Source organism: Psychrobacter sp. AOP7-B1-25, assembly GCF_052376195.1.
Classification (GTDB): Bacteria; Pseudomonadota; Gammaproteobacteria; order Pseudomonadales; family Moraxellaceae; genus Psychrobacter.
On record NZ_JBQSVK010000002.1, the window covers coordinates 230,686 to 288,356 of the forward strand.

48 protein-coding genes (2 of these 48 only partly in view) are annotated in these 57,671 nt (G+C 42.3%); 33 read left to right on the forward strand and 15 right to left on the reverse strand.

The features are described 5' to 3' along the window. Positions 1-208 carry the 3' portion of a DUF2939 domain-containing protein gene (locus tag ACT3QR_RS03630; protein WP_444520026.1) on the forward strand. It extends 611 nt beyond the left edge of the window, so the window shows 208 of its 819 coding nt (coding positions 612-819); the start codon falls outside the window, past its left edge; the stop codon is at positions 206-208. Positions 209-366: 158 nt separating this feature from the next. Here ACT3QR_RS03630 and ACT3QR_RS03635 read toward each other — a convergent pair whose 3' ends face one another. Both ACT3QR_RS03635 and ACT3QR_RS03640 read right to left on the reverse strand, forming a co-directional pair. Beyond that, a complete protein-coding gene (locus ACT3QR_RS03635; protein ID WP_444520027.1) occupies positions 367-1,431 on the reverse strand; it encodes a disulfide isomerase DsbC N-terminal domain-containing protein in 1,065 nt (354 codons plus the stop codon). A 393-nt stretch (positions 1,432-1,824) separates the two neighbouring features. After that, complete coding sequence (locus tag ACT3QR_RS03640) at positions 1,825-2,529, reverse strand: pseudouridine synthase (RefSeq protein WP_444520028.1); 705 nt, start codon at positions 2,527-2,529, stop codon at positions 1,825-1,827. Between the two features lie 197 nt (positions 2,530-2,726). On the opposite strand from ACT3QR_RS03640, the gene ACT3QR_RS03645 reads away from it, so the two are divergent. The 5 genes from ACT3QR_RS03645 (at position 2,727) to ACT3QR_RS03665 (ending at position 7,262) form a co-directional block, all read left to right on the forward strand. Beyond that, positions 2,727-3,329: a YigZ family protein gene (locus ACT3QR_RS03645; RefSeq protein ID WP_444520029.1), complete on the forward strand. Its 603-nt coding sequence runs from the start codon at positions 2,727-2,729 to the stop codon at positions 3,327-3,329. Between the two features lie 229 nt (positions 3,330-3,558). Beyond that, complete coding sequence (locus ACT3QR_RS03650) at positions 3,559-4,662, forward strand: YheT family hydrolase (protein ID WP_444520030.1); 1,104 nt, start codon at positions 3,559-3,561, stop codon at positions 4,660-4,662. 59 nt (positions 4,663-4,721) lie between these two features. Beyond that, a complete protein-coding gene (locus ACT3QR_RS03655) occupies positions 4,722-5,264 on the forward strand; it encodes an acyl-CoA thioesterase (protein WP_444520031.1) in 543 nt (180 codons plus the stop codon). Positions 5,265-5,444: 180 nt separating this feature from the next. Further along, positions 5,445-5,822, forward strand: coding sequence for a DsrE family protein (locus ACT3QR_RS03660; RefSeq protein WP_444520032.1), 378 nt, complete (start codon positions 5,445-5,447; stop codon positions 5,820-5,822). A gap of 396 nt (positions 5,823-6,218) precedes the next feature. Continuing rightward, positions 6,219-7,262 (forward strand): NAD(P)H-dependent flavin oxidoreductase, encoded by a 1,044-nt coding sequence (locus tag ACT3QR_RS03665; RefSeq protein ID WP_444520033.1) that lies wholly within the window; start codon positions 6,219-6,221, stop codon positions 7,260-7,262. A 24-nt stretch (positions 7,263-7,286) separates the two neighbouring features. Here ACT3QR_RS03665 and ACT3QR_RS03670 read toward each other — a convergent pair whose 3' ends face one another. Further along, a complete protein-coding gene (locus ACT3QR_RS03670; RefSeq protein WP_444520034.1) occupies positions 7,287-8,006 on the reverse strand; it encodes an aspartate/glutamate racemase family protein in 720 nt (239 codons plus the stop codon). 299 nt (positions 8,007-8,305) lie between these two features. Between ACT3QR_RS03670 and ACT3QR_RS03675 the strand changes: the two genes are divergently transcribed. The 4 genes from ACT3QR_RS03675 to ACT3QR_RS03690 all read left to right on the forward strand — a co-directional run bounded on the left by ACT3QR_RS03675 (position 8,306) and on the right by ACT3QR_RS03690 (position 12,056). After that, positions 8,306-8,560, forward strand: coding sequence for a DUF2798 domain-containing protein (locus ACT3QR_RS03675; protein ID WP_444520035.1), 255 nt, complete (start codon positions 8,306-8,308; stop codon positions 8,558-8,560). A gap of 271 nt (positions 8,561-8,831) precedes the next feature. After that, positions 8,832-9,809 (forward strand): zinc-binding dehydrogenase, encoded by a 978-nt coding sequence (locus tag ACT3QR_RS03680; protein ID WP_444520036.1) that lies wholly within the window; start codon positions 8,832-8,834, stop codon positions 9,807-9,809. 194 nt (positions 9,810-10,003) lie between these two features. Next, complete coding sequence (locus ACT3QR_RS03685; RefSeq protein ID WP_444520037.1) at positions 10,004-11,008, forward strand: oxidoreductase; 1,005 nt, start codon at positions 10,004-10,006, stop codon at positions 11,006-11,008. 199 nt (positions 11,009-11,207) lie between these two features. After that, entirely contained in the window at positions 11,208-12,056 is an 849-nt protein-coding gene (locus tag ACT3QR_RS03690; protein ID WP_444520038.1) for an HNH endonuclease, read from the forward strand. Positions 12,057-12,132: 76 nt separating this feature from the next. Here ACT3QR_RS03690 and ACT3QR_RS03695 read toward each other — a convergent pair whose 3' ends face one another. Next, a complete protein-coding gene (locus ACT3QR_RS03695; RefSeq protein ID WP_444520039.1) occupies positions 12,133-12,654 on the reverse strand; it encodes an NADPH-dependent FMN reductase in 522 nt (173 codons plus the stop codon). A 184-nt stretch (positions 12,655-12,838) separates the two neighbouring features. Here ACT3QR_RS03695 and soxR point away from each other — a divergent pair, with 184 nt between their 5' ends. Next, positions 12,839-13,288: a redox-sensitive transcriptional activator SoxR gene (gene soxR / locus ACT3QR_RS03700; protein WP_444520040.1), complete on the forward strand. Its 450-nt coding sequence runs from the start codon at positions 12,839-12,841 to the stop codon at positions 13,286-13,288. 109 nt (positions 13,289-13,397) lie between these two features. On the opposite strand, the gene guaA is transcribed toward soxR, so the two are convergent. Beyond that, on the reverse strand, positions 13,398-15,008 hold the full coding sequence (gene guaA, locus ACT3QR_RS03705) for a glutamine-hydrolyzing GMP synthase (protein ID WP_444520041.1): 1,611 nt from the start codon (positions 15,006-15,008) through the stop codon (positions 13,398-13,400). A 458-nt stretch (positions 15,009-15,466) separates the two neighbouring features. Between guaA and ACT3QR_RS03710 the strand changes: the two genes are divergently transcribed. Further along, on the forward strand, positions 15,467-17,326 hold the full coding sequence (locus ACT3QR_RS03710; protein WP_444520042.1) for a BCCT family transporter: 1,860 nt from the start codon (positions 15,467-15,469) through the stop codon (positions 17,324-17,326). A 106-nt stretch (positions 17,327-17,432) separates the two neighbouring features. Here ACT3QR_RS03710 and ACT3QR_RS03715 read toward each other — a convergent pair whose 3' ends face one another. Next, complete coding sequence (locus tag ACT3QR_RS03715; RefSeq protein ID WP_444520043.1) at positions 17,433-18,614, reverse strand: MalY/PatB family protein; 1,182 nt, start codon at positions 18,612-18,614, stop codon at positions 17,433-17,435. Positions 18,615-19,049: 435 nt separating this feature from the next. On the opposite strand from ACT3QR_RS03715, the gene ACT3QR_RS03720 reads away from it, so the two are divergent. Next, positions 19,050-19,901: a hypothetical protein gene (locus ACT3QR_RS03720; RefSeq protein WP_444520044.1), complete on the forward strand. Its 852-nt coding sequence runs from the start codon at positions 19,050-19,052 to the stop codon at positions 19,899-19,901. A 193-nt stretch (positions 19,902-20,094) separates the two neighbouring features. Here the strand turns inward: ACT3QR_RS03720 and ACT3QR_RS03725 are convergent, their stop codons facing one another. Next, on the reverse strand, positions 20,095-20,895 hold the full coding sequence (locus ACT3QR_RS03725) for a crotonase/enoyl-CoA hydratase family protein (RefSeq protein WP_444520045.1): 801 nt from the start codon (positions 20,893-20,895) through the stop codon (positions 20,095-20,097). Positions 20,896-21,124: 229 nt separating this feature from the next. Here ACT3QR_RS03725 and ACT3QR_RS03730 point away from each other — a divergent pair, with 229 nt between their 5' ends. Together ACT3QR_RS03730 and rlmF are read left to right on the forward strand one after the other, a co-directional pair. Next, positions 21,125-21,898 carry a LysE family translocator gene (locus tag ACT3QR_RS03730; protein WP_444520046.1) on the forward strand — a complete coding sequence of 258 codons (774 nt, stop codon included), beginning with the start codon at positions 21,125-21,127 and terminating at the stop codon, positions 21,896-21,898. 29 nt (positions 21,899-21,927) lie between these two features. Further along, positions 21,928-22,986 (forward strand): 23S rRNA (adenine(1618)-N(6))-methyltransferase RlmF, encoded by a 1,059-nt coding sequence (gene rlmF / locus ACT3QR_RS03735; protein WP_444520047.1) that lies wholly within the window; start codon positions 21,928-21,930, stop codon positions 22,984-22,986. 238 nt (positions 22,987-23,224) lie between these two features. Here the strand turns inward: rlmF and ACT3QR_RS03740 are convergent, their stop codons facing one another. The 5 genes from ACT3QR_RS03740 to dnaA form a co-directional block, all read right to left on the reverse strand. Further along, on the reverse strand, positions 23,225-23,860 hold the full coding sequence (locus ACT3QR_RS03740) for a manganese efflux pump MntP (protein WP_444520048.1): 636 nt from the start codon (positions 23,858-23,860) through the stop codon (positions 23,225-23,227). 132 nt (positions 23,861-23,992) lie between these two features. Then, a complete protein-coding gene (gyrB, locus tag ACT3QR_RS03745; RefSeq protein ID WP_444520049.1) occupies positions 23,993-26,605 on the reverse strand; it encodes a DNA topoisomerase (ATP-hydrolyzing) subunit B in 2,613 nt (870 codons plus the stop codon). A gap of 451 nt (positions 26,606-27,056) precedes the next feature. Next, positions 27,057-28,262, reverse strand: a complete 1,206-nt coding sequence (recF, locus tag ACT3QR_RS03750; protein WP_444520050.1) for a DNA replication/repair protein RecF — start codon at positions 28,260-28,262, stop codon at positions 27,057-27,059. A 138-nt stretch (positions 28,263-28,400) separates the two neighbouring features. Beyond that, complete coding sequence (dnaN, locus tag ACT3QR_RS03755; RefSeq protein ID WP_444520051.1) at positions 28,401-29,576, reverse strand: DNA polymerase III subunit beta; 1,176 nt, start codon at positions 29,574-29,576, stop codon at positions 28,401-28,403. Between the two features lie 160 nt (positions 29,577-29,736). Continuing rightward, entirely contained in the window at positions 29,737-31,176 is a 1,440-nt protein-coding gene (gene dnaA / locus ACT3QR_RS03760) for a chromosomal replication initiator protein DnaA (protein ID WP_444520052.1), read from the reverse strand. 591 nt (positions 31,177-31,767) lie between these two features. On the opposite strand from dnaA, the gene rpmH reads away from it, so the two are divergent. The 8 genes from rpmH (at position 31,768) to ACT3QR_RS03800 (ending at position 39,181) form a co-directional block, all read left to right on the forward strand. After that, complete coding sequence (gene rpmH, locus ACT3QR_RS03765; protein WP_007394757.1) at positions 31,768-31,902, forward strand: 50S ribosomal protein L34; 135 nt, start codon at positions 31,768-31,770, stop codon at positions 31,900-31,902. A 179-nt stretch (positions 31,903-32,081) separates the two neighbouring features. Continuing rightward, positions 32,082-32,453 (forward strand): ribonuclease P protein component, encoded by a 372-nt coding sequence (gene rnpA / locus ACT3QR_RS03770; RefSeq protein WP_444520053.1) that lies wholly within the window; start codon positions 32,082-32,084, stop codon positions 32,451-32,453. A gap of 1 nt (position 32,454) precedes the next feature. After that, positions 32,455-32,829 carry a membrane protein insertion efficiency factor YidD gene (gene yidD / locus ACT3QR_RS03775; RefSeq protein ID WP_444520054.1) on the forward strand — a complete coding sequence of 125 codons (375 nt, stop codon included), beginning with the start codon at positions 32,455-32,457 and terminating at the stop codon, positions 32,827-32,829. Positions 32,830-33,044: 215 nt separating this feature from the next. Next, complete coding sequence (gene yidC / locus ACT3QR_RS03780; RefSeq protein ID WP_444520055.1) at positions 33,045-34,727, forward strand: membrane protein insertase YidC; 1,683 nt, start codon at positions 33,045-33,047, stop codon at positions 34,725-34,727. 214 nt (positions 34,728-34,941) lie between these two features. Beyond that, positions 34,942-36,378, forward strand: a complete 1,437-nt coding sequence (mnmE, locus tag ACT3QR_RS03785) for a tRNA uridine-5-carboxymethylaminomethyl(34) synthesis GTPase MnmE (protein ID WP_444520106.1) — start codon at positions 34,942-34,944, stop codon at positions 36,376-36,378. A gap of 86 nt (positions 36,379-36,464) precedes the next feature. Continuing rightward, positions 36,465-36,923, forward strand: coding sequence for a transcriptional regulator NrdR (gene nrdR / locus ACT3QR_RS03790; protein ID WP_057762240.1), 459 nt, complete (start codon positions 36,465-36,467; stop codon positions 36,921-36,923). A 95-nt stretch (positions 36,924-37,018) separates the two neighbouring features. After that, positions 37,019-38,074, forward strand: a complete 1,056-nt coding sequence (gene ribD, locus ACT3QR_RS03795) for a bifunctional diaminohydroxyphosphoribosylaminopyrimidine deaminase/5-amino-6-(5-phosphoribosylamino)uracil reductase RibD (RefSeq protein ID WP_444520056.1) — start codon at positions 37,019-37,021, stop codon at positions 38,072-38,074. Between the two features lie 432 nt (positions 38,075-38,506). Continuing rightward, positions 38,507-39,181: a riboflavin synthase gene (locus tag ACT3QR_RS03800; protein ID WP_444520057.1), complete on the forward strand. Its 675-nt coding sequence runs from the start codon at positions 38,507-38,509 to the stop codon at positions 39,179-39,181. A 104-nt stretch (positions 39,182-39,285) separates the two neighbouring features. Here ACT3QR_RS03800 and ACT3QR_RS03805 read toward each other — a convergent pair whose 3' ends face one another. Next, positions 39,286-42,054, reverse strand: coding sequence for a response regulator (locus ACT3QR_RS03805; protein WP_444520058.1), 2,769 nt, complete (start codon positions 42,052-42,054; stop codon positions 39,286-39,288). A gap of 327 nt (positions 42,055-42,381) precedes the next feature. Here ACT3QR_RS03805 and fmt point away from each other — a divergent pair, with 327 nt between their 5' ends. The 8 genes from fmt to ACT3QR_RS03845 all read left to right on the forward strand — a co-directional run bounded on the left by fmt (position 42,382) and on the right by ACT3QR_RS03845 (position 52,605). After that, on the forward strand, positions 42,382-43,446 hold the full coding sequence (gene fmt, locus ACT3QR_RS03810; protein ID WP_444520059.1) for a methionyl-tRNA formyltransferase: 1,065 nt from the start codon (positions 42,382-42,384) through the stop codon (positions 43,444-43,446). Between the two features lie 66 nt (positions 43,447-43,512). After that, a complete protein-coding gene (locus ACT3QR_RS03815) occupies positions 43,513-45,132 on the forward strand; it encodes a transcription antitermination factor NusB (RefSeq protein ID WP_444520060.1) in 1,620 nt (539 codons plus the stop codon). A 46-nt stretch (positions 45,133-45,178) separates the two neighbouring features. Then, a complete protein-coding gene (thrC, locus tag ACT3QR_RS03820) occupies positions 45,179-46,600 on the forward strand; it encodes a threonine synthase (RefSeq protein WP_444520061.1) in 1,422 nt (473 codons plus the stop codon). Between the two features lie 324 nt (positions 46,601-46,924). Next, positions 46,925-48,022: a LysM peptidoglycan-binding domain-containing protein gene (locus tag ACT3QR_RS03825; protein ID WP_444520062.1), complete on the forward strand. Its 1,098-nt coding sequence runs from the start codon at positions 46,925-46,927 to the stop codon at positions 48,020-48,022. 75 nt (positions 48,023-48,097) lie between these two features. Next, a complete protein-coding gene (gene dprA, locus ACT3QR_RS03830) occupies positions 48,098-49,351 on the forward strand; it encodes a DNA-processing protein DprA (protein WP_444520107.1) in 1,254 nt (417 codons plus the stop codon). Between the two features lie 116 nt (positions 49,352-49,467). After that, positions 49,468-50,097, forward strand: coding sequence for an L-threonylcarbamoyladenylate synthase (locus tag ACT3QR_RS03835; RefSeq protein ID WP_444520063.1), 630 nt, complete (start codon positions 49,468-49,470; stop codon positions 50,095-50,097). Positions 50,098-50,374: 277 nt separating this feature from the next. After that, the gene (locus tag ACT3QR_RS03840; RefSeq protein WP_444520064.1) at positions 50,375-51,385 is read left to right on the forward strand and encodes a TIGR01777 family oxidoreductase; all 1,011 of its coding nucleotides are present in this window, start codon (positions 50,375-50,377) and stop codon (positions 51,383-51,385) included. An 86-nt stretch (positions 51,386-51,471) separates the two neighbouring features. After that, positions 51,472-52,605: a metallophosphoesterase gene (locus ACT3QR_RS03845; RefSeq protein WP_444520065.1), complete on the forward strand. Its 1,134-nt coding sequence runs from the start codon at positions 51,472-51,474 to the stop codon at positions 52,603-52,605. 35 nt (positions 52,606-52,640) lie between these two features. On the opposite strand, the gene ACT3QR_RS03850 is transcribed toward ACT3QR_RS03845, so the two are convergent. Beyond that, entirely contained in the window at positions 52,641-54,035 is a 1,395-nt protein-coding gene (locus ACT3QR_RS03850) for an alpha/beta hydrolase (RefSeq protein WP_444520066.1), read from the reverse strand. A 434-nt stretch (positions 54,036-54,469) separates the two neighbouring features. On the opposite strand from ACT3QR_RS03850, the gene grpE reads away from it, so the two are divergent. Together grpE and dnaK are read left to right on the forward strand one after the other, a co-directional pair. Then, positions 54,470-55,069 (forward strand): nucleotide exchange factor GrpE, encoded by a 600-nt coding sequence (gene grpE / locus ACT3QR_RS03855; protein ID WP_444520067.1) that lies wholly within the window; start codon positions 54,470-54,472, stop codon positions 55,067-55,069. Positions 55,070-55,252: 183 nt separating this feature from the next. Then, positions 55,253-57,196 carry a molecular chaperone DnaK gene (gene dnaK, locus ACT3QR_RS03860; RefSeq protein WP_444520068.1) on the forward strand — a complete coding sequence of 648 codons (1,944 nt, stop codon included), beginning with the start codon at positions 55,253-55,255 and terminating at the stop codon, positions 57,194-57,196. Between the two features lie 79 nt (positions 57,197-57,275). Here dnaK and ACT3QR_RS03865 read toward each other — a convergent pair whose 3' ends face one another. After that, a protein-coding gene (locus ACT3QR_RS03865) for a methyltransferase domain-containing protein (protein WP_444520069.1) crosses the window boundary here: on the reverse strand, positions 57,276-57,671 show its final stretch. Its footprint extends 414 nt past the window's final position; 396 of the gene's 810 nt are visible here — the last part of the coding sequence; the start codon falls outside the window, past its right edge; its stop codon occupies positions 57,276-57,278.

Sequence of the window (57,671 nt, forward strand, 5' to 3'; positions counted from 1 at the left end):
AAGCCAAATGCAGCAAGTCATGAAAAAACAAGCTGCAGAACTTGAGCAGCAAGTAGCCCAAGGTAATGACAGTGAAAAACCAACGCTCAGCTACTGTGGTATCAATTGCTTTAGTATTAGCGGTCAAGTGAAAGGCTATCCTCTCACTATCGAGATGCAGCGTGAAGGGCTTATCAACTGGAAAATCGTTGATATCGTCTTGCCATAAGATATTTAAGATAGCTTTTGAGATGCGGAAATTTTTGAATAGAACTATAAAAAAAACCGCCTTATGAAGCAGTTCATAAGGCGGTTTTTTATAGTTCTACCTAACAGACTAATACCTTAAAGCTTTGAACTGTTAAAGCACTTGATCACACCAACCGATTACTCAACGCCTAAAAACTCTAAAAACTCTGGACTCTCAAAACTTGCCTGGTATAGCACACCATCTTCACGATAGATTGCAGGTGTTGCCATCACAGCCAATCCAGCAGCTTTTTCACGATTGGGCGTCACATGATCTGTATTACAGCTGGCTGGTGCAGGTGTCATTTCACCCTGTAGCATCGCTTTGTCAAATGCCTGACGGCGACTGTCTTCGTTGGCCTGACACCAGATACCACGCATCTGCTTCGGTGACGCCTCATATATCGGATAACCGATGACATTAACCGTTACGCCTTTTGCATTCAGCGATGGCACTTGCTGATGCAGTCGGCGGCAGTAAGGACAATTCACATCATCAGCCACATAGATAACGGCTCTCTCAGTGCTGGTCGCTGGATAAGTAATTAGCTGGCTTTTATCCAATGTCTCAAACACAGACTGGTTTTTCAGCGCTTCGAACTCTTCATCAAGTCCAACAAACTGACCATTTTCGATGACTGATATCTCGCCATCGGTAATGTACTGACCATCATCTGATAATAAGAAAGGCACACCTTCTAACGTCGCACCCCAAATGACGCCCGGTACTGCGGTATAAAAGAATGGCGTTTTGGCACTCATGTTTTTGAGCGCAGACATATTGGCCAATATGTCTGATTTCGTGCTGGCGCTAACCGGCTTGCCCAGTTGCGCACTCGTACTGCGAGCAGGCGTTTCGATCACGACACGTTCGCTTGGGTTCTTTTGTAGCTCGCCTTGGATGACGTAACGACCATCTTCGGTGATATGTAGTGGCAATTGCCCAGCCAAACTTACTTGATACATATTAGGCAGTTTAGATGGCACAATAGAAGTGATCTGTGTTTTGATGCCTGCTTGGGTCAATATTTGGCGCAATCGCTTATCGACAGTTGTGCTCACTGCTTGGGTTGCTTGCGAATTTGTGGCGTTTTTCGTTACGTTGTTGCTATTAGCATCTGCTGAACTGGGCTGAGCGCAAGCAGTGGTTGCTAGTAGTATGACGCTGATTAGACTGGCAGACTTTAATACAGGTAATGTCACAGAAGGGTTCCTATCTGGTTTTTGATAATGACGGTTTTCGATATTAACCCCAATTCCAAAGCCACCATTAACTCAAAGGTAGCAATCCATTTTCTTACTAGTTGAATTTTTGAAAATAGTTTAAGGGTTGTCTGTTATAAAAATATAGATAAAAAGACTGTAGCATATAGGATAGTTTTGCAAAGCGCTAAATGGTTAATGTCGCAAAATTGCTACTTAGCTTTAAGAGATAGGCAACACAGGTAGACAATAGACATAAATACAAGATAGCAGACCGCAAAAAGCAGCCACTATATAATGGCTGCTAATGGGCTTGAAACGATAATTTCAATACAAGTATCAATGCAAAGACTTAGCTGATTCAGTGCCTATCTATACTATCTCTACTACCTCTTAGAATTTGGCGACTTCTTCTGACGTCAAGAAACGGCTATCGCCTTTTTCTAGGCCTTCTAGATTGATATGACCGATACTGGCTCGGTGCAGTTCCGTGACTCGATTGCCAAAGTAACCCATCATACGTTTGACCTGATGGTATTTGCCCTGCTCTAATGTCAGGCGTGCATGTTTTTCATCAATGAATTCAAGAGTCGCCGGTTTGGTTGGCTCGTAATCCCCCTCAAGCAAGATACCTTCAGCCACTTTTTTGATGGCTTTTTCTTGTGCGTCACTATCCATAGCATCTGCTAAAGTGAGCTCATATACCTTTGCATGTTCGTGTTTAGGACTGGTGACGCGATGTAGCCAACCGCCGTCATCACTCATCAGCAACGCACCAGTGGTATCAACATCGAGACGTCCAGCGATACGAAGGCTACCTAATTCTGGCACAGCGATCAGTTCGGTAACGATTGGATACTCTTTAACTTTGAGCGTACATTCAAAGCCTTCAGGCTTATACAATAAGATATAGCGATTACCAGCAGCGACCGACAATGGCTCGCCTGCCCACATCACATCATCATTGACGACATCGACATGTAGACCAGGATCTTTGACCACTTGATCGTTTACGGTAACCTCACCTGCGTGCATGATCTTTTTTGATTCTTTGCGCGACAGCTCGGTGGCTTTACTAATGAATTTATCTAAACGCATACTATTTACTACCATCGGTTTTATTATACCAGCCCTAAATCAGAAACTAACGACACCAGCACTCAGCCGTGAGCGACGCGTTATCTTCGATGGTTAGAAATGGTACTATAATGAAAAATTAAATGAACACTGCGCCCAATACAGAAGCCAGTGAAAGTCAGACCAGTTTAACATATCCAACCTAAGCCTGATGAAATATGAGCTATCAAACGCTAAAACGTGCTGTTACTACGCGCCTAGAAATCAAAAAATCTGAGTTTATCGCTTACGCCTATCCAGTAACCTCTCGTGAGCAAGCAATGTTTCACGTGGAACAACTACGCGAGCAATATCCTGATGCGCGTCATTTCTGCTGGGCATATATTATCGGTGATCCTGATAACACCACTAGTGCAGGTTTCGATGATGATGGCGAGCCAAGCGGTACGGCGGGTCGTCCAATATTGAATGTGCTGCAGCATAAGTCTATCGGCAATGTGATTGTCATCGTCGTACGTTACTTCGGTGGTATCAAATTGGGTGCTGGTGGTCTCACCCGTGCTTATGCAGGCTCTGCTCAAGCGGCAGTCGATGAGATGGTACTAAATCCCTATGTACCGATGACACAGGTTCAAATACTGGCAGAGTTTGCAACTGAAGCGCAATGCCGCTATATGATAGAGAGTCTTGGCGGTCATATCGATGATGTTGCATACAGTAAGCAAGTGACCTTAACTGCCACACTCGCTGAAGTAGATGTCGACGACTTAAAAGAGCGCTTAGCAATGGATGGTCGAGTATTGGATAAGCCAGAAAATTAAAATGAATTTAACTGGATACTACCATCAGCTGTTTCAGTCATTAGCCGCTTGAGACAGTTCTTTTTTCAATGTGCTTACTCGTTGGCTTTTTTAAATAGCTGTTTCTCGGTAAACGATTTTTAGTAGCTGCTTTCAGTAATCATGCGTTCACTGAAAATCATTGGTTTTGAGTATTAGCCTCGGTATGATAAGGCATTGCTTTTTGACAATAATTAAATAAGAGCCATTTATGTCAGCTTCCAACTCGATCAAACCTTTCTCTCCAGCACCTTTTAAACCGCCATTTTGGCTGACCAATCCACATCTACAAAGCATCTTACCTAAATTCTTTGCACCCAAAGCTCCAACCTATCGCCGCGTGGTCGAAAAAGACTCATTGGACGAGAGCGATATTGCCTATGACTTTTATGATGCGCACCCTATAGCAGAATCAACAGACGCTGAGCTTGAGCAAGCACCGTTAATCGTACTATTTCATGGTATGGAAGGTAGTAGTGACAGTCATTATGCTCGTGCGCTAGCGCACCAAATCCATGCGCAAGGCTGGCACTTTGTCGTCACCCACTTTCGCAGTTGTGGCGGTATTCCTGCCAGTGGCAAGGTGTTTTATAACGCGGGAGATACGGATGAAGTACATCATGCGCTACAGAACTTACACGAGCAGTATGCCAATATCTATGCGGTCGGTGTCTCATTAGGTGGTAATGCACTGGCCAAGTACATGGGCGAATACGAGGATAAGGTCCTATGTAAAGGCGCAGTGGTTATTTCCGCACCAGTCGACATGTCCTCAGCGGCTATTACTATGCACAGTTTTTTGAGTCATCGTATCTATACGCCGTATTTGCTTAACCCCATTATCAAGAAAGCATTGGCAAACGATCTCACGCAAGATGAAATCAACGCTATCAAATCATCCAATCGTATCAGTGATTTTGATGATATCTTTACCGCGCCGCGCCACGGATATCGCTCTAAAAATGACTATTACCACACCGCATCCGCCATGCCCTATTTGCGCAACGTCACTCACCCTCTGCTGCTCATCAGTGCAAAAGATGATCCGTTTATCGGCTTCACAGCGACACCAAATGATGTCTCTGAGAGTGTCACTATCTTAGATACTGACCACGGTGGACATATTGGTTATTTGCGTTATCGCTCAGACAACGGGCAGGCCAAAAGCAAATCTTCTGTCACTAGTGATAAAGAGTCCAAAACTTCAAAGTTCGATATCAATTGGATACCCGAAACCGTCAGCGCTTATTTTAATTGGATTGGTGTGGCTTCTACTGGCGAACCCTCTCAGGCTATGGTCTCTAACGACAAATAACCATTGTCATCAATGAAATAGTAATAACGCCAACGTTTATAAACTTTTGAGAGTGTTTTATGTACCCATTTATCCGTTATGCTAGCACTATCGCTCATGCTGCCCTAAAAGCAAAAAAAGGTGACACACTAACCTTCAAAGACACTAGCGAGATTCAATTTCGCTGCCGCTTATCTGATATCGATAATTTTTTGGAGATGAATAACGGTCGCGTATTCACACTTTATGATTTGGGACGTATGGACTTTGCAGTACGGACTGGACTTGGCAAGCAGTTGTTAAAACAACGTTGGGGGTTGGTGATCGCTGGCAGCACTATTCAATACCGTAAGCGTATTCGCGCCTTTCAAAAAGTCACGCTCAAGACTAAAATCGTCGGTATCGATGCGCGCTGGCTCTACATCGAGCAATCAATGTGGGTCAAAGGTAAGCCTTGCTCATCTGGCCTACTACGTACAGGTGTAACAAAGGGTGGTAGAGTAATCGACACGGCACAAGTATTGGCCGCATTGGGACAGTCTGATTGGGATCTACCGCCAACCGGTTATGTGGCTGAATGGATCGAGAGTGATGCCGACCGCCCATGGCCGCCGACGGAGTAATATCAAGCTAGCTTAGCTAAAAACGGCTCTACTGAATATTACTCAAGAGCACGTCACAAGTAAGTAACTTTATGACTACTATTGCATAACAATACATTATATAAATACGTATAATAAATGCTAGGATAGTAGTGAGTACATACTCAGACAAAATAAATATAGTCTTATAAGGAGAACAACATGGCTAACACAACAGATTATGTCGGCACATTATTTGATAATAGTGAATCAAATCCAAGCAAAATTACCTTAGCGTTTACCATGGCAGGTGTGGCACTGAAGAAAGGCCATTCTGCCACTGTCATACTCATGGTAGATGCGGTGCATCTGGCAAAACCAAATGCGCTAGACAACGTAGATATCGGCGATCCGTTTGAACCTGCTGGGGAGTTACTAGAAGCTTTTATCGAAAAAGGTGGTCAAGTATTGGTCTGCGGCGCTTGTATGAAACACAACGGTGTAGAAGAATCAGATGTTGATAAGCGTTTTGAAGTGATTAGCGGTGATGATGTGGTTGAGCTACTGATGAATGCCAAAGGGTCTTTGCAGTTGAATTAAAAGATAAGCAAAATCAGTTTATAAGAATATAAAAGTAGGTCAGTTTTCGTTGTTATCGTTTTGGATAACCTGGAAGCTGGCCTATTTTATTTGCAGTTTTCATAAAATTCAGTAGATTATAAGAAGTTAAAACTAAGTAATAGAGAAGCCATCAAAATCTCTTTAGGTATTTTGTTTCATTATTTATTTCAACTTTCTTTGGCTAGATATTTAGTAATCTCAAGTATATGTATTAATAAGCTTTAACTACAGTTTTATAGTCAGCTATCTTAACTACAACTTCGTAGTCACAACACACCACTTTATTCAGCAACTAAATAAACACTATCTAACACGCGCACCACTTTCCTCTGCTACAGTAAGCCATGCAAACACTTTACTAAAAGGCAGCCAGTCATGAGCTTACTTGTTACCCTGAACCTCTCCTACCCTATCGTTCAAGCACCAATGGCAGGTGCAACCACACCTGAACTGGCGGCGACGGTGAGTAACTTTGGCGGACTGGGATCATTAGGATCTGGCATGACGGCACCAGATGTTTTAACCAGCCAAATTGATACCATTAAATCGCTCACCGACCGACCTTTTATGATCAACCTGATGGTACTCTCCAAGCAGGAGTATACGACCATTGATACCGAACTCCCTGCTTGGCTAAGTAAGTACTATCAAGACAACACTATTGAATTTACACTACCTGAATGCCCTGCTCAGAATTTCGCAGAGCAGCTACAAGTGCTCTATGACAACCCTGTGCCCGTCGCCAGTTTTACTTTTGGCATTATCAGTGCAGAGCAAGTCCAACGTCTGCAAAGTCTCGGTACACTCGTCATCGGCACCGCCAACCACCCATTAGAAGCGAAGGCATGGGCAGATATTGGTGCAGATGCGGTATGTGTACAAGGGGTCGAAGCTGGCGGACATCGCGGTGGTTGGTTGCCGCAAAGTGAGAGCGATCCATTGGGGCTATTGACACTAATTACCCAAACGCGTACCTGTACCGACATTCCATTGATCGCAGCGGGTGGCATTATGAATGGTCAAGCCATCAAAGCGGTTCAGACGGCTGGTGCTGAGCTGGCACAAATAGGGACAGCGTTTTTGACTACAGACAAATGCGGTATTAATGATACTTATAAACAAGCGCTACTTGATGCCAGTCAAGATAAGCGCAGCTCAGAAACGCGATTAACGCGTCTGTTCTCAGGTAAGCTCGCTCGTGGCTTATTGAATGACTATCTACGTGATTTTGCCGAATTTGAAAGCGCTGATACGCTACCACCCTATCCACAATTAAACGCTATGACCAAATTTATGCGAGCTCATGCGTCTCAGAACATGGATGCAGAACATTTGTCTTTATGGGCAGGACAAGGGGTGGCTTTGGTCAAACAAGAAAGCACGCTTGAACTCCTTGAGCGCTTGGTTAAAGCGTTATAGGTTTGCCTGTTTTTATTATCCACACTACTTTAATAAAAAATCTACCGCCGCGGCTGCATGAATAGCCGTGGTGTCAAATACAGGTATGGGGCTATCAGTTTGTTTGATAAGTAAGCCAATCTCTGTACAGCCTAATATCACACCTTCTGCCCCTTCGTTGGCCAAATCGGTAATGACTTGGCGATAATACTGGCGTGAGCTGTCGAGTATCTGTCCTTTGCACAGCTCATCATAAATAATACGATGCACCTCTGCTCTCGCCTCATCTTCTGGTAACAGTACTTGCAAGCCTGCATCGATCAAACGCTGCTTATAAAAATCTTGAGTCATGGTGAACTGCGTACCAAGTAGCACAACTTTGGTCAGACCCTGTTTCTCAATCTCCTTAGCAGTAGCGTCAGCAATATGAATAATCGGTAGGTTGGTCGCGGCTTCAACATCGCTGATCACTTTATGCATAGTATTTGTCGCCATTAATAACCCTTGGGCACCAGCCGCTTGCAGTCGCTCGCCACTACTTACCATCATTGCGCCAAGCTCAGCCCACGCTCCTTCTGCTTGCATCTCGCCAATCGGTGCAAAGTCGACACTATGAATCAACAAGTCTGCTGAATGTAAGCCGCCTAGCTTATCCTTGATACCTTCATTAATGAGGCGATAATAACTCTCGGTACTCTCCCAACTCATTCCACCGATGATACCTAGTGTTTTCTGCTGAGAGTCTCGTTGTTTTTGAGCTGCCATACTATACTCCTAGAATCTTTTTAGTCTTATTTATAGTAGCAAAATCGTCTGCTGAGAACGCGCTGTTTGATAATAGCTCTTAAGACAACAATGTTACTAAAACAATAGTGTTATTAAAATAGAGCAAATCCTACTATTGATAATAACGATTTTACCCGTCCGACTTCACAGAGTATGATGAACACTGGTAGTTATCACCCTATCTATTATGACTACTCATTACCTAACTATTATATATACAACATATGCCCGCACCGTAGGCTGGGCATAGCTAACACTATGCAGGACAACCAAATACTATGGCCAACTTCCCCACTATCAGGATACGCACACGGCGCAAATACTATCGCCTTATCTTTACTGGCATTATGGCGATGATGATGTCGTTCATTATTTCGACCGCATTGTTAGTAGTAAAACAAGGATTCATCGAGGGTTTCTTTATGGAGCTGATGCACTCCTGGGGACTGGCCTTTATGTTTGCGTGGCCAAGTGCTTATATTTGCGCGTACATCGTACAGGAACATCTGCTCAGCCGTATTGAGTTCTACTAAACAGCACTACTTAGAATATTACTGATGTAAGCCAAGCTTTCTATAAACAAATCCATTTAGCGCGAATGTATCTACTATCTAGACGACCAGTCTATTTTTAAGTATAGTAACTTTGTGAGTCGATAACCTACGAGCGTTATTAACGTGGTATTGTTTTTACTCAAAGAACAACATACTAATGAATAGCCTTGACGATGTTGTTTTTATCATCAGTTATTCATACTTTTAATATACTTATAAATATATAAATTCATAGATAAAGGAAATTATCATGCGTAGTGCTATTCATAACAGTTTCGGTAAACCCTCCGACGTATTGAGCGTGGGCGACAGTCCTATGCCGCAGCCAGCTGCAAACGAAGTCCGTATCAAAACTATCCTTTCCCCTATTCACAACCATGACATGCTGACCGTGAGTGGACAATATGGCTATAAGCCTGAGATGCCAGCCATCGGTGGTAGTGAAGCATTAGGCATTATTGATGCCGTAGGTGATGATGTCACAGAGTTTAGTGTTGGCCAACGTGTGGCTTGTGCCAGTGTGCACGAAACGTGGGCAGAGTATTTTGTCGCTCCTGCCAGTATGGTATTTAACATGCCTAATAGTATCAAAGACGAACTGGCTGCACAGCTGATTGCCATGCCATTGTCTGCTTTGATGCTGTTAGAGTTCCTAGAAGTCGATAGCGGCCAATGGATTATTCATAACGCAGCAAATGGCGCCGTTGGTAAAACGCTAGCCATGCTCGCTGCAGCACGCGGTGTGAATACAATCAATCTGGTGCGTAGTAAAGACTCACTCGAGGAGCTAACAGCACTTGATATCAAAAACAATGTCGTCACTGCTGATGACGACTGGAAAGACCAAGTCAAAGCCATCATTGGTGATGACAAGATTACCGCAGCCGTCGATTCAGTCGGTGGCGAATCGAGCAACGAGCTACTATCGCTACTTGGCAGCAAAGGAACGCTGGTCTCATTTGGTATCATGTCAGGCAAGCCAATGGCACTAGACGCTGGTAGCTTAATCTTTAAGCAAGCTGTGGTAAAAGGGTTCTGGGGCAGCAAAACCAGCCAAGAAATGGACCTTGATAACAAACAACGTCTGATAGATGAACTACTAGAGCGCGCTTCAAATGGCGATCTAAAGCTACCTATCGAAGCTATTTATAGTCTAGATGACATCACAACTGCTGTCTCTGGAAAAGTACAATCGAGCAAAAAAGGTAAAGTTCTTTTGAAGCCTTAATCCCTATACTTGCCTCGTAATGCGAGCAAAAAAACCGTGGTATTAGAAAGTATAAGAAAGCCCATTTGTATTACTCATCAGATAATACCGTGGGCTTTTTTTAGCGGTGTTGCTTCAATTATGGCGAAGCTGTAATAGCATCGCCGTACCGTTATTAATAAACACAAACAATAAAACTTAATAAGGATATAACCATGTCAAACGATACAACGTTCAAAGCCTTAGTCGTCGAAGAGACCAGTGATGGTGAATTTAAAAAGAGCATTAAAGAACGCAATATCAGTGATTTACCAGAGAATGACTTGCTCATCGAAGTACATTACTCATCGTTAAACTTTAAAGATGCCATGTCAGCCACGGGCAATAAAAGAATCACCAAACAGTACCCGCATACCCCAGGTATCGATGCCGCTGGCGTGGTCGTCAGTGATAAATCAGGCACGTTTAGCGCAGGGCAAGAGGTATTGGTATTCGGCTATGATCTCGGTATGGATACAGATGGTGGACTCGGTCAAATGATATCAATACCAGCAGATTGGGCGCTACCTTGCCCAGAAACGCTGACGCTAAAAGAAGCAATGACCTATGGTACTGGCGGTCTAACCGCAGCGCTGAGTGTGCAAAAGCTAGAGAAAATGGGCGCAAAACCAAGTGATGGCCCAGTCGCTGTCACTGGCGCAACTGGCGGCGTGGGTACGATCAGTATCGCTATCTTAAAGCAGCTTGGCTATGAGGTGATTGCCTTCTCAGGTAAACCAGAGCAAAGCGAGCATTTAAAAGAGCTTGGCGCGAGCGAAGTACGTCATCGTGATACTATTAATGAAATCGGTAATAAACCTGTCGGCCGTGAGCTGTGGGCAAACGCCATTGATACCATTGGTGGCGACTACTTATCTAATTTGCTTAAACAAACTAAAGCGGGCGGCGCGGTGACGAGCTGTGGTCTAGCGGGCGGCGCTGAGTTCTCCATGACGGTCATGCCATTCATCACTAGAGCAGTATCGCTACTAGGTATCGACTCGGTCTATATCCCATTGGCTGATAAAAAAGCTATCTGGAAACGTGTCGCCACTGATATGAAACTGCCCAATCTTGAGAGCTATGGTGAAGAGATTACACTAGAGCAAACGCCAGAATACTTGGATCGCTTTATGTCTAGCAAAGTGGTTGGGCGTTATGTGGTAAATGTGAAGGGATAAAATTTTAGTTTAAGGTCGAATTTTATAAATAGTAGCGGTGCTCTTTATCTAAAAGAGCACCGCTTTTTTTGGCATATAAACAATAGAAAATTCATTCATGTTGAAACTTAGGATAAAAAGTCGAAAAACACGAATTGACTTTAATAAACTTAAGTTTACTATATTATCTTCATAGAATATTAGTAATAAGGAAGTTAAATTGTTTGAAATAGGGAAAGTTTATAATAGGCGTGCTGATATACACGGTAGATATAAGGGCCAACAATATGGTGGTATAGCTACTCCTGCCGCTCATCCATACATATTTATATTTACAGGTGATTCTGGTAACGAGTATGGATATATTGACGATTTCGATCCTAATGGTACCTTTAAATACACAGGTGAAGGACAAGAGGGTGACATGAAAATGTCTAAAGGTAATTTAGCTATTCGCGATCATCAAAAAAACAATAAAGAAATCCTACTCTTTGAATATACATCGCGAGGTTATGTACGGCTTTTAGGAACATGCAATTATATTTTTCACCATACTGAAGAGCGGCCAGATAGAAATGGTAATCTTCGCGAGGCTATCATTTTCCATCTAGATATAGTTAATACTCAAAATATTAATGCAGCTCAAACTCTAATTTCTAAAACAGTTGAATCACCTAAAGCGATGTACATTACTAAGCCTAGCAAAGGCCAGTCATTACAAAAATTACGAAAGATTGCTTTAATTTCAACGCCAACCCAAGGAAGTACACAAGAAAAAATTCAGTCTATCCAAAACCGTAGTAGAGCAATTAAACTTTATGCTAAGAACAGAGCTAATGGCATATGCGAAGGGTGTAACGAGATAGCTCCATTTGAAACTAAGTCTGGACCTTACCTTGAAGTCCATCATTTAACTAGATTGGCCGATGGTGGTCCGGACGTACCTCAAAACGTTATTGCTCTATGTCCTACCTGCCATCGAAGAGCACACTATTCTTTAAATCATTTAGAATTTAATAGTCAGTTGATAAACGAAGTTGCTGCTATCGAAGCAGAACTTAATCAGTGAAACGCTTAACTTTAGGACAAAAAAACACCCAACCAAGTTGAGTGTTTTTTTATTGCCTATCACAACTGTTTAAGTCTTATAACTTATTGATAGTCTCATTCAGTTGCTTATTAAACGTCTCATCTGTCACTTGTCCTGTCTCAACATCGAAATTATCAAAGAAGTTGGGCAATGACAATGCACCTTTGACATCAGCGGCAAAGAACGGCGCTGAGCCTTTAGCTGCAGCAAGCACACTTTGCGCGCCGCTAGATCCTGGTGATGTAGCAAGCATAATCATTGGCTTGTCTTGATAAACTTTCATATCGATGCGTGACGCCCAGTCAAACAGGTTTTTATACGCGGACGTATATGAGCCATTGTATTCAGCAAATGAAATAATAACAGCGTCAGCGTCCCCAATCGCTTGATAAAAATCATGGGCAAATTGTGGGATGCCGCTCTCTTTCTCACGCTCTTCGCTAAAGATTGGCATCTCAAGATCATGAATATCGAGTAGCGTCACATCGGCATCGTCGATTTGCGCGGCGCTATAACGTGCCAATTTTTGGTTAATAGAGTTTCTGCTGTTGCTGGTGCCAAAGGCAAGTACGTTCATTATAAAATCCTTATGTTTGCCTACCATATTTCAGGTAGCGTCATTATCAGTAAAAGGTATAACACGCAAAGAATCTAACAGGCTGATGATGTTTATCACCAGTTGTTTTTGCGCGTTTGTGCTTGTATTCATCTCGAATAGGGACTATTGTGCGACCTAAACCTAAGTTGAGGTCAAGAAAAAAATGCAAAAAAGACTCACGCCTGATTGGATATCGGTCGGTCTGCTAAGCGAAAGAACAGGCGTAGCGGTGTCTGCGCTACATTTTTATGAACGTAAAGGACTAATAAAAAGTCAAAGGAACAACGCCAATCATAGACAATATCCAAAGCATGTCATCCGTATCGTCTCATTGATTCAAGTGGCGCAGCGTACGGGATTTTCTTTAGAGGAGATTTTGCTAGAGCTTGATGAGCTGCCCAATCACACTCGCATCACGCTTAAAGATTGGGAAGCGTTGGGGCTCAGATGGCAAGCGGAATTGGATCGCAAGATTGTTCAGCTGACTGAGCTGAAGAATATGATGAGCGACTGTATCGGCTGCGGCTGCCTATCACTGGAACGCTGCAAACTGCTTAACCCTTATGACGAGCTGGGTGAAACAGGCGTAGGGCCACGTTTGATGACGGAGTAATTTTGAGTTGATAGCCGTTTTTTATGACTTATTAGCATTAAAAATATCATAAAAAAGCCCACGCTATCGTGGGCTTTTTCTATAGCTAACAGTGGTACTTAAGGAGTGATTATTCCCACTCAATCGTCGCAGGTGGCTTGCTCGACACATCATACGTCACGCGTGATACGTCAGCGATTTCGTTCATAATGCGATTCGATACCGTCTCGATCAAATCGTACGGCAGATGCGCAAAGCGAGCCGTCATAAAGTCTACAGTCTCAACCGCACGTAGCGCGATTACCCATGCATAGCGGCGACCATCGCCGACCACGCCGACAGACTTGATAGGTTGGAACACGGCAAATGCTTGTGCTGTCTTGTCATACCAGCCTGAACGCTCAAGCTCTTGCATAAAGATGGCATCAGCCAAACGCAATACATCAGCGTATTCTTTCTTAACTTCACCAAGGATGCGCACGCCCAAACCTGGACCTGGGAACGGATGGCGATAGATCATTTTGGCAGGTAAGCCAAGCGTAATACCTAGTTTACGTACTTCGTCTTTGAACAAATCACGCAATGGCTCAATCAGCTTAAATGCCAAGTCATCTGGCAAACCGCCTACGTTATGGTGACTCTTAATGACATGTGCTTTGCCTTGATGCGACTTAGCAGATTCGATCACGTCTGGGTAAATCGTACCTTGTGCCAAGAATTCAACGACTTGTCCGTCGCTCTGCTCACTCACCTGACGCGCGCTATCAGCGAATACGTCAATGAAGGTTTTACCGATGATTTTGCGTTTCTTCTCTGGATCAGACTCGCCTGCTAGCGCATCTAAGAACAAATCCTCAGCATCGACACGCACGACTTTTACGCCCATGTTTTCTGCAAAGATTTGCATCACTTGGTCGCCTTCGTGCAGACGCAATAGACCGTTATCAACGAACACACAAGTCAGCTGATCGCCGATTGCTTTGTGCAATAGCGCAGCAACCACTGAACTATCAACACCGCCAGATAAACCAAGCAATACTTGCTTGTCACCGATTTGCTCTTTTAACTGGGCGATACGCATATCAGCGATGTTGTCTGGTGTCCAATCGCCAGCACAGCCGCAAATCTGATGGACAAAACGACCAAGCAACTCTTGACCCTGTAGCGTATGCGTTACCTCTGGATGAAACTGTAAACCATAATATTGCTTGTCGTCATTGGCCATAATCGCAATTGGACAGCTTGGCGTGCTAGCAACGATGTCAAAACCTTCAGGCACTTCGATGACTTTGTCGCCATGGCTCATCCAAACATTGAGTTTAGATGCGTTTCCTTCAGTCTTGCTGTCTTCGATACCGTCAGTCAGCTGCGAATGACCAGTGACATCAATGGTCGCAGCACCAAACTCATGAATATCACTGGCATGAACTTGCCCGCCGAAACGATCTGCCATCGCTTGCATACCGTAGCAGATACCTAATACTGGCACGCCTAGCTCAAACACCGCGTCATTGATACGTGGGCTGTTTTCTGCATGGACGCTCTCAGGGCCACCCGACAAGATGACGCCTTTTGCGCCAAAGTCGATGATGCGCTGAGTGTCGATGTCATAAGGGAACATCTCACAAAATACCCCAGAATCGCGCACACGGCGGGCGATCAGCTGGCTATATTGCGAGCCAAAATCGAGGATTAAGATGCGATCTTCTTTGATTGCAGGAGTGGCAGCAGCAGTGGTCATAAATCGATATCCATCAATAGATAAATTGGTGCCCTATTTTAACAAGTTTACGCCCTCTATTGGCTATTAGATGGTTAATTATTAACAGTTATGCATAAATATTTAAATTCATGAAAAATAAAATCGGGAAAATAATCGGTCGAAAGACCAGTATTGAGTAAAACTAAAACCTATTGATTAAGGTGATATATGAAACCAATCAAACAAAATCTTCCATTTGCCGTTACTATACCTATCGTCAATCTACTATTGATTGTAGGTATAACGATTGAATTAGCAATCATACAATAGTGCCTGTCTAGTATTGTCTAACTGGTCAGACACTGTAGACGACGATAATTTTTCGAATACCCCAATGTTCATAATGGGCCATATAACACGTACAAAAAAAGGAATTTCTAATTCTAGGAGCGCTGATTAAGCTAAAACAGTAACGTCAAATATAAAGAGACAATAACATGAGCAACACGAATAACGATCAAAATCCAAATAAGGACACAAGCAAACTCTCAAAAGAATACCTGCCAGATTACGTAAAGGCGCGATCAAAGCATCATAGTCCTCCGCATCTAGGCACTTTTGATGTCGGTATGTCAGTACCACAGTGGCGACCTGACCACGTACCTGATACTCGTATTGATAAATTCACTTTCTTTATGGTGCTGGTTATCCTTTTTAGTATCGCCATACCTTTGATACTGTTCCCTGAGCAGGGTAAGGCTTGGGTCGGTATAGCTCGCAGCTTTGTAGTAGATAACTTTGGCTTTGCTTATCTCACATTCGGCGCGCTATCCATAATGTTTGTGATCTACATCGTAATATCTGATATCGGTAAGATCAAACTAGGCCGCCCAGAAGAAACACCTGAGTTTTCAGACGCTTCTTGGGCGTCCATGTTATTTTGCGGTGGTATTGGTGCCAGTATCCTTTATTGGGGTCTGATTGAGTGGGCATATTATTATCAAGGTCCTCCTTTTAACTTACCTGGCGGCTCACCTGACGCCATTCGCTGGGCGACTACCTACGGGATTTTTCACTGGGGGCCTGTGGCTTGGTCTATCTACTTAGTGCCTGCTGTGGCTATCGCTTATTTTTATTATGTACGTCAAAAACCTGTGCTTAAAGTTAGCCAAACGCTCATGCCATTATTGGGGGAAAAGCTAGCAAGCAGCAACTGGGCCAAGTTATTAGATGTATTGTTTATCTTCGGCATGGTTGGTGGTGGCGCCACAACGCTCGGTCTAGCATCTCCACTGATCAATGAAGGGTTATACAATCTATTTGGTTTGCCACGTAACACCACGATGCAGATTGTCGTGTTATTAGTCACTACTATAATTTTTGCTTATAGCGCCTATCAAGGGCTAAAAGGCGGTATCCAAAAGCTCTCCAACATCAACTTTTACTTGGCTGTCATTTTCTTATTATTCATTTTGGTTGTCGGTCCAACTGTCTTTATCTTGAATACTGGGTTAGAGGCTATCGGGCGCTCTATCACTGAAATGCCACGCATGATGACGTATATCGAGCCATTCAAAGACTTCCCAGAGTTCGGTTTTGAACACACAACCTTCCCGCAAGATTGGACGGTGTTTTATTGGGCATGGTGGTTAGTATTTGCGCCAACGATTGGATTGTTTATTGCCAAAATCTCGCGAGGTCGTACGATACGCAATATGGTACTAGGGTCAATGTTTTATGGCTCGCTTGGCTGTGCTATGTTTATGATTATCTTAGGCAATTATGGTCTGTATTTACAGTTGACGGGGGCGGTCGATGTAGTGGCGGTACTCAATAACGAATCTCCAACCGCTGCCATCTTTGCTATCTTAAATAGCTTGCCGATGTCTTATTTAGTCATCGCGGTATTTACCTTTTTATCGGTTATCTTTACTGCCACAACCTTTGACTCAATCTCTTATATATTGGCGTCTGTCGTCCAAAAAGAAGTGGATGATGAGCCGCATCGTTGGAATCGCTTGTTTTGGGCATTCACTTTATGTTTATTACCCGCTACTTTGATGTTCTTAGGAGATCTGCAAACTTTACAAACCGCGTCTATTTTCGCTGGTGCACCGCTCATCATTATTTTGGGTATGATGATGATATCTGTGATTAAAGCCGCTCGATATGACCTTGAGTATCAACCTGACTACAGTGTCAAAACCATCCATATCGAAGAGCTACCTGACAATGCGCCGTGGGAAGAAGGCGAAACCTCGGAAGCACTAGAGGGCTCAGTCCTGCATCAAAATGAAGAGTGGGAGCAGATGCGTGAGGATACTGAAAATGCTGAGAACCCTGAAAATAATAGTTAATCATTGAGCGTCACAATGATTGCCGTTTGATATTATTCAAAAAAACTAAAAAAGGCTGGACTATATCGATAGTCCAGCCTTTTTATTTGTACGCTATACCAGTCAATTATATAGCTTCGGCTGATTCGCCCAATGTCATTTCACTCAATGCCATATGCATACGATTTAATCCTTCGAGTAGCAATGCTCTAGGACAGGCCACGTTAATACGCATTTTGAGATGCCCTTCCTCACCGTATTTATATCCTGCGCTCAGCTCAACCTTGGCAGCTCGCAGTGTGTTATATAGTACTTGATCATCTTGACCATACGCCGAGCAGTCTATCCAAATCAAGTACGAAGCTTCTGGACGCATGACCTTAATCTTAGGCAAATGCTGATTTAAAAACTGCACCGTTAACTCGATATTGGCTTCGATATAACTCAGCGCCTGCGTCAGCCACTCACCGCCCTGCTCATAAGCCACACGCATCGCTGTATAAGCAAATAGATTCAGCTCGTATTCGTCATTTAACTGCTGCTGTTGGCTGATTTTTTGGACCAATGCTTCGTCTGTCGCAAATATCATAGAACCTTTGATACCCGCGATGTTAAAAGTTTTGGTCATCGATGTCAGGCTGACTACATTATGCTCATAGCCTTTAGCTAGGGTTAGAAATGGCGTAAACGTGTAACCAGTCAAGGCCAAATCTTGATGAATCTCATCACTGACAATTGCTACGTTGTGCTTTTTGCAAATCGTAAGCAGTGCTTCTAACGCGTCTGTCGTCCATACGCGCCCGCCTGGATTTTGCGGGTTACACAGCAGATAAAGCTTAACGTCATGCTCGATAATTTTGGCTTCGATATCAGCCAAATCCAGCTGATATCTACCCTCAACCTCTTGTAACGCTGAGGTTATGAGCCGACGACCATTCTGCTCAACCTTGCTCATAAACGGCGTATAAATAGGATCGTTGACCAGTACTGCCTCACCTACTTCGGTAAAGACATTCATCATTAGCGCTAGGCTTGGTACGACACCGGGGGAAAACAATATATTCTGCTTTTTCAGCGGCAAATCATAACGACTGCCATGCCACTGAATAATTGAGTCATACAGGGCATCGGTAGGTTTGGTATAGCCCAATATGCCGTGCTGCACGATTTGCTCAACTGCATCTAAAATAGGTTGGGCGGCTTTAAAGTCCATGTCTGCGACCCATAGCGGAATCGTGTTATCGGTATAGTGCCACTTGAGTGAGCCTGTATTACTTCTATCGATTATTTCATCAAAGTTGTATTGCATTGGTATTCTTCTTAATTATAAAAATAGTGGTTTAGGGTACAACATGAAGGGCGTCATCGCCAATGGCTTTATGGTTGTTGTATAGATACACGAATAGTTAGCGTGTTTTAAACCATGACTATTGAATAATCCGCTTAACTACTTTTTGAAGGTGTAGAGTATTTATTGCTTGAGCTGTCATTATAAGTTAATGTGAAAGGTGTATAGTTAATCTAAACTACTAAATGGAACTAATGTCATCACCGTATGATAATTATAGTCGGTTCAAGATAATTTAGATGCAAGGAAGGTAAGTGTAACTGCTAAAAATAGTAGGCTAAGCAAACCTGACAACGTATTTCATTTATATAAGATTGACTATATTTATCTGATGATATCAAGCCACTTATAAACCCACCCTAAAGCTACTATGGCTTTTTTACAGGACTATGCATAATGAAAATGGACTCTCTATCAAACCTAGCACTTAACAGTACAACGCTCAAAGTTGGTGCGATTACGTTAGCCATCGCCGCAACTACGGCATGCACAACTATGGCAACAGGCGCTGATCATAAAATGTCAGATGCCCAAACTACCACAAGTGCTACTAGTAGTACTGCCATCGCGCTTGGTAAGGCGGCAATGGCTGGTGGTACCAACGATACCGTCGCTATCGGCAGTCAAGCCAATGCAGGTCTAAACTCAGCAACAGCTGTCGGTGGTCAAGCCAATGCTGCTGGTCTAGGCTCAACCTCTATCGGCTGGCAGTCAAAAGCCACTGCTGAACGCGCGCAAGCGTTTGGCCATCTAGCCAACGCTAGCGGTGTTCGCTCTACCGCTGTCGGTGAAGCAGCTATGGCAGGTGGCAACAATGATACCGTTGCTGTCGGTAATAAAGCCAATGCGGGTCTAAATTCAGCAACGGCTGTCGGCGGTGAAGCCAATGCCGCGGGGCTAGGCTCAACCTCTATCGGCTGGAAATCAAAAGCCACTGCTGAACGTGCACAGGCATTTGGTCATCTAGCTGATGCTAGTGGTGTTCGCTCTACTGCTGTCGGTGAAGCAGCTATGGCACAAGGCGCAACTTCAGTAGCAGTGGGTAACAAGTCTATGGCAGGCGGTATGAATAGTATCGCTATCGGTAACGAGGCAAAAGCATCTAAAGACAACCAAGTTGTCTTAGGTAATGCAGGCCAAGTTCAGTCAAGCACTGCAGCACAGTCAGGTACCGTCAGAATCGTCACAATCGATGACAATGGCACGCTAGGTACGATGATGGTTGATTACTATAAATCAGCTAAATAACTATAGTTGAGCGGTTAACACTGACGCTAGTATGGTTAGTCATACTAGCTAAAACAAAAAACCTCGCGACTGCGAGGTTTTTTTGGGTGATACGTTCGACTAAAGAGGACTTTTACGGAAGTTTAAAAGATAACTCCACATATCGACCTTTTAACTTTTGCGTATGAGAAATAACTCTTAAACCATATTAGTATTAACGCCCTTTAAACTCAGCCTCACGTCTCTCAACCATCGCCATCACACCTTCTTTGGCATCTTCTGAATGAAACAGCGGTGGTAGATAGCTATGGATATTAGCCAATGCAGTCGCTGCACCATTACGGCTGGCATCTTGTGCTGACGACAATGCGCCTCTCACACCCAAAGGTGCGGCTTTGCAGATCTCTTGTGCCAGCGTCAATGCACGCTCGTACTCAGTCCCATTTGCCACCACTTCACTGACTAAATTCAGTCTATCAGCCGTTTGCGCATCGAATGCTTTACCAGTGAGTAGATATGGCATGGCTTTTTGCCAACCTGCTGCCTCGACGAAACGTACCGTCGCACCGCCAAATGGCATGATGCCGCGCTGTACTTCCATTTGTGCAAAGTTACAGTTATCACTAGCGATGACCACGTCGCTATTTAGCATCAGCTCAATAGCCACGGTAAAGCAGGTGCCTTTGACCGCTACGACCACGGGTTTGGTACGCAGTTTTCCACTAATTCCCCATGGGTCGATTTGATCGTCATTAAACTCAAATACACCATCGTTTAGCTTGTCTTGTAGTTCGACCAAATCCAACCCAGCGGTAAAATGATCACCATAGGCAAATATCAGTGCACAGCGTAAGTTGTCGTCTTGCTCGTAGCGAGTCATCGCATCAGACAACTGCCCGATCATATGACTGTCAAAGGCGTTACGTTTATTAGTACGATTGAGCCCGACAAGGCAAACATGGCCTTGCGTGTCATAAGTGATGCGATTGTCTGTGCTGTTACTGTCCGTAGTCATGGTTTCATCCTTGTTCAAATAATCATTGGCATATAATGAGTGGTTATATAGTCAAATCTCGATAATTTATGTTTAGAGATTGAGCGATAAGTCACCTTTAATATAGACACCCTCGTTCTATAACACAAGCAATAGAGATGACTCGCATAGTGCAAAAATCGATAAAAGTTGACCTCATTTACGATAAGTGCAACTATGTTGCAGGTCTAAATATGGTTCAGAGCATTTTATGGAATTTTGGCATGGTTTTTTGCTTATCACCAGCGTCCACCTACTCGCTGCCGCCTCACCAGGGCCTGACTTTGTCTTAGTATCGCAGCAGACATTGGCAAAAGGTCGACGCACTGGTTTGATTTGTAGTCTCGGTATTACCTTAGGTCTTGCCGTGCATATCATCTATTCGGTATTGGGACTGGCGACGGTCATTGCTCACTCGCAGCCGTTATTGACCACTATTAAATGGTTGGGCGGCGGCTATCTGATTTATTTGGGATGGCAAGGTATCCAAGCCAAGCCTAAAAAACCAGCAGATTTAGCCACAGCCGATCTTTTAGGAGAAACGCATCCTTTAGAAGGCGCAAACCCGTTAGAAAGCGCAGACTTACAAGTGAGCTCCAGCGCTCACCTTTCACAAGATACGCTCACCAGCCAAACCAACCTCCCAACTAAAGCAGCCACTATCAAAAAACCACCGAGCAATAGCGAATCAACCTTTGCTACATTGCGTCGAGGATTCTTTTGTAATGTCTTTAATCCAAAAGCGCCTGTCTATTTCGTCGCCATCTTTACGCTTGTATTGTCGCCTGACATACCGCTTTGGCAACTGGCTATTTATGGCGTATGGATGATGATCTTACAGATGTCATGGTTTAGTACGGTCGTAATGCTACTCTCTATCCCTGCTATTCACCGCCGCTTTCAAAGGTTTGAGCATTGGATTGACCGCGTATTAGGTACAGCGATGATAGTATTGGGATTAAACCTCATTTTACGTAACCGATAAAACGTTTGTTTGCGGCGAAATCTGCTAAAATGGTTGATTATATTCAAACATCAAAGCCACGCACTATGACCAGTTATCCCTCGAACAGTAAGCACAGAAACAGATCTCCTGCGACCGCAAAAAAGCTCGGTCAGCTGCACCCACGCAACCCGCACCAAGGTCGTTATGACTTTGCGGTACTGACTCGCGCTTTACCCGAGCTTGCTGAACATACGATTACCAATCCTAAAGGTGAGTCGACGATTAACTTCTCGGATCATCAGGCTGTGCGCGTGCTCAATAGAGCACTGTTGGCCAACTATTATGGGGTCAAGTTTTGGGATATTCCTGAAGGTTATCTATGCCCGCCTATCCCTGGTCGTGCAGATTATATTCACTACATCGCGGATTTATTGGCGCAAACCACTCATGTAAATGCTGATAACACGCCGCCGACAGGCAAAGAGATTCACGCGCTTGATATTGGTACTGGTGCTAGTGCCATCTATCCTATCGTTGGCAGCCAGAGTTATGGCTGGCGCTTTACCGCAAGCGATATTGATCCTATTTCGGTCAATACTGCAGCGTTAATTTGTGTGTCAAATCCAAAACTGAAAAACTCAGTTAAAGTAAAGCTCCAGCCTGAGCCTAAATTCATCTTTAAAAACATCATCGGTCGTCAGGATTATTTTGATATCGTGGTTTGTAATCCTCCGTTTCATGCGTCTTTAGAAGAAGCAATGGAAGCCAATAGCCGTAAGCAGCATAACCTGCAACGCCATCGTGGTAAAAACGAAAGCCCTCAAATCGGTCGTCATTCAACCAAGTCAGGTAATGCCGCACAAAACCTAAACTTCGGTGGTCAACATAAAGAGCTGTGGAGTGAAGGTGGCGAGATTGCTTTCTTAACCAAGATGATAAAAGAAAGTCAGAGCTTTGCAGAGCATGTCGGTTGGTTTACTAGCCTCGTCTCAAAGTCTGAAAACGTGAAGCCGTTACAGCTGCTACTAAAGCAACTAAATGTCACTCAAATGCGTATCATTGAGATGAGCCAAGGCCAAAAAAGCACGCGTATATTAACATGGCGTTTCGACACCGACGAAGAGTAATCACTAAACAAGACTACTAACACCTTGTTTCACGTGAAACAAAAAGGCACCGCTTTGAAATTCAAAGCGGTGCCTTTTTTTAAAGATTAATTTTTACAACGACTAATTTTTATTAAAGCTAGCGCGTGTCATCAATTAGATTATGAGCATTAAAATGAGTAAACTGATGTTAAATAAGGAAAAACTCGCAGTAAATATGACCATATTGATAAGAGTTTTGACACCGTTTAGCGAAAATTTAGCCAAAAAACATCACCTTTAGCCCAATTAAGATAAGTACCGTACCGCCCAATGCTTCTGCTTTATCTTCTAACCACGTCCCCGATCGCCACCCTAGATAAACACCAAGTAAGCCAAATACAGCGGTAACGATAGCAATAATCAGACAAGCTAACCAAGCATTGATTGTCAATAAGTTGAGCGTAAATCCCGCTGCCATCGCATCAATACTGGTCGCAATAGCAAGCGTAAATAAAGTGCGCTGACTGATCTGTTTTTGTACGGTACTGTTGATTGAAACAGTATCAGTATTCACTTCAACCTTTTTACTTTCAGTGCTTTCATCAACATCATTAGCCTCATCAGCCCCATTAACTCCAAAGAATACTTCGTAAAGCATCTTTCCACCGAGAGCGATAAGAATAAAACCACCAATCCAAGGCGCAGCCGCTGCCAACCAATCTAACAGTGCAGCACCTAATAAGTAGCCTATAAGCGGCATTACGCCCTGTGCAATGCCAAAGTATAGAGCAGCATAAATAGCCAAACGCAGCACATAATAATGACTTTGCTTTTGTAATTTAGCCCCTAACCCGATCGCGACTGCAAACGCATCCATGGCCAGCGCGATAGCAAGTAGTATTACCTCAATCATTTTGTTTTTCTCATAAAATGGTCAGATTTTTGTTCCACGTGAAACAAAAATACCGCTTTGGATGCCAAAGCGGTATTTTTATATGCTATCAGAACAAGTCCCAAACTCAGATATCAAACTTAAGGTCTAAGGCTAGATATCAAGATTAGAAACGGTCAACGCATTCTCTTCAATGAAGATACGGCGTGGTTCGACATGATCACCCATCAAACAGGTAAACATGTGATCAGCGGCGATGGCATCTTCGATAGACACACGCAACATACGACGGTTTTCAGGGTCCATCGTGGTGTCCCATAACTGATCCGCATTCATCTCGCCCAAACCTTTATAGCGCTGAACGGATAGACCACGACGTGCATCGACCATCATCTGTTGCCACAAATAATCAAAGTCTCGTATCGGCATATCTTTACTACCACTGTTGCTCTCACGGCGGATAAAGGCATCATCCTCAAGCAATGTATTCCATTCGCTTGATAAACGTAACAACTTGCTATACTCACCTGAGTTAATAAAGCTAGCATCTAACAGATAATGATGGGCTAACTGGTGAACATATACTGTGACGCGTGGTAGCCATTGGGCCTTAGTAGATAAAGCCTCACTATCTGACGCTTCGCCCTCTTCGTTGCCTACTACTGGCGTCATACCCAATAGATCTGCTGCGGCTGCATCCATATCTTTTGGCTGCGGCGCATGGATATTAATCAGTTCAATCTCAGGACTTAGATCGCTACCAAATTGATCAAGCTGAGTTTGCATAGATGCTTTCCATGCTTGCATCTCAGACTCATCATAAGTCATATCTGCCGTCAGCTTTGGCGTATGCGTTAATGCGTCCAAAATCACCGCTGGAAAACGAATTTGTAAACGAGCTTTGACCAACTGCGTTTGGTTATAGTCGTTAAGCAGTGCTTCAAGAGCTTGTCCAGTAATCGCAGGTGCATCAGCACTGATATGTAGCTTAGTATTATCGATTGTTGAAGACAGTAGATATGCTTTGAGTGCTTCATCGTCTTTTAGATACAATTCTTGACGGCCTTTTTTTACTTTATATAGCGGTGGCTGAGCAATATATACATAGCCGCGCTCAATCAATTCAGGCGTTTGACGGAAGAAGAACGTCAATAACAACGTACGAATATGCGATCCATCAACATCGGCATCGGTCATGATGATGATTTTATGATAGCGTACTTTATCAGGGTTATATTCGTCAGGACCAATACCGCAGCCAAGCGCAGTAATCAGGTTACCAACTTCAGCAGAAGACAACATTTTGTCAAAGCGAGCACGCTCAACGTTCAGAATTTTACCTTTTAGTGGCAAAATTGCTTGCGTTTTACGGCTACGGCCTTGTTTAGCGGATCCCCCTGCAGAGTCACCTTCCACAATATAGAGTTCCGATAGTACAGGATCCTTCTCTTGGCAATCAGCCAATTTACCAGGTAGCCCTGCAATATCTAACGTCGTCTTACGACGTGTCATTTCACGTGCTTTACGAGCCGCATCACGAGCACGTGCTGCTTCCATAATTTTATTAGCAATAGCTTTACCAGCACTTGGGTTTTCTAATAAATAATCATTGAATTTATCGTGCATTGCTGATTCAACAGCAGATTTGACTTCGCTTGAAACCAGCTTATCTTTAGTCTGACTTGAAAATTTTGGATCAGGCACTTTCACAGAGACGATAGCTGTCAATCCTTCACGAGCGTCATCACCAGTTGCAGCAACTTTCTCTTTCTTAAATAAGTTTTCGCGATCCATATAGCTATTTAAGCCACGTGTGAGTGCTGACCTGAAACCTGATAAATGAGTGCCACCATCTTTTTGCGGGATATTGTTAGTAAAACACAATACCTTTTCGTTATATGTATCCGACCACTGTAGCGCGACTTCTACGCTGATACCGTCATCTTGTTGGCTGGTAAAGTGGAATACTTCGTTGATACCATCTTTGCCTGCATTGATATAGCTGACAAACTCTAGCAAGCCACCTTTGTGTTCAAACTCATGACGCTTATCAATACGCTCATCAGTCAAAACAATACGCACACCAGAGTTCAAAAATGATAGCTCACGTAAGCGTTTTGCTAAAATATCATATTCAAAGATTGTACCTGTAAACACATCGGCACTAGGGTAGAAGCGAATTTGTGTACCTGTTTTATCAGTGGCTTCCATTTGCTTAATATCAGCATCAGGCACACCATCAGTATAAGTCTGATGATAGTGATAGCCTTCACGCCAGATGTTCATCTCAAGTTTTTCAGAGAGAGCGTTAACTACTGATACCCCTACACCGTGCAAGCCACCTGAAACTTTATAACTGTTGTCATCGAACTTACCGCCCGCATGCAGAACAGTCATAATAACCTGAGCCGCTGATACACCCTCTTCTGGATGAATATCAACAGGTACACCGCGACCGTTATCCATCACACTGACAGACTCATCTTCGTGAATAACGATATCAATCTGATCACAGTGACCAGCAAGCGCCTCATCGATAGAGTTATCCACTACCTCAAAGACCATATGATGTAAGCCCGTACCATCATCGGTATCGCCAATGTACATACCTGGACGTACGCGTACTGCCTCTAACCCGCGTAAAACACGGATATCTTTAGAGCTATAATCAGAAGGTAACGCGTCAGAAACCACAGCAGATACTTCCGTTTCGGCAACGTTGTCAGCCGTCAATTGCTCATGGTCGGTCGGTAATGAATCACTCATGTACATTCCTTAATCTAGCCATAATCAGCCGTTTGTCACGGACCCATCACTACGATGGTGCCTCATAACGTTATTTTTGACTTAACTTTTATCGTCGAAAATTTTGATACATATGTTTGGCTAAAGTACGATTAGCCAAAACCTTACAAGATATGACAGTAACTCAAAAAAACACAAAGTCGGTATTTAAATCACGCTAACACTCGTTTCTTTTTTTTAAACATTATTAAAACCAGAGCTATGAATTAAATACAACATTATCAACATCTTACAAAGAAACAGACAGTAAAGAAAATCCATTCAATATCATCAAACAACTTGCTGAAAACAGGATAAAAATAAAGCTTAATTTTAGCATTTTTTTGCTTCTAAGTCACTGTTTACTGGCAGTTTTATGGCTATTAAACCGTTTTGAGTAAAGTAAAAAAACAAAGGCATCAGAAAAGCCTTTTTAGGCAAGTGTGATTTGACCTTGTTTCACATGAAACATATTAGGTTTCGGCCACAACTGTTGAACCAGTGGTGCGATTTCATCAGTCAAACTGGTCATAAACACCTGACATGGCAGTTGAGACAATGTCGTTAATAGAATATTTATCGCTCTAACATCAAGCTCTGCCGTAATATCATCCAGTAATACCACTGGCGTAATACGCGGTTGCGATGCCGAAACAGACAAATCACTATCCTCTATCGCATTAAGAAGCAATGGCAGTTGTGATAGACGCAGGGCTGTGATGAGTAGCTTTTTTTCACCGCGAGATAATACGTTCGCAGCCTGTTCTTTTAAAACAGGCAGTTTTCCGTTTATATCAGCCTCTATTATCACGTTTGAAGATTCTTTATTGCGCTCTGCTACCTCATTAGAGCGCCAATGCACATGAATGTCAGCGCGATGATTACCAATGCGGGTGTAGCCCAACTGCAAATCCTGCTCTAAACGCTCGCTCAGCTGTATATCAAGTGCCACGCTAGTATCATAACCTGCGTTATAGCTTAAGCTTAACTGCTGCGCATAGGACGGCAGTAGTTGTGAAACACTCTCTGAAAAGTAAGGCTGCCATTCGGTAAATATCCGCTCACGATAATGGTGAATCAACGCCGCATGATTACTCAAGCCTTTATCCCATGATTTTAGTTCAGAGAGCTGTACTTGAGTTAATTGTCTCGTCTTTTTTAGTAAACTATTGCGCTGTTTCAATAGACGCTGGTAAGCCACCCATTGCGGATGAAACCCTTGTTTCATGTGAAACACTAACCAATCTAGCAGCTGTCGACGGCTCGCACTTCCCTGCTCCAACATATCCATTGTTGATGGATCTATCAGCAACGTAGGTAGCTGTTCTGTCAGAATGCTTTGGTTGTAAACAGTGGTTTGATTGAGACGTAAGACAGTTGTAGCATCTGCTTGCTTTTGAATAGCTAAAGTACGACTATCATTGAGCTTAGCATGAACAGTCGCGTTATTTTGATGATGCTGGATATAGCGTTTAGGTTGGTGATGGCGAAAGCTCTTACCTCTTGATAACAAGAATATAGCTTCGAGCAAAGAGGTCTTACCACTGCCGTTAGCACCGACAATAACATTGCAAGCAGCAGGCTGTAAGCTAAGTTGAGTAAGATTTCTAAGGTGTGATATTTGTAGACGTTCAATCATGGTATCGATAGCCGCCCATTAAAGCCTGCTAATATAGCAGGCAAAAGTTTATTAGAATTGATATTCAGTACTGGAAATAAAACTCTTTGAAACGTATTACTTCTATTCAATTCCATTTATTTTTAAAGAAAAAGAACACTATATACGCATTGGCATAATGACGTATTGATGGAATTCATCATTTAGCTGATTGACCAGTACAGAGGCATTAGATTGGCTCATATGCATTTGCAAGTCACCTTGGATGACACCTAATACATCTTGCAGGTACGCAGCGTTAAATGACAGTTCCATTGGCTCACCTTGATACTTAGCTTGTATCATCTCAACCGCTTCATCTTGCTCAGCATTGTTAGCACGCACTTCTACCATGCCATCACTAGCAAAATTGAAGACCACACCACGAGATTTCTCATTACTTAAAATCGCAACGCGGCGTAGCACATCTGTCATTTTTTCTTGGTTGAATAACGCCAGTTTATCGGTATTGCTTGGCATAACACGGCGATAATCAGGGAACTTACCATCAATCAAACGCGCCGTAAAAGTCACCATCAAGTTATCGCTCACCTGCCCTGTACTATCTACATCACCAAACGGCAAGCTTACCTGCAGAAACTCACGCCCAAAGCTCAGAGTAACTACATTGTCCTGATCTCCAAGCATCTTACCAAGCTCGGAAGCCAAGCGCTCAAGCTCAATCACTGCCTTACGTGGCAAGATAGCCTGCATATTGAGATCTGCACTCACATTGATAACACTACGAGCCAATGCCAACCTATGGCCATCAGTCGCTACCGTTGTCAGTTGCTGCTGTGACACATCAAATAGCATACCGGTTAGATAATAGCGTACATCTTGAATCGCCATCGCAAACTGCGTCTTATGAATTAAGTCTGTCAGACGATTACGACTGATAGTCAGAGGTGTAATATTTTCAGGATTACCTAAGCTTGGATAGTCTTCACTTGGTAACGTCCCTAATGTAAAACGGCTCTTACCACTAGTTAACAAGCAACGCTCATTTGCCTGAGTGGCTAGATCAACTTGCGCCTGTGCAGGTAGCGACTTGCAAATATCCTTTAGCTTAGTTGCAGGAAGCGTCGTGGTACCTGCTTCAACACAAGCACCAGCAGGCAATTTCAATGTCGATGTCAGCTCTACCTCTAAATCTGACGCTGTCAAAACAAGCTCAGATTCTGATAGCTGTAGCTTGATATTACCCAATATGACCATATTGTGGCGTTTATCAGCGGCCTTGGCGATCAAGTTGATAGCTTTTAGTAACGATTCTCGATTGATCGATAATTGCATGCTTAGTTACTCTTATTTGAATGATTCTTTTATAAAAATTTGTCGTAATGACTCAATAATACCTTGTCTGCTGATGATAATCTACAAAGCATCTGTGCACTTATATTTTCGGTATTATAAACCATCTATCTCTACTAAAACACAATGATATCTGGCGACTCTATCCTGCCTGTAACATCAGAGATAAGGTCTTATAATCCTTATCAAACGTAGGGTCCGCTGCTCTTAATTCGTTTACTTTATCACAAGCATGCATCACCGTCGTATGGTCACGCCCCCCAAATGATTGACCAATTTCAGGAAAGCTATCGCCTGTCAATTCACGTGATAAAGCCATCGCTATTTGACGTGGTCTTGCAATGCTACGCGTACGTTTACGTCCCATAATATCTTTGACCGTGACATCATAGTATTCGGCAACTATCTTACGGATATTATCCATATTTACAGCTTGTACACGCATCGCAACGATATCTTTTAGCGCATATTGCACCATCTCAAGCGTAATTTGTGCCCCTGTTAAGTTAGCATTGGCAAACACTTGGTTTAAAGCACCTTCCAAACGTCTGACGTTAGATACCACATTTTGTGCAATGAATAGAGCACACTCTTTTGGCAATACCATACCGTAAGAAGCTGCTTTTTTCTGCAGAATCTGTACTCGAGTATCAATCTCAGGAGGATCAACAGCGACTGTTAACCCCCAAGAAAACCGTGATCTAAATCGTTCATCAAATTCTGTCATTTGGGAGGGATGTCGATCAGAGGCTAAAATTAACTGTTTATCACCACTAGTAAAATCTGCAAATAATGTTAAAAACTCATTACTACTTTTAGTCTTGCCTGCTAATACGTGAATATCATCTACAATTAGTAAATCCACTTTCTTTATTTTCTTTTTAAAATCTTCTATTTTATTATTTCTTAATGAATAAACTAATTGATTTATAAATTTTTCAGAAGTGAAATAATAAAAACTTTGATTATTTTTTAAATAGCGATGAGCTACAGAATGCATTAAATGCGTTTTTCCCAATCCAGAAGGACCATATATGAATAAAGGATTGTGACGATTTTTCGATTGGCGCTTACCAAGCTCATAACAGGCCTTGTAAGCCAAGTTATTGGACTTGCCTGTAACGAAGGTTTCAAAGGTGAAGTCAGGATTCAAATAGCTTAGTGATTTTGTATCAGCAGACTCCACTAGCTCATTATGACGCATGTTCGCATCGATATCTGCTTTCGCGTTGTTATGATGAATAGATTCAAACTTGTGTTCGGATGGGGTAGGGGAGACCTCATCTTCTACAAACAAAGAACCTGACTGACCATTATCTTCTTCATTGCGCCCAGCATTATCAACACGTACAACAACCTCTTCAATACTACCTTGACTGTGCTTAGTCACTAATTGCTGAATATCTTGGAGATGATTTTTTTTGATATACGTCACAAAATAATCATTGGGAGCAAGAATGATTAAAGTTTGTGCTTCTTGATGAGCTGACAAAGGTCTCAGCCACATAGTAAACACATTATCTTTGACGTTATAACGCAAATCGTTTAAACATTTATCCCAAATATTTGCTGTGTCTATCATGAAAAATACTAACCTTATAATCTGAAATAATGGTTACGTTACAGCAATATAAATTGCTACTTAAGTCTTGATACTACGTGCAACAACTGGCCGCAAAGCTTGAATTAATAACCTATACGAGGCCGTATATTAAGTAGCGGCTAATTTAACACAAACACCCTGTGGATAAAACCTTGTTTTTTGTGGATAATACTGTGGATAGTTTTGTGCATAACTTTAGAAAGCTAGTTATCCATATTCAACCCACAGGTTATCCACAACCTTACCCATAGTCTAGTAAATTGATAAAAAAGAAGAAAACCGACTTAACCACAGATATTCTTGAGCCCAATAATAACAATACTATACTTATATTAATTAATTATTATTATAGAGTTTGAGCATAACTGTGGATAACTTTTAAAATTGTACAATAGATAACTATAAAATTTGGTTGACTAAACATAGATTTTTAAGAGATTTTTTCTACTAAACTAATAGTATTTTTTTCATGTTTAGAGAAAGACGAAATTAGTTCATTGACCAAAACCATACTGAATGGTATAATCCTCCGTTATTACGAATTTAGTCCATTATTTTGATAGGTGAGTTATGAAACGTACATTCCAACCAAGCGTGATCAAGCGTAAACGTACTCACGGTTTCCGTGCTCGTATGGCAACTAAAAAAGGCCGTCAGGTCTTAGCTCGTCGCCGCGCTAAAGGACGTCATCGCCTTACTGTATAATCAGTAGATTGCGATAAGCATGGCTAATAGTGCTTGTTGTGTTCTTATTGTTTATAGATTGCGATAGTCAATCATCACAACTGACACTTAGCCATATATTAAAAGCGCCCACATTGGCGCTTTTTTTGTCTCTATAATTTGTTACTGTTTCTTCTATCATTATCCTACTAGGTTGTACTATGTCCAATACTCTTTCAGATACACCTACAGCTAGTTTTACTAAGCAACAACGTCTGCTTACTCCTGCAGCCTTTCGTGAGGTCTTTGACGCACCTGAACGCAAGATTCATCAGAGTCACTTGATGGCTTTTGTACGTGCCAATGAACATGAGCAGCCGCGAGTTGGTATGGCTATTACGAAGCGTAAAGTACCTACTGCTGTGGCTCGAAATCTGATTAAAAGATATGTGCGTGAAGAGTTTCGCACAAAAGCTTTTAAAATGGAAAATAAAGATATTGTTTTTATTGTTAAAAAACCTATTAGGGATATAAATAATAAAGAATTAAAAATTCAAATAATTAATATATTTAAAAAAATAGAAGATAAATAAAATGAAATTTTTATTAAAAAATATAAATATAATATTTTTTAATATTTTATTTTATTTAATAATCTTTTACCAAAAAATAGTCAGTCCTATAATACCTGCTCGTTGTCGCTATTATCCAACATGCTCAAATTATGGCAAACAAGCTTTGGCATGGCATGGTGTTCGTAAAGGTAGTTGGTTGTTGCTAAAACGTCTTAGCAGTTGTCACCCTCTGGGTGGACACGGTGTGGATTTTGTACCCTTGCCTTTAGCTTCTTATAGTTATCAATACGTATCTTCTATCAGTGTGTCAGATACTAATATTCAGGGATTGGGTGTCTATCAAGACAATACTAGTTATGTTTCACAGCTTAATCATTTATTGAAATCAATATAAGCTCTCTTTCTCTAGACCCAGATAGATACCCTATTAAGTTACCCACAAGTTATCCACACTCTTGGTATCATTTGAGACAGATTTTTAGTAAAATGATGCACATTTTATGTAAATGACTACTGATGCAGTTGTTTTGTAACAGAACAACTGCGTGACACAGTCATGACACATGCCCTAATTTTTCATTCCCTAATTTTTTAATCTAGGAAAGGTTTATGCAAAAGATATTTCGGGTGATGATCATCATTGCGATGCTAATTACCGCTTATCTGCTGATTTTGGCATGGCGAGATGATTATGCCGATGCTCCAGCAGTAGATGCGGTGCCAGAAACTACGAGTTCGGTAGGTGCTGACATTCCTTCTACTACTGGTGCCGCAGGTGATATTCCGGTACAAACATTACCTGTGGATAACAGTGCTGTGACAGCAACTCCTGCGAAAAATGCTGGTCTAATCACGGTAACAACCGATCGCTATGATATAAAAATCAATCCAGAAGGTGGTGATATTGTTTATGCTGCGCTCAAGCAGTATGACGCAACGCTCGATAGCGATAAGCCTTTCGTACTGTTAGAAAACAACAGTAACCGTGTATATGTGGCTCAATCTGGACTTATTGGTCAGAACGGTATTGATACAGCAGAGGGTAGAGCGACTTATAACCATACTGCTAACAACTATGTAATGGAAGATGGACAGCAAACGTTGTCAGTACCGCTTACTTACAAAAAAGACGGCGTGACGATTACGAAGACGTTCACTTTCACTGAAAACAAATATCCAATCGACATTAGCTATCAGATTCAAAACGCGTCTACCAATGCTTGGCAAGGTCAAATGTTTGCACAGCTAAAGCGTGATGATAGTAAAGATCCTGGTATGTCTGATAAAGGCGCGCTGAGCATGGCGACCTATCTAGGTGGCGCTTGGGGTACACCAGATGATCCTTATAATAAGTTGAAATTTGGTGACTTTAGTGATGGTGAGTTGACGACGACTAGCGATAAAGGCTGGGTTGGTATCGTACAGCATTACTTTGTCTCTGCCTGGACGCCTCAAAACTTCACGGGTAAATTCTTTAGCCGCGAAACTGGTAGTGATTACTTTATTGGCTTTAATAGCCAACCAGTAAACGTAGCACCGAACAAGCAAGTTACTTTGAATGCGACGCTATATTCAGGCCCGAAAGTACAGTCTGAGCTTAAAGATGTAGCGGTAGGTCTCAACCAGACAGTTGATTACGGTTTATTGTGGCCTATATCTAAAGTCTTGTTCGCTATCTTGGATGGTGTCCACAAAGTAGTGGGCAACTGGGGTTGGTCGATTATTATCCTGACTATCTTGGTTAAAATTGCCTTAATGTGGTTCTCTAATAAGAGCTACTACTCTATGGCAAAAATGCGTGCTATCGCACCAAAACTCAAAGTGCTTAAAGAAGAGCATGGCGATGATCGCATGAAAATGTCACAAGAAATGATGGCAATATACAAAGAAGAAAAGGTTAATCCAATGGCGGGTTGTCTACCTATCTTGATGCAGATGCCAATTTTCTTAGCGCTGTATTGGGTATTAGTAGAGAGTGTTGAGCTTCGTCATGCACCATGGATTTTGTGGATTCAAGATCTCTCAGCGATGGATCCATGGTTTATATTACCATTGCTAATGGGTGCTTCAATGTTTGTACAGCAGCAGCTGAACCCTCAGCCAGCTGATCCAATGCAAGCAAAAGTCATGAAGTTCTTACCTATTATCTTTACAGCGTTTATGCTGTTCTTCCCAGCAGGTTTGGTTCTATATTGGACCGTGAATAACTTGTTTAGTATGACTCAACAATATATCGTTAATAGAAAAGTTGAAGAAGAGCAAAAGCGCCGTACGGTAAAAGTCGTTGATTAACTAGCTCTTTGTAAGAAACATAAAAAAAACCATCGCGCAAGCGGTGGTTTTTTTATAGGTGGTGGATAAGTAATGGATTTTATCCACAGCTTATCAACATCAAAACGAAAGTGCGTCTAATACTATCTCCTTTCAAAGTTTGCTTTGTCAGTATGAGTCCAGACGTCTATAATGGAGCTTTTAAACATTGAGAGTAATTGTGGATTCCTTAGAGATAGCATTAGCCAAACCTGATTCTTCTGAAAAATCTAATACATCTGGATTGGCCACAATTGCTGCAATTGCAACGCCGCTTGGACGAGGAGGCGTAGGTGTCATACGTCTGTCAGGCAGTCGTGCTTATGACATAGCATGCGCTTTAACGGATAAGGCTGATTTTACACCACGCATGGCTAGTTTTTGTCGTTTTTATCAAGCTGACGGTACTGTTATCGATGAAGGGCTGGTCTTATTTTTCAAGGGGCCGCATTCGTTCACAGGTGAGGATGTGATTGAGCTGCAAGGGCATGGTGGAGTTATTCTACAAAACCAACTACTCGCGCGTGTATTTGAGTTGGGTGCTAAGCAAGCAAGTGCAGGAGAGTTTTCTTACCGTGCCTTTGATAATGATAAATTGGATTTAGTGCAGGCAGAAGCAATTGCCGATGCGATTGATGCGACCAGTGCTGCCGCGGCCAGTAGTGCCATTCGTTCATTAAGCGGTGAGTTTTCACAGAAGATTAACCAGTTATTAGAACAACTCATTCACCTTCGCTTACACGTTGAAGCTGCGATTGATTTCCCCGACGAAGAAGACGTGGACTTTTTGTCTGATGGAGTCATACAAAGTAAACTTGAGCAGACGCAAGATAAGATACAACAAGTCTTAGCAACGGCAAAGCAAGGTCAGCTTTTGCGCGACGGTATCCATGTCGTGCTAGCAGGTAGGCCAAACGCAGGTAAATCTAGCTTGCTCAACCGCCTTGCAGGGCAAGAGCGTGCTATCGTGACTGATGTCGCCGGTACTACACGTGATACGCTGCAAGAGACAGTCGTGCTCAATGGTTTGACGCTACATCTGACTGACACAGCAGGCCTACGTGAGACAGAAGACACTGTGGAACGTATCGGAATCGAACGTGCCCGTACAGTCATCACGCAGGCTGATATGCTACTGATGGTCTATGATGTGACTCGTGATGTTGAAGAAGAAAGCACACCTTTGCAGCTTGCTGAACAGTTGTTTGGTGAACTGCCAGAAGCTAAACGCTTACTTATCATTGCTAATAAGAGCGATTTGTTGAGCGATAATAATAGAGAAGAAAGTGCTGCTAAGACTCAAGCTGAAATCAAGAATAGAGGTTATCAGCAAGTTAATGTTTCATGTGAAACAGGTATTGGTATTGATGATTTAGTTGAAGCTCTATGTGAGAAAGTAGGCTTTCATCCACCAGAGAATAGCTTAATTGCTCGTACCAGACATCTCGACGCGCTTAGACGAACAGCTAATTTCTTGGCAGAAGCCCATGAGCAATTAACCGTATTTGAAGCGGGTGAATTGGTTGCTGATAGTTTACGTCAAGCACAGCAGAGTTTGGGCGAAATCACAGGTGAGTTCAGTGCTGATGACTTATTAGGTAAAATATTCGGAAGCTTTTGTATTGGTAAATAACTGAAACACGGTGTTCTTTATTATTTAATAAATTAGCTATCTTGAAAACACTGCTCTTATTCTCAATTGTAAAATAAGGAAATGCTATGCACTGTCCGTACTGTAATGCGTCAGAGACCAAGGTTATTGACTCACGTCTTGCTGCGGAAGGGGCACAAGTGCGTCGACGCCGTTCGTGTAACAGCTGCCAAGAACGTTTTACGACTTTTGAGATGGTAGAAGTTGTCATGCCAAGGATTATCAAATCAAGCAACAAGATTGAACCTTACGATAATGAAAAGCTGCGCCGTTCTATTTTGCTACCTTTACAAAAGCGTCCTATCACTATCGATGAGCAAGAGGCGATGATTAGTCGTATTGAAAAGCGTGTTAGGCAGATGGGTGAGCGAGAAATTAGTAGTAAAGTCTTGGGTGAAATTATCATGAGTGAACTCAAAACTTTGGATGATGTCGCCTATGTACGCTTCGCTAGCGTGTATCGCGACTTTCAAGATATCGATGCATTTCATCAGGAAATTGCCAATATTCGTCCAAATGAAAAGTAAGCAAACCAACCTAATAAGTAAATTGTAACGGTTAATCAGCTTTCGAAACTTATTTTCTTATATAGAACTATCAATCATTTATTAAGCCTAGCCTTATGTCTATTCAAAGCCATGCTCAAGATGCACAAGACCGCTACTTTATGATGCTTGCTATCGAACAAGCGAAGCGCGGTTTGTATACTACTAGACCGAATCCTGCAGTGGGCTGCGTTATGGTTCAGGCAGAGCGGATTGTTGGTCAAGGGTTTCACCCGAAAGCTGGCGAACCACATGCAGAAGTGTTTGCGCTTAAAGAGGCTGGTACACAGGCAGCAAGGGCAACTGCTTACGTTACATTAGAGCCATGTAGTCATACGGGACGTACACCGCCATGTGCATTGGCGCTGGTTGCTGCTAAGATAAAGCGCGTTGTGATTGCAGGTCTAGATCCAAATCCACAGGTCGCAGGTCGCGGTGTGAAACTATTAGAGCAAGCTGGCATTGAGGTAACAGTCGGTGTCTTGACAGGGCAGGCAGAAGCACTAAACCGTGGTTTTCTAAAAGCTATGCGCACTCAGATGCCCTATGTACGATTGAAAATAGCGACCAGTCTAGACGGCCGTACAGCGATGGCATCTGGTGAATCAAAGTGGATTACCTCGACAGCTGCCCGCGAAGATGTACAAAAACTACGAGCACAAAGTGGTGCGATTATCACAGGTAGCGAAACCGTAATAACTGATAACCCACAGCTCAATGTGCGCTCAAGACAATTGGACGTACCACCTGAAAAAATACCTAACCCTAAGATAGTCATACTTGATAGGCGCCAGCGTTTAAAGCATAGCCTACAGTCTGATTATCAGCTGTGTCAGCATCCAGATACTATCTATTGGTATGAAGACGATTTACCAGCGTTGTTAGCAAAGTTAGTCAGTGAGCACCAGTGCTATGATGTGTTGGTGGAGGCAGGTGCTAGCGTTGCAGGTAGTTTTTTGAGTCAACAGTTGGTAGATGAGTTAATCGTATATCAAGCACCTTGTTTACTGGGTGATGAAGCTCGTCCAATGGTTGATTTCAATCCTATGTTCCTAGCTCAGCAGTTACGGTTTGATATAGAAAGTCATCAGCAGCTTGGCCCAGATCTTAAATTAACCCTATTACCTCTGTAAATATTCTTCGTATAAGTAGGTTGTCCACAAATTATAAGAATAAGCTTAGAATATGGATAAAAAAATAATTGATTTAAGTGTTTCACATGAAACTGTGTATAACTTTGTTTCACATGAAACAAGAAAGATGTATATTTCTCAAATACATTTATAAATATTATTTTAAATCAAAAACTTAGCTTTTGTTTTCTAGATGAGTACGTACTATGAGAAATTTACATTTGTTGTGGATAACTATGTATTTATAGATGCTTTCAGTTATATCTCTATTGATTTATCCCTACTTATCCACAATCTATCCTATTAAAGGTCAAGTCTAACGATGTTTCACTGTCAGCTATTTGAACAAATTGTGATAAAGAATTGATAGCTGATTTGATAAACTAAAACATATCGCCTATAACGGCAATACTGTAATAAGATGAGGATAATATGTTTACTGGAATTATAGAAAGCGTTGGAAAAGTTAAATCGATGCAGGCGACAGGCGGTGACATACGTTTGACGGTAGAGTCTGATGACTTAGATTTCAGTGACGTGAAGCTAGGCGATTCTATTGCATCAAATGGTATTTGTTTAACTGTGGTGGAGTTCGGGAGTAACTACTATTCTGTTGATGTCTCACGTGAAACTATTGCTAGAACAGCATTAGAAGGGTTAAAAGCAGGACATACGGTCAATCTAGAAAAGGCCATGCTACCGACGACTCGTTTTGGTGGTCATATTGTCGCTGGTCATGTAGATGGAGTAGGGGTCGTTAGTAAATTACAACAAGATGCTCGTTCTATCTATATTGAGATTGAGATACCGCAGGAGCTGGCGCACTATACAGCGACCAAAGGTTCTATCACAGTAGATGGTATTAGTCTGACGACCAATTTAGTGCGTGACAATATTGTTTCTCTAAATATCATTCCGCATACTGCTCAAGTGACAAATATCGCTAAGCATTGGTTGGTAGGCAACAAAGTAAATATTGAAGTAGATATCGTTGCCCGTTATCTAGAGCGTCTACTAAATAAATCTCAATCTGGTGGTATGAATGCCTCAAACCCGCAAAGCCAAATCACAGAAGCATTTTTGGCCGATAATGGGTTTATGAAATAACCACTAAGCTTGCAAAGATGTCATATTCGTATCAAGCGTTTCGCCCTTTCGATATTGCTTAAACTGAGCGATATCGAAAGGGTGTTTTTATTTGTTTTTAAAGTTTATTGTATAAAACTCTGCAAAACAGATTCTAAGTCTTTCTTACTAATGGGTTTGGATAAGAACTCGTCCATACCTACTTGCATACAAGCCTCGCGATCTTCTTCTGTATTATTCGCAGTTAGCGCCACAATGGGTATTTTATCACCTTGTGAACGAATCACTTGTGTGGCTTGTAAGCCATCCATAACAGGCATTCGGCAGTCCATCAAAATCAAAGAAATCTCTTCACGCTGACTTTTGAGTTTTTCAAGTGCTTGCTGTCCGTCTTCTGCAACAATACTACGATAACCGAGTTTACTTAACATTTTGCAGGCTATTTTTTGGTTAGTAGGACTGTCTTCTGCGACCAAAATCAGTGGAGGCAAAGCTTCTTTTTCAGATATATCTTTTTCCACAAAAGATGGGCTGCTGTCATATTGATGTTTGACCAGTATGTTTAGTTTTCTCCTTGTAGACAAGGACAAGCGTAGCAGTTCAGAAAGTAATAAACTTGCATCTAGGGGTTTGGTGAGAAAGCCATCATATTGACCCAGTAAAGTAGAGGGGATATGCCTCTCAGGTTTCATGCTAAGTAATATCTTTGGTAATGAAGGCGTAGCGATTAGGTCGTTTAACACTTCCTGTTGCTCACTATACTTGTTGCTCGCATGAGCTGATGAGGTGATGGATTGGCTGTATTCATAATCTAATAACAAGACAGGAATGACGGTTTGCTCATCTTGTTTTAATTTTTTCTTTAGCTGCTGTACAGTGGCTCTATCTAAAATGCTGTAGGTGGTCACGGATATCGTTAAGTACTCGCACAAACGTTGTAAATGTTTAGCAACTAAAGGCTGATTAATGATAGCGATCAGATGAATATGGGGTAGCTGCGAACAACGATGATATACCGACTGATAAGTGGAATGAGGATAAGGAAGGTAAAGGTTAAATATCGTCTCTTTATCCACCGTAGTGTTTAGTTCGATAAAACCGCCAAGTAACTTAGCGAAGCTATTGGCATCATTCAAGCCAATATTACTGTCTTCCACTAAGTTATGATTGGTTTGGTCACTATTTTGATTCAAAATGGTGACTAATTGATTTTGTCTCTCAGGAGTAATAGTTGATCCAGTGTCTTTTACGCTAAACTGAATCCAATAAGGTGTCTGCGCAGGTATTGTAGGGTCATTGTCAGGAGTCAAATACTGATTGCTTACTCGCGTTACTTTATCTTCAGATACACGATCCACAGTGAGCGCGACATAGCCTGACGTTGTAAAGCTAATGGCGTTTTTCAACAGGTTTAATAGGATATGGTGCAGTCGAATGTAATCAGTTTCGATATAACGAGGACAGTCTGGCGCAAAGAAGTAGATCAATTCTAACCCTTGTTGTCTTATTTCTTTTGTGACTAAATTACTAACCTTTTTGCTTACCTTATAAATATCAACCGTTTCAATACTTAGATGTGTTTTTCTGACTTCAACTTCTTCTGTCGCTAACGTGTCATTGAGTGTCGCTAGCATCTTTTGACTGGTTGCAATCAATGTATTTAGAGTTTTTTTGCCTTGATCCGTCAATGTTGAAGGGTCGATGGGCTCTAACGAATCAATTATCTTCTCTAGTGGTAGCCTTAACTTACGACCTATAAATGCTCGGGCTTCGTTTGATTCATTAATTTGTAATTGCAGTTGTTGGTTGTGCAGCTGTAATTGTTCAATTTGATTGGTAAATTCATCAATATTACTAAGAAGTACTGTAAAGCCGTGAGCTTGTCCGTGTTCACCAAACCATGGGGTAACGTGTAGTTGGTAGGCTTGTTTGTTTTCCAAGCCATAAACTATGAGTGTACGAGTAACGCGTAAACTCGAGATGTTTTGTAAGAGTATTTGAGTCGCCTCATCTTTCCCTTCAACGAAATCAGTCAACTGATAGCTCTGTTCCCTCTGAGTAGAAGGGATGAATACCTGTTCAAAGCGTTGATTGTAGAAACTGATTTGATCATGACGTATGCTCATCAACATCGGTAGGGGTGCTTGATCAACCAAACGTTCTAAACGATGAGTCAACGTTTTGATATGCCGATAATCATTATGCATTTGGTAGCTGGCGCGACTTAGTGCATGACCTAAAAGCATGAACTCGGTAGTAGATTTTTTCTGTAAGAAAGGCGGTGGCGTATAGGACTCTTTGGCGCGATTGCTCAAATTATCGGTATAAACCAGTAATTGCTCCCAGTTGGTTCGACGATCAAGCATATAAAGTAATGCTATGAAGAAAAGTACGATAGCTACCATCAAAGGGAGCCAATAACGGTAGGATACCCAATCGACATCAAAAGGTTCGTGGCGCAATATGATGTAAATTTGATGTCCGCTGTTTAGGTTAATCGTTCCTGTTAATTCATTGCTGTTGACTGTGTAAGAGCTATGATCATTGCTGTTAGAAGTTGATGTGCCAATAGTAGGAAAAGTAACGGTAGAAAAAGCAGACTCATTGGGAAGAGTGTTATGGTGAATATAGGTCTGTCCAGAAGGCATCATTAAAATCAGTTGGTAACTGATACGATCAAAAGTAGGCTGTTCTAAGATCTCTTTTATTTCATTATCTACAGGCGCTGCATGCTCAACGATATTGTGCTGTAAAGAATGAAAAGTATCTATGCTGTGTTGCTCGCTATGTTTCTGCAACCCATCAAACAGTGTGACATAGTACAGCAGTAACATAACCATTAGAGATAAGGTATAAAAAATCAATAAGCGCTGTAAGGACTGATACTGTTGCATGAAAGCGTTGCCCTATCTCGACACGAAAAAATATAGTGAAACTAAAATGAGGTTTCTACATACAGAAAGTGGATTATACGATAGCTAGATTGCCTAAAGGTATAAATGCTTACTTCTATTTATAGCAGAATAACAGCTCTCTGTTTATAGAGAGTGGTTGTTAACATCAAATTGTTTTGTAAAAGATATAAATAGAACATTTAATATTCTTTATATTATAAGGATAAACCATGTCATCGGTTATCATGAAGTGAAGCCATTACAATCATGGCACTGCGCCGTAAACTCACCTATAATGAACAAATAAACCTTATATAATGTATGACTATGACTACTCCCACCTTTGATACATCCAATTCGTTCACTGACCATGATACCCCAACTACTTATCGATTGAGGGTAGTATTTGCAGGGACACCTGAATTTGCAGCTATCAGTCTATCAGCATTGATCGATCAGCAGGAAGCACTCAATATAGAGATAGTCGCTGTTTATACGCAGCCTGATCGTAAAGCAGGTCGTGGTCAAAAACTGTCAGCTTCTGCGGTAAAAGAAGTCGCATTAGCGCATGATATCGTTGTAGAGCAACCAGCTACCTTCAAGAAATCTAGCGCAGAGGGCTTAGCTGCACGGCAAACGCTACGCAGCTATCAGCCAGATGTGATGATTGTCGCCGCTTACGGATTGATTTTGCCTATTGGTGTGTTAAATACGCCTACTCATGGTTGCTTAAACATTCATGCTTCATTATTGCCACGATGGCGCGGTGCGGCGCCAATACACCGCGCGCTGTTGGCTGGCGATGATGAAACAGGCATTACCATTATGCAGATGGATAAGGGCTTAGATACTGGCAATATGATTTACAAAACCAGCGCTCGTATTGAGGCTGATGATACTGCTGCCAGTCTCCACGATAAAATGGCTGAGCTTGGTGCGAATGCCATTAGCACTGTATTACAAGATTTGCCACATTATCAAGCGCAAGCTGTGGTTCAAGATGAGAGTCAGGCTAACTATGCTGAAAAGCTGGTCAAAACCGAAGGTGAGATTGTCTGGTCGCAGTCTGCCGCTGCTATCGAGCGCCAAATCCGAGGGCTGACGCCATGGCCAGGTGCGTATACTTTCCTCGAGGGACAACGGGTCAAAATATTGGCTAGCATGCCTGTCAATACGTCGCAGCCAACCAATGAGGCTGCTGGAACGGTTATCAGTGTCGGTCGCAAAGCGATTCTAGTCGCTTGTGGTAAAGAGAGCGAAGCTGAATCAGCAGCCACTACGTTAGCCATTACTCGCTTACAGTTTGCGGGTGGTAAGCCAATGACTGCTGAACAAGTTTGTCACGGCAACCAATTAAATGACGGCGATCAATTTACGACAGAATCAAAATAACTTTTACTTATATTTAACCTACTTGCACAAGACGATATCGATCATACGTCAAGGAAATAAAATTTAATGAGACAAAACAGTACTGCGCCTAGAAACAATAAGCTCAAACCATCAAGCAACCTTATTATGAATGGCAGCGTACGCGTGCGTGTGATTCGTACCTTATTGGCTATTCAAAACGGCCAGTCGCTCTCAAGCGTCCTTGATCCATTACTAAATAGTCTACACGATGGCGACAAAGGTTTTGCCCATGCCTTACTGCTCACGACATTGCGTCAATGGCATGCGCTGGCACGTTTGCTCGATACGCTAGCAGATAACCCGATTGATGAAGTGGAAGTTCGTACCACTATTCAAGTAGGTTTAGTGCAATTGCTGTATTTAGAAGTGGCTGACCATGCTGCGATTCATGAAACTGTTGAAGCAGCAAAAGAGATTGGATTTGCTCATTCTACTGGTCTAGTCAATGCTATTTTGCGCAAAGTTGCTAAGAACCCAAGTAAGTTTCGTAAGAAGTGCGATAAAAAGCATAGCCTACCGAATTGGCTTGCTTATCAGCTTAAGCAAGACTGGAGCGAGCAGTATGATGAGCTAACACAAGGCTTACGCCAACCAGCACCGATGTTTTTACGAGTAAACTCGTCGGTTACGTCGGTAGAAGATTATCATCATGCACTGTATGGTGCAGAAGTTGATGCTGACATCGTTGAACTCACGAGTGGTTTCAAATTATTGGACGCGTCAGAGTCTGCTACGGCTCCAACGCTATCAACCAAAGGTCTTAGACTACATCAAAGCACAGCCGTTAATGCGTTACCTGAATTTGCCCAAGGAACTGCTAGCGTCCAAGACATGCATGCCCAGCTAGCAGCACCGATTATCAATAAAGCATTGATGGCTAAGCTTAGTGCTGAAAACAACAATGCTGATATAAACAGTTCTGAAGTTGCCGACATTGATGGTACTGATAGCGATAGTACTGAAAAAGGAATACATATTTTAGATGCTTGTGCGGCACCTGGTGGCAAGCTTGCTCATTGGTTAGAGATCATAAGTGCTAACGATCAATCGTCATTGTTTCACGTGAAACAAGATAACGTTGAAACATTATCTGTGGCTACCAATCTCAAAGTAACAGCTATTGATAATGAAGCACCACGTATCGAGCGTATTCGTGAGAACTTACAGCGTTTAAATTTAAGTCAGCATGATTTGCAGCAAGCAGAGAAAGGTGTCGCACTTAACATCGTTTGTGCCGATGCAACCAGATGGCAACATGGAAAAAATAAAAAAGCGGCTACTAATGAGCCAGTATTTGATGCGATATTATTGGACTCTCCTTGTACCGCGACCGGCGTGATTCGTCGTCATCCTGATATCAGTATCCTGCGTACTGAAGAGGATGTCGAGCAAACGGCACTATTGCAAGCAGACATTTTGCATAATTTATGGCCACAACTCAAAGCTGGTGGCTACCTGCTGTATGTGACATGCTCTATCTTAAAGCAAGAGAACGTCGAGCAAATGCAGGACTTCATCACTCATCATAATGATGCGGTAGTGATTGAGTTTACAGAGGATTGCAACTGGGGTATCGAACAAGCAATTGGTCGACAGTGCTTACCGATTGATAGCGCAAGTGGCGATGGTTTTTATTATGCGTTGCTACAAAAAACAGCTGAATAAACCGTTTTTAACTATTGAATAACATTATTGTAGACAGGACAAGCTAATGAAATATATCAGTACTCGTGGTCAGACAGCGCCGATGGATTTTAGTGATGTGCTTTTGATGGGTCTTGCCCCAGATGGCGGTCTGATGCTGCCTGAGCAGTACCCAAACATCGATAGTGCAACCCTTAATGAGTGGCGTACGCTAAGCTATCCGCAGCTTGCTATGGCGATTATGCAGCATTTTGCCACTGATATTCCTACGGCTGATTTGCAAGATATTATTGAACGTACTTATACCGCTGAGGTATTTGGTAGTGAAGAGATTGTTCCTGTCCGCAAACTTGAGGACAGTTTATATATTCTAGGGCTATCAAATGGTCCAACATTAGCCTTTAAAGATGTAGCTATGCAGTTCTTAGGTAATGCTTTTGAATATGTGCTTAAGAAAAAAGATGCGCGTATCACCATTATTGGTGCGACTAGTGGTGACACAGGTAGTGCAGCAGAGTACGCACTACGTGGCAAAGAAAACATCGAAGTCTTTATGCTGTCGCCTCATGGCAAAATGAGTGAATTCCAACGTGCGCAGATGTATAGCTTGACCGATTATAATATTCATAACATTGCTATTGATGGTATGTTTGATGACTGCCAAGATATTGTCAAAGCGCTACAGCAAGATGCTGAGTTTAAGGCAGCTTATAATCTAGGTACGGTAAACTCAATCAACTGGGGCCGTATCCTAGCTCAGGTTGTTTACTATTTTAAAGCCTACTTCGCTGTGACTTCAAACAACGATGAAAAAGTCAGCTTTAGTGTACCATCGGGCAATTTCGGTAATATTTGTGCTGGTCATATCGCTCGTGAAATGGGGCTACCAATTGACCGTTTGATTGTCGCAACAAATGAAAACGATGTATTGAATGACTTTTTTAACCAAGGCGCATACCAACCGCGTCCGACTGAAAAAACCTATGTAACGTCAAGTCCTTCAATGGATATTTCAAAAGCCTCTAATTTTGAGCGTTTTGTGTATCTATTATTGGATAAAGACAGTGCGCGTGTTCATGAGTTATTTGACGGCGTAAAATCAGGTCGAGGATTTGATTTGTCTAACTTGATGGAGACGGTCAATAACCGTTATGGATTTGCTGCAGGAAAATCTACTCATAACGACCGCCTACAGACTATTAAGGCGCTTTACGAGCAGTACGGTGAATTGGTTGATCCACATACTGCAGACGGAATTAAAGTCGCCAAAGATTTACAGCTAGATGGTGAAATCATAGTTTGTGCAGAGACAGCATTACCAGTTAAATTTGCTGACACTATCGTGGAGTCGGTAGGCCAAATAGATATTGAGCGTCCAGCGCATACCAAAGGTTTGGAAGACTTACCACAGCATGTGGTTGTATTAGGTAACGAGGCCGAGCTAGTCGCTGAGCAAATTCGTCAGCATGTCACACCGAATCCTGCTTAGGTAGTTAAGGCTTTTAGGCCTATCATCGATAAAAAAGTGTCCACGTAAAAGTTACACTATTGTAATAAAGTGTTTATGATTGTGTTATGGTAGATATAATTGTAATATTAAAAAATAGCGCCAGCAAGTCATCATTGTGCTAGGCGCTTTTTTAGGAATTATTCTAGCCAATTATGCTAAACAGTTACCCTATAGTTACTATGAGAAATTTGTTGATAAGTTACTGATAAAATTGATTCTTTGCTGAGTTAAAAAATCTCTACAGTGATAAATTAAATACGACTTTTCATAGCAAATATAGTGGTACATATTGTGGATATAACGATGAAGATGAGCTTAAAAAAAATAGCAAAAGCACTGCTGATTACGACGTTTAGTAGCGCCATGTTGATGAGCACAGCTCAAGCAAACAATCCTCCACCTGCTATCAAAGCTGATGCACCTAATCGTTATACTGTCAAAAAAGGCGATACCTTATGGGATATCTCAGGTCGCTATCTAGATAGCCCGTGGCGCTGGACAGAAATCTGGGCAACCAATAAGCAAATTAAAAATCCAAACCTTATCTATCCTGATGACATTCTTATCTTATGTGTGATTCAAGGTAAAACACTGATAGGCGTTGATACAGGTGAAGGCTGTGCTGGCATTGAAAAACAGCTTAGTGGGAATGTAAGTACAAGTACGCTCACGATTACCTCAACCGCTAATAGCGTTCCTCCGATTCCGTGGTCAGCGGTTCAGCATTGGCTTGATAAAACGCTTATCGTTGATCCTCAAGACTTCAATACCACTCCCTATATTCTAGCGTCTAAAAATCGTAATTTGATTACCGCTAGTGGTGATAAGGTCTATGCTAAAGGTGTCCCACTTATCGTGGGTCAGCGTTACGGAGTTTACCGTGAGGGTGAGCTATACGTGGACCCTAAGACCCAAGAAATGATTGGCTTAGAAGTTACACAAGTAGCGACGGGTCTTGTTACGTCTACAGAGAGTAATGGTGTGACTAGTTTGCAGCTTATCGATAGCTATGGCAAAGAAGTGCGTGAAGGAGATCGCGTATTTGTAGAGTTAGACAATGCTATTCCCCCTATCTTTTATCCAACGCCTGCGAGTGTCAGTCGTGGTGGTATGATTGTACGTGTGATGGATTCTATCAGCTCGGCTGCGAAGGGCAGTGTGGTCGCTATCAATTTAGGTAGTTTGCAGGGCGCTAAGCCAGGTGATGTGCTGACGGTTTATCAAAAAGGACCTTTGGTACGTGATACTAAGGACAACGACACGCCTGTACGCCTACCAAACGAGCCTAGCGGTATGGTGATGGTTTTCAATACCTTTGATCACATCAGCTATGCTTATGTACTAGACTCTGAGTTACCACTTAATATTGGTGATCAGTTATTGCCACCTCCTTATTTATAAATAGCGATAAGGCTTCATTAAGCAATATATTAAACGACATACTAACCTAAGCTTGCCTATACGAGACAGATGACAATGACGACAGTCACCTCTTCTTTATCCGACGATCAGCGTGCTATTTTAGCGCTGTGGTACGAGGTGAATGCGTCGTTATCTGCTTATCACAAACTCATTACCTCTTTTGGTTATCCGCAGCTTGCTTGGCAAGCTAAAGTAGAAGCATGGAAGCAGCTAGGCATTCATCATACCCATCTAAAACGTCATGAACAGCCAGAGCAAACACTCGCTAATATCGAGAAAATTCACCAAGCATTGATAGAGGGACGCTATGGTTTGTTATTTGCTGATGATTCCGACTATCCTGCCCAACTCTCACAAATATACGATCCACCACCCTTATTATTTTATCGTGGCAATAGCGCGCGCCTACATCAGGCACAAATCGCTATAGTAGGTAGTCGAAAACCCACTGCACATGCGCAAAAAATTACTTTCGATATGGCGCAGTACTTAGCGCAAGCAGGTTACATCATCACTAGCGGTCTAGCTATGGGTGTGGATAAACGTGCGCATTTAGGTGCACTAGCACAGACAGACTCTGACTATCAGGGACGGACAGTTGGGGTAATGGGTACGGGAATCGATGTAAACTATCCTAATCATAGGGATCAGTTGTTTACTAAAGTTATCGAGCAAGGTGGCTGCATCATCAGTGAGTTACTACCGCATACTCAGCCGCATAAACATACGTTTCCGCGTCGCAATCGTCTGGTAGCTGGGCTGAGTCTCGCAACCATTGTGACGGAAGCGACGATCAAAAGTGGCTCGCTTATCACTGCACGTCTAACGTCTGAGCAAGGTAAGCAGGTCTTTGCCATTCCCAGTCATATTGATAATAGTAATGCAGAGGGTTGCCATCATTTGATACGTGAAGGCGCGACTTTAGTTTATCATCCTCAGCAAGTACTAGAAGACGTCTATGGTCAGCTTGACTATAATCAAGGCGCTTATAGAGCAGCGAACGCGACCAACTCCAATAATTACTCGAACATTACTCAAACTTCTGATGCGCTTGAGACAAAAGTAAAAGCTAACTTAATCCAGCCCACTGACCAGCAACCATCCTCTGAGATAAAGCCTGCTCGTAGCACAGTCGTTGTACCTGAGCATTTAGCTATAATCTATGAGCAGCTTGATTGGCATGGGCAGGATTTAGATGCGCTTGTTAGTGTAACCAAGCTTGCACCACCGCAGTTGATTGGTCAGCTGATGGAGCTTGAGCTAATGGGTCTCATCAGCGAACAGGGCGGACGATATTTACGCGTTTAAAAGACTGAAAACATTCCTTATTAGACAGTGGCATAGATAGTCTTAGTTATAGACTCTCCTAGATAATATCTTTCTTGTGGTATTATTAGAATTTACTTCTATGAACCGTTTAAGTCATGAGCCAACCTACACCTCTTATAACTGATTCTACTATCCAAGCTGCTAAATGGCTTAAAGACGGACAGCTTCTCGCGTATCCCACAGAAAGCGTTTGGGGTATCGGCTGTGACCCTTATGATCAAGTGGCTGTTCAACGTATATTGGATATCAAAAAACGTCCACAAGCTAAAGGCATGATAGTCGTTACTGATAGTGTATCTCGCTTGGCGTCTTTGCTCGCATCTTTAGACGATACTCAGCGCCAGCAGGTTATTGATAGTTGGCAGACAGATGATAGTGAAGGTGAGCTGCGAAATGACCAAGCACATACTTGGTTATTACCAATTCCTCAGCAGCTTGCTGACACTATACCCACTTGGATTACGGGTCAGCATCAGACTATCGCTGTTCGAGTTATCTCGCATCCTATAATCCGTCAGCTTTGCCAGCAGGTAGTTAGTGAACAGAACCCGTTTGGTCTGTTAGTTTCTACAAGCTGCAACCCATCAGGTCAAACACCTGCTAGCACCTTTAAAGCCGCCTATGCTTATTTCGAAGATGAAATTGGTTACTTGCAAGGTGATACGTTGGGTTATACCTTACCTAGCCAGATTCGTGATGCAACGACAGGTTTCGTCGTTCGATAGCTTTCGCTATAAAATTTCTTAAACTTCTCAAATACGATTACTTGTCATACAAAGTGATAGGTATTGCTGCGCCTTATTCATTTGAGCATTCATAAATCAAATATTTTCTAATTTGACTATTTCTCTCCACACACCTTTACCAAAAGTATGTAAAAGTCGTTTTGATAAAAACCACAAAAAAGTAGACGATGGTTACAACAGGCTAGTCTTTGTTGAACGATGAGCAATTCAACAATAAGTCATAGCGGCTATATTTGATGTATATAGGGAGTAGGGTATGAATATTTTAATTAGTGGCGGTTCAGGGTTTTTGGGAAGTGCATTCAGTCGAGAACTAACGGCACGGTATCGCGCGCAAAATAAAAACGTGACGATTACTTGGTTAACTCGTGATGCAAGCCAAGCACATCCCGATGATATCAATATGATGACTTATGACGAGCTTGCGACGTCTGATATGAGCTTTGATATCATACTGAATTTAGCAGGTGCTGGGATTGCTGACTCTCGTTGGAGCGATGAGCGAAAAGAAGAGTTGATGGCGAGCCGTATCAAGCCTACTCAGTCGATATTGGATTTTATCGCACGTGCTAGCACAAAACCTAATTTGCTAGTGAGCGGTTCAGCAATCGGTTGGTATGGTACACAGGGCGACAAGCCACTGACTGAAAACAGCGACTATAAGACGGATTTTGCCCATACATTATGTGATGAATGGGAGCGCTTGGCACTCAAAGCGACTGACTATGATGTGCCTGTGGCTATTGTCAGAACAGGTGTGGTGATTCACCCTGAGGGTGGTATGGTGGCTAAATTACTGCTGCCGTTTAAATTTGGCGTCGGCGGACAGTTGGGTGATGGACAACAGATGATGAGTTGGATTAGCCGTGAGGACTGGGTCAGTGCAGTTATCTTTATTATCGAGCAGCACCTGAAATCTGCAAGCAAAACAGATATCAATCACATCAATAGTTTAACCCAAGACAACACGTCTATTAGTGAAAATACCTTTGAAACTGAAAATAGTGCAGGAAATGATACGACTGCAGTCGTATATAATCTGACCGCTCCAAACCCTGTGACTAACCATACTTTTACCAAAGCACTTGGATCTTGGTTACAGCGTCCTACATTTTTTACTTTACCAGAGTTTATGCTCAAACTGATGTTTGGGGAAATGTCGACATTACTTATCGATGGGCAAAAGGTGCTACCACAAGCGCTATTAGATGCAGGTTATTCGTTCAAACATTCGACACTGCAGCAAGCATTAGAAGATCAGAAATAGGTATATGTCAATTGTTTCATGTGAAACATTAATACTCATTTTTCGATAACCGCTTATTGAACCGTATTTGTGTCTGAGGGCAGTCCATGCGTTATGCGTTTTTCTTCACTATCTTTTTGCTATTACAGTTGTTTAGTTTGGGTACAGTATTAAGCATACAATGGTGGCTCCAGCCTTGGATGACGTCCACATTACAGACAACGATATGGGCTAGTATATTTATTATTACTAATGGTCTACTAGTATTGAGCATAAAAAGAGTATTTGCTAACAGTTATCGCTGGGTTAGTGGTTGGATGCTAGTCATGCATTTTATGATACTGACGGCATTAGCAGTGAGTCTACTCTACGGAGGGTATCTGCTAGTAATTGCTTCATTAGATAGTATGTTGTACCAACCTAATGAAATGGCTATAGGGCTAAGAGTACTAGCGCTATTCCTATTGTTAGCACTATTCAGCTACTCCTTATATAGCGCCTATTCTCCTGTCGTGCGCAAACTGTCTATCAAGATAGATAAACCTTTGGCAAAGCCACTACGTATTGCAGTCGCTAGTGACTTGCATATAGGACGATTATTTGGTGTGAAAGCTATAGATAGATTGCATCAACTTATGGTTCGTTCTGGTGCAGATATGCTACTGATGCCAGGAGATATCATGGATGATAATACAGATGCGTTTAATGACTATCATATGGAGCGGAATTTATCAGAATTGTGCAGTAGTCTGCCACGTGGTGTCTATGCAACGTTGGGCAATCATGACTTATATGGCCATGAGCGGCCTATTAGCGAAGCGCTACAAAATGCAGGTGTACAACTATTGAACGATGAGGTGCTCTGTATCGAGCATGAAGGTCAACCAGTATGGTTGGTTGGCCGTTTTGATAATCATAAACGTCAACGTGTAGCGACTACTAATCTACTTGCGCAAGTAGATACGTCGCAGCCAGTGATATTGTTAGACCATAGACCGAGCGATATAGATAATCACAGTCAATTACCTATAGATTTACAAGTCTCAGGACATACTCACAACGGTCAAGTATTCCCTGCTAACTTCATCGTCAATGCTATCAATCGATTGGGTTATGGCTATGAGCAGATTGGTAAAGGACACTTTGTTGTGTCTTCTGGTTATGGTTTTTGGGGTATTCCTTTTCGGCTAGGGTCGCGTTCAGAGATTTGGTTAATTACGCTCTCTGGCAGTACGAATTAGCTAGATGTAAAACCAGCAGTTAGGTAGCTAGCAGTTTATGCAGCTAACCGCGATTGTGTACCGATAATCTCACGTACAAAGTTACTAAAACTGTGAATGATATTGTTTGTCTCCTGTCCAAGACCTTGGTGAATGCTCATCAAATGAATAAAGCCATGCGGTGCGCCCAGTACCGTATGTGTCTCCACAGCAACGCCATAGCCCTCCAATTGCTTTGCATAAGCAAAAGCCTCGTCACGCAATACATCAAGCTCAGAAGCCACAATGTAAGTTGGGCAAACTTTACTATTATCGCCCAGCATAGGTGAGTTCAATACGTGTAGGCGAGGCAGCAGGCTATTCTCCAAACAAGCAGCATCAAATACTGCTACATCAGCATGGTCTAACAGCAGTTCTTCGCCATATATCTCCCAACTTGGATAATCTGTCTCAATATCAGTGACTGGGTATAAAGGCATTTGAGCTAAGGGGCTGGGTAGTTTCTTTAATAAACTGTACGTCTTCTGTTCATCTATACCTAGATCTGTCCATGCACTTTTGCTCGGCGCTGTCAGTTGCTGCGCCATGAGAGTAGATAGTCCACCCCCTGCGCTATCACCTGCTAAGACGATACGAGAAGGTAATGCTTCTAATTTATCGCAGTGTTCAACCAACCAAGCATATGCGGTGATGCAGTCTTTTAGTGCTGCTGGAGCAGGACATTCAGGTGCTAAGCGGTAATCGACACTAACGACAGACCAACCAGTCTGCTCACAGACTGTATGGCAGAATTCATGATGCGTATCAACGTCACCAATACAGAAACCGCCACCATGAAAGAATAGCATCACCGTTTCGTCAGGGTTATGGATACGTTTTCTTCTGAAACCAGACTTTTTACCACCTGCTTTGTAACAACGAAGCGTCATACCGCCATCATCAGCATTGGCAATCACCTCGTTTTTCCAGCTAACAGATGAGTCACTTCTTTTGGTAAAGGGCGTTATATTACTTAGCATATTGCTATTGGTTTGCTGCCATACCTTAGGTGATTGCATGGCTACCGCATCAGCAGTAAATTTCTCACGTAATTCTGGCATTGACATAAGTTCTAACGGTGTTTTGAGGTAGTTGTTTACTGCAAGGATAAGGCGCAGATGAGCATTAGCATGTAGGTATTGTTTTGAGTTGGGACCTTTCAGGTAACCAATCATGCCCTCTAATATAGGATCTGGTAGGTAGCCTAGACCCTTCATTGCATAATGCAATGTATGCTGCTGGTAATTTGTCACAGGGTTATAGGTGAGTATTTTCTCTTTAACGCTTAGACGTTTTTCTAACCAGTCAAATAACTTTTCATCTTGGTTCGACGGCTTTTTTGACGCTAATTGCAATGTCATCAACGCTTTATTCAGTAAAGTATTGATAGATAAATTTCTTGAATTAGGCATGACAGCTCTCATAAATGATTTTTAGCGTGCATTCGAGTGTAGGCGATACTATTTATGGTAATAATAAGATAGTTAACAAAGCAACAGCGTGTCTTTTGGTAATAGCTTGATTAGTAAGCGTAAAGCACTTGGAATAAATAGCCGCTTTTTGTTCTTTTTGCGAGCGAATATTGAGGTTTATTGGCATAGAAGCAAAATCTTAAATTTACGTTCAAGATAATACTTCACTAATATTTGTCTTAAATGGTAAAAAATCCTTTGCTTTAGGCTTGAAATTTGTCTTCATCACCTTTATCAAGCAGCTATTAGAGCGTATTAAAAAAACAATGAGTCAGAATTATCGAGCATTTAATAATGGCATAGTATGATCCAGCAATTATTCGGTCTACTATGCCGTATCTTAATCTTCATTATTGAAATTCCAAGGAGCTATCATGAGCGAGCAAAACCCGAACCACGAAAATCTTGACCAGAATGTGGCACATGAAAATATTGATCAGAATGACAGTATCTTAGAAGAAACCATGAAAGAGTTTGATCCACAGAATAATTCAGGTGAAGAAGCGACTATCGAAAACGAAATCAACCTTGATACTTTCAAAGCACGTATTGCCGAGCTAGAAGGCGAAGTAAAGCAAGCTAAAGAAGGTACTGCACGCGCTAATGCTGAAGCTTATAATGCGCAAAAACGCATGGAACAAGAAGCGGATAAGAGCAAAAAATTTGCGCTACAGAAGTTTGCTAAAGAATTGTTAGACATCGTTGATAACTTAGAGCGTGCTATCGAAAACGCCGATGCCAACGATCCAGTTGCTGAAGGTGTTCAATTGACGCACAAAGCGTTGGTAGCAGTATTGACCAAGCACGGCGTAGAAGTGGTCGACCCACAAGGCGAAAAATTCAATGCTGACTTCCATGAAGCAGTAGGTATCGATCCAGACGCAGCGGCAGATACGGTTGGTACGGTCTTACAAAAAGGCTATAGCCTAAACGGTCGTCTACTGCGTCCAGCTATGGTTCGTGTTGGTCAGTAATATTTTTAGGGCTAAACCCTACTAATATGAAGGCTTTTCACAAAAAATCACATGAAACACAGTTTTTGCGTGATTATTGCCTTGAAAAATACGACGGGTAAACCGATATATAGCAACAAGTGACCGACTACGGTCTGGATAAATAAGTATTTATTGTTAAAAACAAATTAGGAGCAATTGATTATGGGTAAAGTAATTGGTATTGATTTAGGTACTACTAACTCGTGTGTAGCAGTAATGGAAGGTGACAAAGTTAAAGTTATCGAAAATGCTGAAGGTACTCGTACAACACCATCAATCGTCGCTTATAAAGATGACGAAACACTTGTTGGTCAGTCAGCTAAGCGTCAAGCAGTAACCAACCCAAGTAACACATTGTTTGCGATCAAGCGTTTGATCGGCCGTCGTTTTGATGACAAAGTTGTACAAAAAGATATCGGCATGGTTCCTTACAAAATCGCTAAAGCAGACAACGGCGATGCATGGGTAGAAATCAACGGCAAAAAGCTTGCGCCACCACAGGTTTCTGCTGAAATCTTGAAGAAAATGAAAAAAACAGCAGAAGACTATCTTGGTGAGAGTGTGACTGAAGCAGTTGTAACAGTACCTGCTTACTTCAATGATTCACAGCGTCAAGCAACTAAAGATGCTGGTAAAATCGCTGGTCTTGATGTAAAACGTATTATCAATGAGCCAACTGCTGCTGCACTTGCATACGGTATGGACAAGAAGCAAGGCGATAGCACGGTTGCTGTATATGACTTAGGTGGTGGTACTTTCGATATCTCAATCATCGAAATCGCAGACGTAGACGGCGAGCAACAGTTTGAAGTACTAGCGACTAACGGCGATACTTTCCTAGGTGGTGAAGACTTTGACTCAGCATTGATTGACTTCTTAGTTGCTGAATTCAAAAAAGAGCAAGATGTAAACCTAAAAGGTGACTCTCTTGCGATGCAGCGTCTAAAAGAAGCGGCTGAAAAAGCGAAGATTGAACTATCAAGTGCACAAAGCACTGAAGTGAACTTGCCATACATCACTGCTGATAGCAGTGGTCCTAAGCATTTGGTTGTGACTATCAGCCGCTCGAAACTTGAGAGCCTAACTGAAGACCTAGTACAGCGTACTATGGGTCCTTGTAAGACTGCACTTGAAGATGCTGGTCTAAAAATTGGCGACATCGATGACGTTATCTTAGTTGGTGGTCAGACTCGTATGCCACTAGTACAGCAAAAAGTACAAGATTTCTTCGGTCAAGAGCCACGTAAAGATGTGAACCCTGATGAAGCAGTTGCAGCTGGTGCAGCGATTCAAGGTGCCGTATTGTCTGGCGACAAAACTGACGTATTGCTACTTGATGTAACGCCATTGACGCTAGGCATTGAAACGATGGGTGGTGTTATGACGCCAGTTATCGAGAAAAACACCATGATTCCTACTAAGAAATCACAGGTATTCTCAACTGCTGAAGACAACCAGCCAGCAGTAACGATTCAGGTATATCAAGGCGAGCGTAAAATCGCCAACCAAAACAAAATGCTTGGTCGTTTTGACTTGACGGATATTCCACCAGCACCACGTGGCCTACCGCAAATCGAAGTATCTTTTGACATCAACGCTGATGGCATCATGAACATTTCTGCAACAGATAAAGGTACTGGCAAAGCACAAAGTATCCAGATCAAAGCAGATTCTGGTTTGTCAGACGAAGAAGTCGAACAAATGGTACAAGATGCAGAAGCTAACGCTGCTGAAGATGAGAAGTTCGCTAACCTAGCGCAAGTTCGTAACGAAGCAGATGGTCGTATTCATGCTGTACAAAAAGCACTAAAAGAAGCAGAAGATAAAGTAACTGATGAAGAAAAATCAACAGTAGAATCTGCTGTCACTGAGCTTGAAGCAGCAGCGAAAGAAGATGACCATGATGAGATCAAAGCTAAGCTTGAAGCATTGGACAATGCATTCTTGCCAATCAGCCAAAAAATATACGCTGATAGCGGCGCTGGTGCAGAAGGTATGGACCCAAGCCAGTTCCAACAAGGTGCTGAGGGTGCAGCTGATAACAACCAAGCAGATGACGACGTCGTTGATGCTGAGTTTACTGAAGTAGACGAAGACAAGAAATAATACGGCTACTAACCGGTTAAATTAAAAAACGCATCCCTCGGGGTGCGTTTTTTTATGGCTGTTATTTTCTATTTTGCGTTTAGGGTTTAAACGCACTCACTGTGAGCACTTCATAAGTTAAATTAACCACGAGCTGTCCTGTTTCGTCCTCTTCTGAAAAATGTTGCCAATAGTCTGACTCAAATTGCTGTAGACGAGATTTTGTCCATATGAAGGTTTGAGTATCGTCTGACCTGACTTGTGTTTGATTGGTCGATACGCCAGTGAGTTTCATATGTTTTAGGACAGCATAAGGGGACAGAAATGGTAAATCATAGCGTTGAATTGAGAGTTCGACATCTTCAAAGTCGGCACTATCTAATGCCAATTGCCATTCATCAATATCTGGATAGTAAAGCCCTTGACCAGTGAGAGTCTTGATTTGCAAAAAGTTGTTTGGTGTAAAAGTGCTAAAGACTAGCTGTCCTCCAGATTG

Coding starts and splice junctions, on each gene's coding strand:
- ACT3QR_RS03835 (WP_444520063.1), top strand. CDS start 49,468: ATGAGCCAACCTACACCTCTTATAACTGATTCTACTATCCAAGCTGCT.
- ACT3QR_RS03850 (WP_444520066.1), bottom strand. CDS start 54,035: ATGCCTAATTCAAGAAATTTATCTATCAATACTTTACTGAATAAAGCG.
- ACT3QR_RS03655 (WP_444520031.1), top strand. CDS start 4,722: ATGTACCCATTTATCCGTTATGCTAGCACTATCGCTCATGCTGCCCTA.
- rnpA (WP_444520053.1), top strand. CDS start 32,082: ATGTCCAATACTCTTTCAGATACACCTACAGCTAGTTTTACTAAGCAA.
- ACT3QR_RS03845 (WP_444520065.1), top strand. CDS start 51,472: ATGCGTTATGCGTTTTTCTTCACTATCTTTTTGCTATTACAGTTGTTT.
- ACT3QR_RS03670 (WP_444520034.1), bottom strand. CDS start 8,006: ATGGCAGCTCAAAAACAACGAGACTCTCAGCAGAAAACACTAGGTATC.
- ACT3QR_RS03640 (WP_444520028.1), bottom strand. CDS start 2,529: ATGCGTTTAGATAAATTCATTAGTAAAGCCACCGAGCTGTCGCGCAAA.
- grpE (WP_444520067.1), top strand. CDS start 54,470: ATGAGCGAGCAAAACCCGAACCACGAAAATCTTGACCAGAATGTGGCA.
- ACT3QR_RS03815 (WP_444520060.1), top strand. CDS start 43,513: ATGAGACAAAACAGTACTGCGCCTAGAAACAATAAGCTCAAACCATCA.
- ACT3QR_RS03800 (WP_444520057.1), top strand. CDS start 38,507: ATGTTTACTGGAATTATAGAAAGCGTTGGAAAAGTTAAATCGATGCAG.
- ACT3QR_RS03650 (WP_444520030.1), top strand. CDS start 3,559: ATGTCAGCTTCCAACTCGATCAAACCTTTCTCTCCAGCACCTTTTAAA.
- ACT3QR_RS03660 (WP_444520032.1), top strand. CDS start 5,445: ATGGCTAACACAACAGATTATGTCGGCACATTATTTGATAATAGTGAA.
- ACT3QR_RS03715 (WP_444520043.1), bottom strand. CDS start 18,614: ATGCAATACAACTTTGATGAAATAATCGATAGAAGTAATACAGGCTCA.
- dnaK (WP_444520068.1), top strand. CDS start 55,253: ATGGGTAAAGTAATTGGTATTGATTTAGGTACTACTAACTCGTGTGTA.
- soxR (WP_444520040.1), top strand. CDS start 12,839: ATGCAAAAAAGACTCACGCCTGATTGGATATCGGTCGGTCTGCTAAGC.
- ACT3QR_RS03740 (WP_444520048.1), bottom strand. CDS start 23,860: ATGATTGAGGTAATACTACTTGCTATCGCGCTGGCCATGGATGCGTTT.
- yidD (WP_444520054.1), top strand. CDS start 32,455: ATGAAATTTTTATTAAAAAATATAAATATAATATTTTTTAATATTTTA.
- dnaA (WP_444520052.1), bottom strand. CDS start 31,176: ATGATAGACACAGCAAATATTTGGGATAAATGTTTAAACGATTTGCGT.
- nrdR (WP_057762240.1), top strand. CDS start 36,465: ATGCACTGTCCGTACTGTAATGCGTCAGAGACCAAGGTTATTGACTCA.
- ACT3QR_RS03675 (WP_444520035.1), top strand. CDS start 8,306: ATGGCCAACTTCCCCACTATCAGGATACGCACACGGCGCAAATACTAT.
- rlmF (WP_444520047.1), top strand. CDS start 21,928: ATGGTTGATTATATTCAAACATCAAAGCCACGCACTATGACCAGTTAT.
- ACT3QR_RS03680 (WP_444520036.1), top strand. CDS start 8,832: ATGCGTAGTGCTATTCATAACAGTTTCGGTAAACCCTCCGACGTATTG.
- ACT3QR_RS03725 (WP_444520045.1), bottom strand. CDS start 20,895: ATGACTACGGACAGTAACAGCACAGACAATCGCATCACTTATGACACG.
- thrC (WP_444520061.1), top strand. CDS start 45,179: ATGAAATATATCAGTACTCGTGGTCAGACAGCGCCGATGGATTTTAGT.
- dnaN (WP_444520051.1), bottom strand. CDS start 29,576: ATGCAATTATCGATCAATCGAGAATCGTTACTAAAAGCTATCAACTTG.
- ACT3QR_RS03665 (WP_444520033.1), top strand. CDS start 6,219: ATGAGCTTACTTGTTACCCTGAACCTCTCCTACCCTATCGTTCAAGCA.
- ribD (WP_444520056.1), top strand. CDS start 37,019: ATGTCTATTCAAAGCCATGCTCAAGATGCACAAGACCGCTACTTTATG.
- ACT3QR_RS03710 (WP_444520042.1), top strand. CDS start 15,467: ATGAGCAACACGAATAACGATCAAAATCCAAATAAGGACACAAGCAAA.
- guaA (WP_444520041.1), bottom strand. CDS start 15,008: ATGACCACTGCTGCTGCCACTCCTGCAATCAAAGAAGATCGCATCTTA.
- ACT3QR_RS03685 (WP_444520037.1), top strand. CDS start 10,004: ATGTCAAACGATACAACGTTCAAAGCCTTAGTCGTCGAAGAGACCAGT.
- ACT3QR_RS03645 (WP_444520029.1), top strand. CDS start 2,727: ATGAGCTATCAAACGCTAAAACGTGCTGTTACTACGCGCCTAGAAATC.
- ACT3QR_RS03730 (WP_444520046.1), top strand. CDS start 21,125: ATGGAATTTTGGCATGGTTTTTTGCTTATCACCAGCGTCCACCTACTC.
- ACT3QR_RS03825 (WP_444520062.1), top strand. CDS start 46,925: ATGAAGATGAGCTTAAAAAAAATAGCAAAAGCACTGCTGATTACGACG.
- recF (WP_444520050.1), bottom strand. CDS start 28,262: ATGATTGAACGTCTACAAATATCACACCTTAGAAATCTTACTCAACTT.
- dprA (WP_444520107.1), top strand. CDS start 48,098: ATGACGACAGTCACCTCTTCTTTATCCGACGATCAGCGTGCTATTTTA.
- rpmH (WP_007394757.1), top strand. CDS start 31,768: ATGAAACGTACATTCCAACCAAGCGTGATCAAGCGTAAACGTACTCAC.
- yidC (WP_444520055.1), top strand. CDS start 33,045: ATGCAAAAGATATTTCGGGTGATGATCATCATTGCGATGCTAATTACC.
- gyrB (WP_444520049.1), bottom strand. CDS start 26,605: ATGAGTGATTCATTACCGACCGACCATGAGCAATTGACGGCTGACAAC.
- ACT3QR_RS03695 (WP_444520039.1), bottom strand. CDS start 12,654: ATGAACGTACTTGCCTTTGGCACCAGCAACAGCAGAAACTCTATTAAC.
- ACT3QR_RS03720 (WP_444520044.1), top strand. CDS start 19,050: ATGAAAATGGACTCTCTATCAAACCTAGCACTTAACAGTACAACGCTC.
- ACT3QR_RS03840 (WP_444520064.1), top strand. CDS start 50,375: ATGAATATTTTAATTAGTGGCGGTTCAGGGTTTTTGGGAAGTGCATTC.
- ACT3QR_RS03805 (WP_444520058.1), bottom strand. CDS start 42,054: ATGCAACAGTATCAGTCCTTACAGCGCTTATTGATTTTTTATACCTTA.
- fmt (WP_444520059.1), top strand. CDS start 42,382: ATGACTACTCCCACCTTTGATACATCCAATTCGTTCACTGACCATGAT.